We start from the raw sequence: 50,145 nt of genomic DNA, 5'->3' as shown, positions 1-50,145 counted from the left end.
AGACCTCGGAATGGCAGGAGCGACCGGCCCCCGGATGGCCTGCCGCAGAAGACCTCGGAATGGCAGGAGCGACCGGCCCCCGGATGGCCTGCCGCAGAAGACCTCGGAATGGCAGGAGCGACCGGCATGGCGCAGAAGGTCTCGGAGAAGGGGCTCAACGGCGCGGCCGCGCCGGTGGTGACTGAGCCCGGCAGAGTACGCAACGTGGTGCTGGTGGGACACTCCGGCGCGGGCAAGACCACGCTGGTGGAAGCCCTGCTGGCAGCCACCGGAACCATTTCCCGGGCCGGTTCGGTGACCGACGGCACCACGGTGTCGGACCACGATCCGGCCGCCGTGCGGCAGCAGCGCTCGGTCGCGCTGGCCTGCGCGCCACTGGTGCATCAGGACGTCAAGATCAACCTGCTCGACACCCCGGGCTACGCCGACTTCGTCGGTGAGCTGCGCGCCGGCCTGCGGGCCGCGGACGCCGCGCTCTTCGTCGTCTCGGCCGTCGACGGCGTCGACGACGCCACCGTGGCGCTCTGGGACGAGTGCGCCGCGGTGGGCCTGCCCCGGGCGGTGGCGATCACCCGGCTCGACCACCCGCGGGCCGACTACGAAGAAACCCTGGCCACCATCCAGGAGGCCTTCGGCGAGAACGTCATGCCGATCTATCAGCCCATGCTGGGCGACGACGGCCAGTCCGTGGCCGGCCTGATCGGCCTGGTCACGCTGCGGGTGCTCGACTACTCCGAGGGGTACCCGCCGCGGGTCGGCGAGGCCGAGCCCGAACACCTGAACCCGATCGCCGACGACCGGAACGCGCTCATCGAGGGGATCATCGCCGAGAGCGAGGACGAGACCCTGATGGACCGCTACCTGGGCGGCGAGCTGATCAGCACCGACACCCTGCTGCCGGACCTCGAGAAGGCGGTCGCCCGGGGCAACTTCTATCCGGTGATCCCGGTCTGCTCGGGCACCGGCGTCGGTCTCGACGCGCTGCTCGACGGCCTGGTCAGCGGCGCGCCCTCGCCGCTCGAGCACGACCTGCCGGTGGTCACCGGGGTCGACGGCTCACCGCGGCCGCCGCTGCGCTGCGACCCCGACGGGCCGCTGGTGGCCGAGGTGGTCAAGACCACGATCGACCGGCACGTGGGCCGGGTCTCGCTGGTCCGGGTGTTCAGCGGCACCCTGCGCCCGGAACAGACGCTGCACGTCTCGGGGCACGGCCTGGCCGAGCGCGGGCACCCCGACCACGACGCCGACGAGCGCGTCGCGCACGTCTACTCCCCGCTCGGCGCCCAGTTGCGCGAGGTGTCGTCATGCATCGCCGGCGACATCTGCGCGATCACCAAGTCGGGCACCGCCGAGACCGGCGACACGCTCAGCAGCAAGGACCAGCCGCTGCTGATGGAGCCGTGGTCGATGCCCGAGCCGCTGCTGCCGATCGCCGTGGTCGCCAAGACCCGCTCGGACGAGGACGCGCTGGCCAAGAACCTGGCCCGGCTCGTCGCCGGCGACCCGACCATGCGGCTCGAACGCAACGCCGACACCCACCAGCTGGTGCTGTGGACGATGGGCGAGTCGCACGCCGACGTCGTGCTCGAGCGGCTGCGCTCGGGCGGGGTCGAGCTCGACACCGAGCCGGTCAAGGTGCCGCTGCGCGAGACGTTCGGCTCGGCCGCCAAGGGCCACGGGCGGCACGTGAAGCAGTCCGGCGGCCACGGGCAGTACGCGGTCTGCGACCTCCACGTCGAGCCGCTGCCGCGCGGGTCCGGTTTCGAGTTCGTCGACAAGGTGGTCGGCGGCGCGGTGCCGCACAACTACATCCCCTCGGTCGAGAAGGGGGTGCGGGCCCAGCTCGAGCGCGGGCTGGCCACTGGATATCCGGTGGTGGACGTGCGGGTGACGCTGTTCGACGGCAAGGCGCACAGCGTCGACTCGTCGGACGCCGCGTTCCAGACAGCCGGGGCCCTGGCCCTGCGCGAGGCGGCCGCGGCCGGGCAGGTCACCCTGCTCGAGCCGATCGACGAGATCGTCGTCCGGGTGCCCGAGACGTATGTCGGGGCGGTGATGAGCGACCTCTCGGGACGCCGGGGGCGACCGCTCGGCACCGAGAACGAGGACACCGGCTCGTACAGCCTGGTGCGGGCCGAGGTGCCGGCGACCGAGCTGATCCGGTACGCCGTGGAGCTGCGCGCGCTGTCGTCCGGGGCGGGCACCTTCACCCGTACGTACGCCCGCCACGAGCCGATGCCGCCGCACCTCGCCGAGAGCGCGAAGAAGGAGTCCGCCGCACGGTGACGCGGACCCTAGGCCGGCCACGCCTTGAGCAGTAGCCGCCGGGTGTCGTCGAGCAGCTGGGGCAGCACCTTGGTGCGGCTCACCACCGACATGAAGTTCGCGTCGCCGCCCCACCGGGGCACCACGTGCTGGTGCAGGTGGGCCGCGATGCCCGCGCCGGCCACGGCGCCCTGGTTCATGCCCAGGTTGAAGCCGTGCGGGGTGCTCACCGTGCGGATCACGCGCATCGCCGTGCGGGTGAAGGCGGCCAGCTCGACGGTCTCGTCGTCGGTGAGGTCGGTGTAGTCGGCGACGTGCCGGTAGGGGCAGACCATGAGGTGCCCCGGGTTGTACGGATAGAGGTTGAGCACGGCGAACACGAGCTCACCACGGGCGACAACAAGCGTGTCGGCGGCCGGCGCCTGACAGAAGGGGCAGCCGGACGGCTTCTCGTAGCCGCCGTCGGGTCGCTCCTCGCCGGTGACGTAGCCCAACCGGTGCGGCGTCCACAGCCGCTCCAGACCGTCGGGCTCCCCGGTTTCGACGTGCTCGGCTTCGTCACTCACACGCCCGAGCTTAGAGGCTGCGCGGCCGGCGACAGCGGCTGCGCGGCCGGCGACAGCGGCTGCGCGGCGGGTGCTCCGTGCAACAGGAAGCCGCCGCCCCGGCGCTTGGCCTCGTGCATCGCGGCGCCGGCCAGGCGCAGCAGGTCGTCCGGGCTGGTCAGGCCGGCGTGCGACAGCGCCACCCCGACACTGGCCGGCGTCCGCAGCCGGCGAGCCCCCGCCGGGATCGTCTCGTCGAGCGCCTCCACGATCCGCCCGGCCACGGTGAGCGCGTCCCGAGCCGAGGTCAGATCCTCGGTGACAACCACGAACTCGTCACCGCCGAGCCGCCCGACGGTGTCCTGTTCGCGCACGCACCCGCGCAGCCGCTCGGCGACCGCCTGCAACAGCCGGTCGCCCACGTTGTGCCCGTGCAGATCGTTGACCTGCTTGAACCCGTTGAGGTCGAGCAGCAGCGTGCCGACCGGGCGGCCGGTGCGCTTCGACCGGGCCAGGGCCTCGCCGATCCGCTCGCGCAGCATCGCCCGGTTGCCGAGCCCGGTCAGCGGGTCGCGCAGGGCCCGATCGGTCAGTTCCGCGGTCAGCGCGACACCGGCCAGCGCGAGAGCCACCTGAGCGCGCAGCGCCTGCAACGACGGGAGGACCTCGGCCGGCAGCTCGCCCTCGGCGCTCACGGCGAGCACGCCCGAGAATCGGTCACCGCCGGTCAGCGGCAGCAGCGTGTACGGGCGGTCGGCCGCCGGCTCCAGGCCGGCGCACCCCAGCTCGTCCGGGTTGCGGACGACCACCACCTCACCGGCGCGCAGCCGGTCGATCAACTCCGTGGTCGCTCCGACGGCCGGCACCGTGCGCCCGCGCGGAGCGTCGGCGCGCACCCCGACGTCCGCCACTGTGCGCCCGCGCGGAGCGTCGGCGCGCACCCCGACGGCCCCGGTGAACGCGCCGTCGCCGATCTCGAGGATGGTCGCCCGCGCGCCAGGGCACTCCGCGAGCAGCGTGCCCGCGGCCCGGACAGCGAGGCGGCGCACCTCGGCCGGGTCGGTGGTGTGGATCAGGGCCGTGCCCAGCTCGCTGAGCACCTGCTCGCGGGCCGCACCGCGGCGCAGCGCACGCCGGTCCGCGTCCCGCGCGGCGCGCATGCGCAGCACCGCGAGGAGCAGCGCGAGGATGCTCACGGCCTGGACGATGTCGATCCACGTGGGCTCGGACAACGACCACGCCGCGGCGACGACGAGACCGCTGCCGGCGATGAGGTTCCGGACCCGGGACATGAAGGCCGATTCGGCTCGGCGCCGCCCCACCTGAGGAAGGTGCCGGGAGCGAACGGGATTGTTTCGCCGAGCCGCGACGACGGGTCGTTCGCCGGTCGCCGTGCCGGCGGCCGGCCAGGTGAGCAGCGTCGCCGCGGCGACGGCTATTCGCCGGTCGCGGTGGCGGCAGCCAGCCAGGTGGGCAGTGGCTCGCGCGCGGCGAGCCAGTCGGGCGGGATGCCGTCGGGACCGGTGTGGGCGGCCACGATGCCGCCGGCGATCGCGCACGTGGTGTCCACGTCGCCGCCGGCGCGCAGGCAGGCCGCGATGGCCGCCGGATAGTCGTCGAGGAACCGGTCGGCCACCCAAACGGCGAACGGCACGGTGTCGCGCGCCATCGCCCGGGCGCCGTTGCCGAGCTCGTACGCTGCCTCGAGCGGATCGCGGAACCGGCCGGCCGCCAGCAGACCGTCGCGGACGAGGCCGTCGGGCGTGTGCGCGGCCACCGCCCCCAGCAGACCCGGGCGGTGGCCGTCGAGCCGGCCCGCTGCCGCGACCGCGGCCGCCACGGCGACCGCCACTCCCCCGGCGATGCCCTCGGGGTGGGCGTGGGTGACCTCGGCCGCCCGCGCGCCCTGCGCGGCCGCGTGGGCAAGCGAGTCGGCGTGCCAGGCGCCGAGCGGGGCGGCTCGCATGGCGGCGCCGTTGCCGGCCGAGCCCTGCCCGTCGAAGGCGGCCGCCGCCGCGATCGGCCACGGCAGCCCGTTGCGGATCTCGCGCAGCATCACGACCGCGCCCGGACCGTAGCCCCGGTAGGGATCGTGGTGGCGGCCCAGCAGGTCGGCGAACGCGTCGCGGTCGAAGTCGCCCTCGGCGAGCACGGCGACCAGACAGCACGCCTGCTCGGTGTCGTCGGTCCACGGCCAGGGCGCCGCCGGTGGCTGGGCCGGGTCGACCGGGGTGACGAAATGCTGGGCGCCCAGCGCGTCACCGACGCTCAGGCCGGCCAGGCTCTCGAGCGCCAGCGCGAGGCGCGTACCGGGAAAAAGAGTGAACGACATCGGCACAACAGACGATATCTTGTCACGCTCAGTGATCGAAGGGTGTCCCTGCATCACCGGTTAGGAGCTGGTTGCCCGGGGCAGTACCTTCTTCGCATGGCCACGGTGTTGCTCGTCGAAGACGATCACGTCGTGCGCGGCGCCATGCTCCGGTCGCTCGCCGACCGGGGGCATGCCGTGCACGCCGTCGGCACGGCGCTCGACGCGCTCCGGCGGGTCGCCGCCGAGACGCCCGACCTGGTCGTGCTCGACCTCGGGCTGCCCGACCTCGACGGCTCCGACGCCCTGCGCATGCTCCGCGGCATCACCGACGTGCCGATCATCATCGCTACCGCGCGTGACGACGAGCAGACCGTCGTGCGGCTGCTCCGGGCCGGCGCCGACGACTACATGGTCAAGCCGTTCACCGGCGCCCACCTCGACGCCCGCATCGCCACCGTGCTGCGGCGCGTGGGCCGCGCCAGCCGCACCGCCCAGCCGGCCGTGCACGAGGTCGGCGAGCTGCGGGTCGACGTCGGCGAGCGCAGCGCCACCCTGGCCGAGCAGACGCTCGCGCTGACCCGCAAGGAGTTCGACCTGCTCGCGTATCTCGCCGCCCGGCCGGGCCGGGTGGTGTCGCGACGCGAGCTGTTGGAGGAGGTATGGCGACAGCCATCGGTCGGCGAGGACCAGACGATCGACGTGCACCTGTACTGGCTACGCCGGAAACTGGGCGAGTCCGCGGCGAAACCTCGCTACCTGCGCACCGTGCGGGGGGTCGGATTCCGGTTGGTGGCGCCGGACTGAGAGGCCGCCTGGCCTACATCACCGCCGCCACGACCACCGTCGCCGCCCTCGCCTTTCTCGTCCCGCTCGGCTTCGAGCTGCGCCACGACCACCGTGAGCAGGTGCTCGCGGCGGCCGAGCGGCAGAGCTCCCGGATAGTCGGGGCGCTGTCGGCCGGCGCCGGCCCCAAGGGGCTGGCTGCCGCCCTGGCCGGCGTGAGCGACCGGGTGACGGTGCACCGGCCGGGCGAGACAGCCGGCGGCCGCGCCCCCGGCGACGAGGTGCGGCACGCCGCGACCAGCGGCTCGACGGTCACCGAGAACGTCGACGGCGGGCTGGTCCGGCTCGAGCCGATCACGGTCGCCGGTCGTACGTCCGTGGTCGAGGTCTTCGTGCCCGACAGCGACCTCGACGGCGGCGAGGGCGCCTGGTGGCTGCTGCTCGGCATCGCGGCCGTGCTGGTCGCGGCGAGTGTCATCGTGGTCGACCGGCTGGCCCGCGGCGCCGTGACCTCGGCCCGCAACCTGGTGCAGGCGGCGATGGCCGTCGGCGGGGGTGACCTCGGCGTCCGCATCCAGCCCTCCGGCCCGCGCGAGCTCGCCGAGGCCGGGTACGCGTTCAACCGGATGGCCGACCGCCTGGTCACCTCGCGCACCAGCGAGCGCGAGATGGTTGCCGACCTGTCGCACCGGCTGCGGACGCCACTGACCGCGCTGCGGCTCGACGCCGAGGCCCTCGACCCCGACGACACCCAGATCATCAGCCTGAGCCCCGACGAGATCGACCGCCGCCGCGGTATCCGGCGCATCCGGCAGGCCATCGTCACGCTCGAGGGTGAGGTCAACGAGCTCATCAACACCACCCGCCAGGCCGTCGCGGCCCAGGTCGCGGCCGCGCCCGAGACCGGCGTGTGCGACGTCAGCGAGGTCGTGCGGGAGCGGATGACCTTCTGGTCGGCGCTGGCCGGCGACCAGAACCGCAACTACCGCGTGGTCGGCGCGCAGCTGCGCATCCCGGTCCCGGTGGCCCGGGCGGAACTGGCCGCCGCTCTCGACGCGATTCTGGGTAATGTGTTCCGCTACACCCCCCAGGGCACGGCGTTCGAGGTGGGCATCTCACGGCGCGACGGCTGGGTCGCTGTCCGTGTCGACGACGCCGGGCCCGGCATCCCCGATCCGGAGAAGGCAATGCAGCGTGGCCAGAGCAATCAGGGATCGACCGGCCTCGGGCTCGACATCGCCCGCCGGGCGGCCCAGTCCACCGGCGGCTCGGTCAGCCTCGACCGGGCGGCCATGGGCGGCGCCAGCGTCGTGATGCTCTTCGCCGACGCCGAGGCGACCCCGAAGCAGGCCAGCCGTTTCGGCCTCGTGGGGCGCCTGGCCCGCGAACGCGCGAGCCGCCCCGCCCGATCCGAGTGAAGCGGACCGAGTTCTTGCTTAGATCTGTATTAAAGGCGTTCCGCTCCCGCGGCCGGACTGGCAAGGTTCCCACCGATCCCATCCGGCTTCCCGGTTCCGCGCCCGCGACCCCGAACTGGCGAAGCTCCCGCGCGGTGAGAGGTGGTACCCCCATAACCACCTCCCACCGCGCCCCCGCCAGTCAAGGAGAGGTCGTGTCCACGCACCGCCGGCTGGTCCCGCGTGGCCACCGCCGGGCCGTCTCCCGGCAGCCGCACCGGCTGCTGCCGGTCGCCCTCGGCCTGGCGCTGCTGGGCGTCGGCGGGGTCGTGGGCCCGAGCGTGGTCGAGACCGTGACCGGCAACTCCGGCTCGCGCAGCCTCTCGCTCACCTCCCTGCCGGCCGACCAGCCCGCCGAGGGCCTGGTCTACGAGGGACTCAAGCCGGCCAAGGCGGGCTCGCTGTGCGCCGGCTCCTACCAGCTCGACCAGCAGACCTGCACGCACGGCCCCGACGAGGCCCCGGCCGGGCTCGAGGTGCGCCGCGACGTCACCCCGGTGACCGCGAAGGCGCCCGAGCCGAAGCAACCGGCCCGCGAGAGCGCCGCCGTCACCCCGTCCGACGCCGAGATCGCCCGCGACGAGGGCGGCAGCGCGCTCACCGCCGACGCTCCGGCCCTGGTGCCCGACGCAGCGCCCGGCGAGGCCGACTTCATCATGGGCGCGCACGACGTGGCCTGCGAGGGCGACGGGCGCAGCGGCAAGCGCGTCCAGGTGCTCTACCTGCACGAGTTCGGCACCCCGAGCCGCTACGGCGACTTCCTCGGCTCGATCCGCACCTGGTCGGTCGGCGTCGACCAGATCTTCGACGCGAGCGCGGCCGAGACCGGCGGCTCCCGCCACGTGCGCTTCGTGACCACGCCGCAGTGCCGGGTCGATGTCTCCGAGGTCGAGTTGCCGGCGGGCGGCCTGGCCTCGTTCACCCGCAACATCGACGAGCTGCGCAAGCTCGGCTACAACCGCACCGACCGCAAGTACCTGGTCTTCGCGGACGCCAAGGTCTACTGCGGGATCGCCACCTACATCGCCGACCGGCGGCCCGGGCTCGGCAACCGCAACAACGGCGGCCCCTCCTACAGCCGGGTCGACGCCGGCTGCTGGAGCTCGGCCATGGCCGCCCACGAGCTCACCTACTCGCTGGGCGCGACCCTGATCGGCTCGCCCAACTCGAGCGGCGCCGGTGGCTGCCTGGACGAGTACGACCTGCTGTGCGGGCCCGACCGCTCGGGCAAGAAGGTGCGCACCGTCTGCCCGAAGAAGAACGAGATCCGGCTCGACTGCGGCAACGACGACTACTTCAACACCAACCCGAAGCCGGGCAGCTACCTCGACGAGAACTGGAACGTCGCGCGCAGCGAGTTCCTGCTGCGCAGCGACGGCGGCGACGACATCCCGGACGCCGAGGGCGGTCCGCAGCCGACCACCGCGCCCAGTTCCGCCCCGGCCGAGCCGACCCCCAGCGTGAGCCCCGAGCCCACCCCGAGCCGCACCGAACCCGCGGTCGGCGACGTCTCGCCCTCGCCCTCGGTCACCCCCAGCGAGCCGGCGACCACCGGCGAGCCGACCGCGCCGGTCGAGACGCCCAGCGCCGAGGTGCCGGAGCTGCCGGTGGCGGCGACCACCACCACGCCCCCGACCGAGCCCGCCAACGGCGTCGCCGAACCGGTGCAGGCAGTCCTCGAGGTGCGGGACGCGACCAGCGGTTCGGTCCGGCTCACCTGGAGCGCCGCCTCGGCCCGGGCGACCTACCAGGTGTCGGTCGACGGCCAGCCGGTCGCGACGACGAAGGCCACCCGGGCCCGGCTGATCGGCCTCAAGCCCGACGCGAAATACCGGGTGACCGTCAAGTCCGGAGCCCGGTACACCGCGAAGGCCACGGCCGAGACGGCGCCCGCCGCCCGCCCCGCGCAGAACTCGTGGTTCACGCTGACCAACGCGCTCACCGGCGGCGGGGCCGACCTCTACGGCGCCCGCACGGCTCTGGGCACCCCGCTGACCCTCGGCAGCAACGACGACGACGCCCAGCAGCAGTGGAAGCTGGTGCCGGCCGGCCGGAAGACCTACACGATGGTCTCGCGGGCCACCGGCAGGTGCGTGGGCCCGCTCGGCGGCAACGCGGCCGCCGGCGTCCCGCTGGTGCAGTCCGCCTGCGACAACACGGCGGCCCGGTGGGTGCTGCAGGCTTCCGCGTACGGCTTCACCCTGCGCACCATCGAGGGCGACCTCGTGGCCGGCGTGGGCGATCAGCGTTTCGGCGCGCACCGCGTGCTGGTCCTGCAGACAGGCAACGGCCAGCGCTATCAGAGTTGGACGGCGGTACCCGACTAGGCGGGAGGTAAGGCTGTGCGCGACACCCTGGATCGGCCCCTGACCGAGCCCGAGGAGGACCCGGCCAGGTTCACCAGGCGGCGGCTCGTGCGCTGGGTCGCCGTGCTCACCATCGGCATCGTGGTGGTGCTGGCGATCTGGCAGGAGCCGCTCTACGCGCTCCGCACCGTGTAGGCGTCGATCTCGGCCAGCAGCCGGGCCTGGCCCGACGAGTCGAGGAAGCTCTGCTTCACGGCCCCGCGGGCCAGGTCGGCCACGCCCGCGTCGTCGAGGCCGAGCAGCCGCGCGGCTACGGCGTACTCCTGTTCGAGCGTCGTGCCGAACATCGGCGGGTCGTCCGAGTTGATGCTCACCGGCACGCCCGCGGCGACCAGCCGGGCCAGCGGGTGCTCGTCGAGCGACGGTACGGCCCGGGTGCGCAGGTTCGAGGTCGGGCTGATCTCGAGCGGGATCTGATGCTCGGCCAGGTACGCCGTGAGCTCCGGGTCCTGCGCGGCCGAGATGCCGTGCCCGATGCGCTCGGCGCCGAGCTCGCGGATCGCGTCCCAGACGGTCTCGGGGCCGGTGGTCTCGCCGGCGTGCGGGACGCTGTGCAACCCGGCCGCTCGGGCCTGGTCGAAGTACGGCTTGAACTGCGGCCGCGGCACGCCGACCTCGGGCCCGCCCAGCCCGAAACTGATCAGACCGTCGGGCCGCTCCTCGAGCGCGATGGCCAGCGTCTGCTCGGCGGCGGCCAGGCCGGCCTCGCCCGGGATGTCGAAGCACCAGCGCAGGTCGATGCCGAACTCGGTGGCGGCGCCGCGGCGGGCGTCCTCGATCGCCTCGCAGAACGCCTTGGCCGGGATGCCGCGCCTGACACTCGAGTACGGCGTGACGGTCAGCTCGGCGTACCGGACCTGCTGGCGCGACAGTTCGCGGGCGATCTCGAACGTCAGCACGCGCACGTCCTCGTCGTCGCGGATCAGGTCGACGACGGTCAGGTACACGTCGATGAAGTGCGCGAAGTCGCGGAACGCGAAGTAGTCGGCGAGCGCCTCGGGGTCGGCCGGCACCGGCGAGGCGCCCTCGTGCCGGGCGGCCAGCTCGGCCACGATCCGTGGCGACGCCGAGCCGACGTGGTGCACGTGCAGCTCGGCCTTGGGCAGGCCGGCGATGAACGATGTCACCGTTCGTTCCCTCCTGATGAAGCTGTCCGGGCCACCACGAAGACGCGGCGGAACGGGAATGCGACGTAGCTTCCGGTCGCCGGGTAGGCGCCGGTCAGCTCCCGCGCGAGGTCGGCGCGGAACGACTGCCAAGCATTGTCGTCCAGGGCCGCCTTGACGGGACGCAACGCCGTGCCTTCCATCCAGCGCAGCACCGGGTGCTCGTCCTGAACCGGCAGCAGGTGCAGGTAGGTGGTCTCCCACGCGTCGACCTCGGCGCCGTCGAGCAACGCCGCGTACTCGGCGGGATCACCGACCGGCGCCTCCCGCAGCACGTCGCTGACGCCGTAACGCTTCCCGACCTCCCGCAGCAGCACGTGGGAGGGCGCGCCGAAGTTGCCCGGCACCTGCATCGCGAGCCAGGCCCCGGGCGGCAGCTCGCGGGCCCAGCGGGCGAGCAGCTCACGGTGTTCGGGCACCCATTGCAGCGTGGCATTGGTGACGAGCACGTCGGTGTCGGGCCCGGGACGCCAGTCGCGAACGTCGCCGGTGCGGAACTCGGCCGGACCGCCGTGGGCCGACGCCTTGCCGATCATCTCGGGCGAGGAGTCGATGCCGGTGAGCCGAGCCCCCGGCCAGCGTTCGGCCAGGCTCAGCGTGAGCTCACCGGGCCCGCAGCCCAGATCGACGACCGCGCGCGGCTGCCTGGCGCCGACCCGGGCGACCAGGTCGAAGAACGGACGCGAGCGCTCGGCGCCGAAGCGCCGGTAGACGGCCGGATCCCACATGGTCAACCTCCCAAACCGTACGTACGTCTTGCTGCCACCGTACCGTGCGACGAGTAGGGTCACTACCCGTGGAGAAACGCACTTTCGGCAGGATGGGACGGACGGTCGGCGTGGTCGGCCTCGGCGCGTGGCAGCTCGGCGCCGACTGGGGCGACGTGAGCGAAGCCGACGCTCACCAGACCCTGCAGGCCGCGGTCGACGCCGGTGTCACGTTCATCGACACCGCCGACGTCTACGGCGACGGCCGCAGCGAACAGATCATCGGCTCCTTCATCAAGGACAAACCGCAGCTGACCGTGGCCACCAAGATGGGCCGGCGGGTGGCTCAGGAGCCCGGCAACTACACCCTCGACAACTTCCGCGCGTGGACCGACCGGTCCCGGGCCAACCTCGGCGTCGAGACGCTCGACCTGGTGCAGCTGCACTGCCCGCCGACGCCGGTGTTCTCGTCCGGCGAGGTCTACGACGCCCTCGACACGCTCGTGGCCGAGAAGCGCGTCAAGGCGTACGGCGTGAGCGTCGAGAAGGTCGACGAGGCGCTGGCCGCGATCGCCCGCCCGGGCACCGCCAGCGTCCAGATCATCCTCAACGCGTTCCGGCTCAAGCCGCTCGAGCGGGTACTGCCGGCGGCCGCCGAGGCCGGGGTGGGCATCATCGCCCGCGTGCCACTGGCCAGCGGGCTGCTGTCCGGCCGCTACGACGAGCACACCACGTTCGCCGCCGACGACCACCGCAACTACAACCGGCACGGCGAGGCGTTCGATGTCGGCGAGACGTTCTCCGGCGTCGACTTCGCGACCGGGCTCGAGGCGGTCAAGCGGCTGCGTCCGCTGGTGCCCGAGGGCTTCACCATGGCTCAGTTCGCGCTGCGCTGGGTGCTCGACCAGGCCGGCGTCACCGTGGTCATCCCCGGCGCCCGCAACCCCGGGCAGGCTCAGGGCAACGCGGCTGTGGCCGGGCTGCCGCCGCTGAGCGACGAGGTGAAGGCCGGCGTCCGCGAGGTCTACGACGAGCTGGTCCGCCCGCAGGTGCACGACAAATGGTGAATGAGCCGGCTCTCAAGAAGCTGCACGGGTGGCTCCCGATGGCACTCGGGGTGCTGGCCGTCGTCGTCGGCGCTCTGTGGACGCTGCAAGGGCTCGACATTGTCACCGACAGCCGAATGAGCGGAACTGGAATCTGGGCCGTGATCGGTCCGGTAGTGGCCATCGCCGGACTGATTTTGATCATTCTGGGGGAACGATCGCGATCGCGCGCGAAACGTGCCGAAGCCCTTGCCATCATTCACCAGTCGCCTCTCGGCGATCCCGGCAAAATGTAAGACAATTGAACAGACGCCGGCGAGCGTGACAAAGCCCCCGCATCCGGTTCGATGCGGGGGCTTTCGCGTCGTAGCCGACCTCCGCCAGGCGATCGGCAGCCGGCCCAGGACCGGCGTGGTCACTCAGAGGGGGCGAACCTGCTCCGCCTGCGGGCCCTTCTGGCCCTGGGCGATCTCGAATTCGACCCGCTGGTTCTCCTCCAGCGTGCGGTAACCGCTCGTCTGGATGGCCGAGAAGTGGACGAACACGTCAGCACCCCCGCCGTCGACGGTGATGAAGCCGAAGCCCTTGTCTGCGTTGAACCACTTCACGGTTCCTTGCGCCATGCTGAACTCTCCTTCTGAAAATGCCGACCCTTGCTACCCCTGGGCCGATGACCGTTTTCGAGCAGCGGCGCCGTGAGGCGGCCTTTCAGAGGACGTCCCATCCGCCTGGTCTCACGACCCCGGCCGGTAGGCCGGTTTCCCTTGATCGGGCGAAGCAGCGAACCACATACGCAAAAACTGGGCACACTGTACCTGAAAAACCGGTCGCAAAGCTGCCCCCGGAGCGAATCGAATAGTCGTCCGCAGATATGGAAAAGGCCCCCCACTTCGCTCTCGCGAGGTGAGGGACCAACGACTGTAAACCTAACTTCAGTTAGGCCATTGACCAGTCAGTTTCCGTACGCCAACAGCGCCACCGCGATCGACGGCCGCCTTCACGAGAGCGAAGATAGCGCCTTGCAGAGCGGCCGCCACGAGAACCTCGCCCCAGCCCCGATCCTCATCGGTTGCGTTGGGTGCGTCGTCGTCGTTGCCGGCCAGCTTCCAGACCTCCTTGAACACGAAGCCCGCGACCGTGCCGGCGCCGATGCCGAGCAGCAACCCGACCGGCTTGTAGGCCAGCTTCGAAACCTTGCCGCTCACCGGCGCCTCCCTCGAACGATCAGAATGATCCCGACCAGTGCCACCACTCCGGCCACGACCAGAGGAAGCGGAACCGAGCTGTTCCGCACCTTCTCGCGGACGTCGAACTCGTCGGCCTTGGCCACGGTCAGCTCGGCCGCACCGTGCGCCTTCTCGGACGTCCGGTCGGCGGCCTCGTGCACCTTGCCGCTGACCGCGCCCGCGGCTGCCACGGCCGCGCCGCGTACCCGCTCAGTGGCCTCGACGGCCTGGGCCTTGACCTTCTGCTTGGTCTGCTCGACCTGCTCCTTGGCTCGGGCCTTGACGTCGGCCTTGGCCGCGAGGGCCTGCACCGTCTCGCCGAGCTCGGCCCGCGTCTGCTTGATCTCGGCGCGCAGCTCGTCGATCGACGGCTTCGGCTCCGGCGAACCGTTCTTCTCGCTCATGCCCGTCCTCGTTCCACGGCCTGCTTGACCTCGTCGACGTCGGCCTTGACGCTCTGCATGGCGGCCGAGGGTTCGGGGGGCACGGCCTTCGACACCTGGTTCTTGCCGATCAGGGCGAGAACACCGGCGAGCGCGAAGAGCGCGACCGTGATGATCAGGGCGGCCAGCCAGAGCGGCAGGAACAGATCGAAGATGATGATCAGGGTGGCCACGAGGGCGCCGACGCCGTACATGGCGAGAACCCCGCCGCCACCGAACAGGCCGATGCCGATACCGGCATGCTTGCCCTTCTCGGCCAGCTCGGCCTTGGCCAGCGCGATCTCGTCGCGGACGAGACGACTGATCTGCTCGCTCGCGCGCTGCACCAACTCGGATGTGGACTGATCGGCGCCTGTGCTGGGCTGGCGGCCGTTCAGAACATCGGCCATGGAGTCCTCCTTTCCCCTGTGACGGGTTTATGCCCTGATCACCGGCGCGTCAATCCTGCTGCGGGAAACCCGCCAGAACGGATCAGCGGTTGGCCGGGACGGGCACCGTCTCCTCCGGCCCGGCGAAGTTCGCGTGGCGTTCCTCGCCGTCCTCGCCGCTGTAGAAACGGCTGTCGTCCGAGTCGCTCCGCGGCGCCGAGCGGGGCGCGGTCGCGACCGGTCGCGTGCCGCCGGCCAGATCGGCCCGGTAGCGCGGCAGAGCGTCGCGCTGGTGGGCCCAGATGAAGGTCACCAGCCGCTCGCGCACCAGGCAGCGCAGGTCCCACAGCGAGGGCGCGTCGCTCGCGCTGACCAGGGCCCGCAGCCGCACCATGCCGCCGGTCGCCTGGGTCACCTGCAACACGCAGACCCGGCCGTCCCACAGCTCGGAGCCCTCGCAGGTGGCTCGCAACTCGGCGCGCAGCGGCTCGACCTCGGTCGACCAGTCGACGTCGACCTCGGCGGTGCCCAGCACGGCCGAGGACGAGCGGGTCCAGTTCTGAAACGGCTTGGTCGTGAAGTAGGACGTCGGCAGGACCAGCCGCCGGTCGTCCCAGATCTGCACCGCGACGTAGGTGAGCGTGAGCTCCTCGATGCGGCCCCACTCCCCCTCGACGACCACCACGTCGTCGACCCGGACGGCGTCGCTGAACGCGAGTTGCAAACCGGCGAAGACGTTGCCGAGAGTGCTCTGGGCCGCCAGCGCCGCGATCACGCTGATCACGCCGGCCGAGGCCAGCACGCTCGCGCCCAGCGCCCGGACGCCGGGGAAGGTCATCAGCACGACGCCCAGGGTGAGCACGACGATCGTGGCCACGGTGAGGCGGCGGATCATCACCACCTGGGTCTTGAAGCGGCGGCGCTTGAGGTTGTCCGGCACGTCGGTGCGCCAGCGGGACAGCGCCGCGTCCTCCAGCACGAGCACGAACGCGGCCACCAGCCAGGCGAAGGCGGCTATGAAACAGATGACGAGCGCGTGCAGCACGCCCCCACGACCGGGGAACTCCCCCGCGGCGGCGCGGAGCGCCTGCTGGATCGCGAACAGCGTCATGGTCACCAGGAACGGCTTGTGCGCGGTGCGGGCCAGATCGGCCGCCAGGTCCGATTTGCGGCCGAGGCGCACCAGCACCCAATGCACGACCAGGACCAGCGCGATCGCCAGCCCCGCCGCCACCAATACGGTGAGCAGGGCCTTCACAGTGCTGGGCACGTGTCTCTCCTTCGCACGAAAATGCGGGTACCAGCGACCCAGCTTGCCCTGGTCACCGGCACCCGCAACGTTCCCGCACGAAGGTCAGAGGTTGCTCACACTTTCCGGTACTTGGCCTGTGCGATGCAGTAGACGCCGAAGGCCGCGATACCCAGGGCGATCAACCCGAGCAGCCACACGCCCCACGAGTTGCCGGCGAGCGTCTTCAGCGCCGCGTCGAGCCCACGGGCCTTCTCGGGGTCGTAGTTCACCGCGGCCATGATCACCAGGATGCCCGCGATGGCGTACGCCGTGCCCTTGGCCATGTAGCCGGCCATGCCCAGGCGGATGATCGGCTTACGGGTGCCGGGCGCCATCTCGCCGGTCTTGAGGTGCTTGGTGAACTTCTTCTTGTAGCCGTAGATGGCCATCCCGACGCCGATGCCGACCACCACGAGGCCGACCAGGCCGATCAGCCAGCGTCCGCCGGTGTTGTCCATGATGCTCGAGGTCTGGCTCTGCGACTTGTCGCCCATCGAGGCGTTGGAGCCCTGGACGACCTTGATGGCGATCCAGGCCAGGTAGAGGTAGAGGATGGCGCGCGCGCCGGAGAGGACGCGCTCGGCCATCGCGGCGCGGTCCTGCTCGCCACTCTCGCCGATGGCGGCCTCGAAGGCCTGCCAGATGGCCATCGCGATCATGCCGACCGCGATCACGACGAGAAGCGTCTTGCCGAAGCCGTTGCCGGCCAGCGACTGCAGCGCACCGGACTGGTCGCTCTCCTGCGACGAGCCCTGGAAGGCCACCTGGAAGGCGATCCAGGCGAAGAGAAGGTGGATGATGCCGTAGCCGATGAAGCCGCCCCGGGCAAGATATTCGAGCGGCTTGCTGTCGGCGGCCCGCGAGGCGGAGCCCTTGACGTTCGAGGCGGCGGATGTCATGCCGATGAAATGACCCGTCCCGGGTTTTCTCAAACCCGGGACGCGCCGGAGGGGCCTCTGTTATGCGCGCGAGACCTCCAGGCCGATCTTGTCGCTGGTCACGCTGTCCAGCGAAACCTGCAGCCCGGCGACCTCGACCGCCTGCTGGCCCTTGGTCAGGCTGATCTGCTCGCCGGCCACGTCGAGCGTCACGGTGTCGGCGTCGGCGCTGATGAACTTGGCCTCCACACCCAGGAAACTCGCGCTCGCGTTGGTTTCGCGGTCGATCGAGACAGTGCACTGGTCGAGGCCGCAGCTCACGTTGTCACTGCTGCATCCGGCGAGGAGCGCGCCGAGCAGGGTGGCCGAGCTGAGGACGACGGCTAGGCGTTGCGTGGGTTTCAACACCCTTCCAGCGTACGGGGCCCGCGCGACCCTAAGCTGAGCCGATGAGCGACGTCGATGTGCGCGACAATCCCGCCCAGCAGCGCTACGAGCTGAGGATCGGCGACGACGTGGCCGGCTTCGCCGCCTACCGGGTGCGCGACGGCGTCACGGTCGTGACCCACAGCGAGATCAACCGGCGCTTCCGTGGCCAGGGCCTGGGCAACGTGCTGGCCGAGCACACGCTCGACGCGCTGCGCGCCCAGGGCGCCCGTGTCTATCCCGCGTGCCCGTTCTTCGCCAAGTACGTCGCCGAGCACCCCGGGTACGACGACATCATCGAGGACTGACGATCATCGGGACGGGAACCGGTCGCCGGCGGCCGAGCCCCCCGCCCTGACCGCCGGCGACCGGAGTCTCATGCCGCCAGGGGCTGCGGCGCCGGCGCGGGCACCCGGGTGCCCGCGATCAGCTCGGCGGCGGCCCGCCCGCAGGCACGGGTGGCGCCGTAGGTCGCGATGTGCACCGCACCCAGCACCGTCTCGGGCACGCCCATCTCGACCACGACCGCGTCGGGCCGCCGGGCCAGCACGGCGCCGAGCACGTCGGCCAGCCAGGCGTGCCGGTGCACGTCCCGCACCACCAGCACCAGCGGGCGGCCGGCCGAGCCGTCGAGCACGGTCGCCACCGGATCGGCGCCGAGGTCGTCCTCGGTCAGCCGCACCGAGGTGGTTCCGGGCAGCAGGTCGTCGAGGGGCGCGCCCAGGCCCCACGGGGTCTCGGCGCCGATGGCGATGTTGCGCGGCGGGGCGAACTCCACGACGTGGGCCGGGCCGTCGACCGGCAGCCGGCCGGCGCCGTCGGCGGTGGCGGTGACCCGGACGGCGCGGCGGGCCGCGTCGAAGCCGACACTCGCGGTGTGGCTCAGCACGGTCACCTCGGGGGTGGAGTCGGCGACGGCCCGCGCGCCGGTGGCGGTCTGGGTGGCGGTGGTCCACTCGCCGAGGCGGCGCACCCGGGCCGCGGCCGAGCGCAGGCGCTCCTCCGGCAGCTCGCCCGACCGCACCGCGGCCACGATGGCGTCGCGCAGCAGCGCCGCGGTCTGCTCGTCGGCGTGGTCGCCGCCCACGCAGATGGCGTCCACCCCGGCCGCGAGGGCCCGGACGGTGGCGCCGGCCAGCCCGTAGCGGCGGCGCACGGCCTGCATCTCGATGCCGTCGGTGACGATCAGCCCGTCGAAGCCGAGCTCCTCGCGCAACAGTCCGGTGAGGATGGGACGGCTCAGCGTGGCCGGCAGCTCCGCGTCGTACGCGGGAACGAGCAGGTGCCCGGTCATGACGACCCGCACGCCGGCCGCGATGGCAGCCCGGAACGGCACCAGTTCGCACTCCTCGAGCTGCGCGCGGTCGCGGTCGATCAACGGGACGTCGTGGTGCGAGTCGACGCTGGTGTCGCCGTGACCGGGGAAGTGCTTGGCGCAGGCGGCGACGCCGGCCGACTGGAGGCCGCGTACGAACGCGGCGGAGTGGCGCGCCACCAGCTGGGCCTCGGCGCCGAAGGCACGGACGCCGATGACCGGGTTGGCCGCGTTGCTGTTGACGTCGGTGTCGGGCGCGTAGTCGAGCGTGATGCCGGCGTTGGCGAGGTCGCAGCCCAGGTCGTGGGCGACCTCCTCGGTCAGCCGGACGTCGTCGATCGCGCCCAGGGCGAGGTTGCCGGGCCGGGAGCTGCCGAGCCGCGACTCGAACCGGGTGACGTCGCCGGCCTCCTCGTCGATCGCCACGAGCACGTCCGGCCGCTCGGCCCGCAGCTGGGCGGTCAGCGCCGCGACCTGAGCCGGCGACTCGACGTTGCGCGCGAACAGCGCGACGCCGCCGAGACCTTCGCCGAGCCACCGCCGGACCCAGTCGGGCGCGGTGGTGCCGGCGAATCCCGGCTGAAGCACCCTCGCGGCGAGTTCCGGCAATTCGCCATGGTTCGGCATGGGCCCCCGTACCTCCGGTGACGTTTCAGCGCGCTGCTGGAGAGCGCGTCCCCCGTTGTGCGGATCCCATGGTCACACCCCCGGCCTGTTTCAGTCAACAAACCTTTCTATTAGCTCTGGGTTAAGCCTGCTCGATAGCATGCGGGGGTGACCCCCACCGTGCTCGCTGCCGCCGAGGTCGACTGGTCCGAGGTGCACGCCGTCCGCCTGCTCGGCGTCGCCCTGGCGTTTCTGCTGCTCATCTGGGCCATCCGCCGCATGTTCGGGGGTAAGAAATAGGGGTAATTCCCGGCGCATGCATATCGGATACTTCCTGTCCTGCGAGGAATACACCCCGGCCGAGCTGCTCGAGCAGGCCCGCGGAGCCGAGCGCGCCGGCTTCACCGGTCTGTGGATCTCGGACCACTACCACCCGTGGGTCGACGCCCAGGGCCAGAGCGCGTTCGTCTGGTCGATGATCGGCGCGCTCAGCGAGGCGACCAGCCTGCCGATCACCACCGCGGTCACCTGCCCCACCGTCCGCATCCACCCGGCGGTCATCGCGCAGGCCGCGGCCACCAGCGCGGTGCTCACCCAGGGCCGGTTCCGGCTCGGGATCGGCACCGGTGAGGCCCTCAACGAGCACATCTTCGGCGACGCCTGGCCCGAGGCCGACGTACGGCTGGAGATGCTCGAGGAGGCCGTCGAGATCATGCGTGGCCTGTGGCGGGGCGACAACTACTCGTACCGCGGAAAGCACTACACGGTCGAGAACGCGCGCATCTACACGCTGCCGGACACGCCGCCCGACATCTACATCTCCGGCTTCGGGCCCAAGGCGGTGGAGGTCGCGGCCCGCATCGGCGACGGCTACGTGAGCACGATGCCCGACGGCGAACTGGTGTCGAAGTTCCGCGCGGGCGGGGGCGGGTCGAAGATCGCGCAGGCCGGCTTCAAGGCCGCGTTCGCGTCCACCGAGGACGAAGGGGCCCGGATCGCGTACGAGAAGTGGCCCAACGCCGGTGTGCCGGGCGAACTCTCGCAGGTGCTGCCCACGCCGAAGCACTTCGAGCAGGCGTCCCAGCTCGTCACCCAGGACATGGTCAAGGAGTCCTTCGTGTGCGGCAACGACCCGCAGAAGCACGTCGAGATGCTCGACAAGTACCGCCAGGCCGGCTTCGACGAGGTCTACGTGGCCAACACCGGGCCGAACTACCAGGGCCTTTTCGACCTGTACCAGAACGAGATCCTGCCGAAGCAGTCGTGAGCGTTTGCCCACAGCGGCGGCCGGGCACCTTGGCCGCTCGATGAAGATTCCCGTGTACGGACCACGCCTGCGCAAGGTCGCCCGGCGCCACTTCGGGTGGCCTTCGCTGCGGCCGGGCCAGTTCAAGCCGATGCGCGCCGTGCTGCGGCGCCGCGACGCCCTCGTCGTGCTGCCCACCGGCGCCGGCAAGTCGGCGATTTATCAGATCCCGGCCGTCCTGCTGCCCGGCCCGACCGTGGTGATCTCACCGCTGCTGGCTCTGCAGCAGGACCAGATCGCCGCCCTCAACGAGCGCGACGACCCGAAGATCCGCGCGGTGCGGGTCAGTTCGGCCGAGACGCCGGCGCAGCAGCGCGAGGCGATCGCGGAGATCCGCGCCGGTCGCGCCGAGTTCCTGTTCATCACGCCCGAACAGCTCAGCGACCCCGAGCGGATGGCCGAGGTCAAGTCGCTGCGCCCCGGCCTGGTCGCCGTGGACGAGGCGCACTGCATCTCGGCCTGGGGCCACGACTTCCGCCCCGAGTTCCTGGCCCTGGGCGACCTCATCAAGGGCATCGGCCGGCCGCCGGTGCTCGCGCTGACCGCGACCGCCTCGCCACCGGTCCGCGACGACATCATCGAGCGCCTGCACCTGGACAACCCCGAGATCCACGTCTCCGGACTCGACCGCAGGAACCTCTTCCTCGAGGTGGCGTACTGCCCGGACGAGAACTACCGCTGGCGCAAGCTGACGGCCCTGCTCGACTCGGCGCCGCGCCCTGGCATCATCTACGTCGCCACCCGGCGGGCGGCCGAGGAACTGGCCGAGCGCCTGACCGACGCCGGCTACCCGGCCGACTTCTACCACGGCGGCATGGCCGCGGGCGCCCGCGAACAGAAGCACGAGACCTTCACCGCCGACAAGGTCGACATCATGGTGGCGACGTCGGCGTTCGGCATGGGCATCGACAAGGCGAACATCCGCTGGGTCGCCCACATGGCCCTGCCCGACTCCCCCGACAGCTACTTCCAGGAGATCGGCCGTTCCGGCCGCGACGACGACCCCGCGCAGGCGCTGCTGCTGTGGCGTTCCGAGGACGAGGCGATCCAGCGCTTCTTCACCGGCGGCTCCCCCGACGAGGTCGAGCTGCGCGAGCTGGCGGCGGCGGTGCGCTCGGGCCCGAAGACCAAGACCGAGTTGAAGGAGGCCACCGGGCTGGGCCCGCGCAAACTCGGCTCGTACCTCAACCTGCTCGAACAGGTCGGCGCGGTGACCACCGGCCGTGGCAGCAAACTCACGGTGCCGGTCTTCGCTCCCCTGCCCGCCGCCGCAGCCACCGCCGCGGTCAAGGAACACGAGCGTCAACAGGTCGTTTCCCGGTCCCGCACCGACATGATGCGAGGCTTCGCCGAGACCCGGGCCTGCCGTACGCAGACCCTGCTGGCCTACTTCGGCGAAGACCTGGCCCAGCCGTGCGGCCACTGCGACAACTGCGCCGAGGGCACCGCCGCCGAGACGGTCGAGGCCACCACCGACGAGCCGTTCCCCGTACACGCCAAGGTCCGCCACGGCGAGTGGGGCCCGGGCACGGTGATGGGCTATGAGGAGGAACGGATGACCGTCCTGTTCGACGAGGTCGGCTACAAGACCCTGTCGGTCCCGGTCGTCATCGAGAACGAGCTGCTCACCGCCCAGTGACCACCGACGGGGTGCTCACGCGCCCGGCAGACCGGCCAGACCGGCGATCAGGCCGAGCAGGGCACTGACGCCGAGCACACGGAGCACCGGCCACTTCCACCGGAAGACGAGCGCGGCGGCGATGACGGCGATGACCACGGGAACCAGCCGTACCGACGTGAGGTCGGGCAGCTGCAGGTGCAGCGGCCCGCCGGTGATCAGGTGGGTGCGCTCGAAGAGCGTGTGCACGGCGAAGTAGAGGCCGAGCTGCGCGATGACGCCCACGACGGCGGCGGTGATGCCGGTCAGCGCGGCCGACAGGCTCTCATTGCCGCGCAGGCGTTCGACGTACGGGGCGCCGAGCAGGATGAACAGGAAGCACGGCACGAAGGTGACCCACGTCGTCAGCAGCGAGGCGACCACCCCGGCGACCCAGGGGTCGAGCGGCCCTGGATGGTGATAGGCGCCGAGGAACGCCACGAACTGGACGACCATGATGAGCGGGCCGGGAGTCGACTCGGCGAGAGCCAGGCCGCGGACCATGTCTCCGGCGGAGAGCCAGGCGTAGTGCTCGACGGCGCGCTGGGCGACGTACGCGAGGACGGCGTACGCGCCGCCGAAGGTGATCACCGCGGTGCCGGAGAAGAACAGCCCCTGCTGGGTGTAGATGCTGTGCACGCCGGTGAGCGAAGCGACGGCGGCGACCGGCAGGAACCAGACGACCAGCCCCACGACCAGGATCTTCAGCGCGCGGCGGGTCGATGGCTGGTCGTGGTGCAGCGCATCGTCAGCGATCAGAGGCGGCGGTCCGTCCTGTGCGGCGGCGTGCCCGCCGGACTTCCCGGCCGGTTGTGGGCGCCAGCGGTGCAGGGCCCAGCCGATCGCTCCGGAGACTCCGATGACGACCGGGAAGGGCACCGCGAAGGCGGCCAGCGCGATGAAGGCGGCGACGGCCAGGCCGAGCAGGACGCGGCTGGTCAACGCGCGGTTGCCGACCCGCCAGACGGCCTGGGCGACGACCGCGACGACGGCCGGGGCGAGACCGGCGAAGATCCCCGCGACCACGGTGGTGTCGCCGAACGCGACGTAGACGGCCGAGAGCGCGAGCAGGGCCACGGCGCCCGGCAGGACGAACAGGGTGCCGGCGACCAGCCCGCCCCGCAGGCCGTTGAGCAGCCAGCCGACGTAGATGGCCAGTTGCTGGGCCTCGGGGCCGGGCAGCAGCATGCAGGTAGTTCAGCGCGTGCAGGAAGCGTTTCTGCCCGATCCAGCGCCGGTCGTCCACCAGGTGACGCTGCATGACGGCGATCTGCCCGGCGGGCCCGCCGAAGGTCTGCAACGAGATCAGGAACCACATCCTGACCGCCTGCCGGAACGGCACGACGTCGGATCGCAGGGTGTCGGTCATGCGGCTCCCCCGAGAAGACGCGCGCTGCGACTCAGCGCTCGATCATTCTCATCTGTTCCTCGGTGTGGTGGCCACCCTCGGCCACGGGCAGCGCGGTGAGGGTCGCGATCTGGTCGGGCGTCAGCGTGACGGCGTCGGCGGCGGCGTTCTCCTCGACCCGGCTGACCCGCTTGGTGCCGGGGATGGGCACGATGTCGTCACCCTGGGCGAGCAGCCAGGCCAGCGCCACCTGGGCCGAGGTGGCGCCCACCTGGTCGGCCACCGCCCGCACCTGGTCGGCGAGGCGCACGTTGCGCTGGAAGTTCTCGCCGGTGAAGCGCGGGTGGTTCTTGCGGAAGTCGTTGTCGTCCAGCTTCTCGACGTCGGCCGGGGTGCGCAGGGCGCCGGTGAGGAAGCCCCGGCTCAGCGGCGAGTAGGCGACCAGGCCGATGCCGAGCTCCCGCAGCAGCGGCAGGATCTCCTCCTGGTCGCGGGTCCACAGCGAGTACTCCGACTGCAGCGCCGTGACCGGGTGCACGGCGTGCGCCCGGCGGATGGTGCCGGCCCAGGCCTCGGACAGGCCCACGTATCGGATCTTGCCGTCGGTCACGAGCTGGGCGAGGGCGCCCATGGTGTCCTCGATCGGCGTGTCCGGGTCGACGCGGTGCTGGTAGTACAGGTCGATGTGGTCGGTGCCCAGCCGCTTCAGCGAGCCCTCCACCGCCGTACGGATGCTGTCCGGGCTGCTGTCCGCCTTGCCGGCGCCTCGTCCGGTGTGCGAGATCAGGCCGAACTTGGTCGCCAGCACCACCCGGTCGCGGCGGCCCCGCAGCGCCCTGCCGACCAGCTCCTCGTTGACGTACGGGCCGTAGACCTCGGCCGTGTCGATCAGGGTGACGCCGAGGTCGATCGCCCGGTGAACGGTCCGGATGGATTCGGCGTCGTCGCTCCCGGCGCCGCTGTAGCCGTGCGACATCCCCATCGCGCCCAGGCCGATCCGGCCGACCTCGAGTGCGCCGAGCTTCGCGGTACGCATGATGTCTCCTCCGTGTAGTCGTGTGTCAGGATCCGCTGCTCCCGCCGCGCCCTTCCCCCAGGCGGTACCCGGCCTGACCTCAGCAAACACCGCCGGGTCGCCGGGCTGCGCCGCGGTGAGGTCGCTGCCCTCGCCGGCGTCAGCGTCGAGTACTACACGCGGCTGGAGCGCGGCAATCTGGCCGGCGCCTCCGACAGCGTCCTGAACGCTGTGGCCCGCGCGCTCCGGCTCGACGAGACCGAGACCGAGCACCTGTACCACCTGGCCCGCGCAGCCGGTCCCGCGCCGGCCCGCGCCCGGGTACGCCGCGACAGCGCCCCGGCGATCCGGCCGTCCGTCCGCCGCATGCTCGATTCCATGACGGGGGCGCCCGCGTTCCTGCGTAACCACCGCTTCGACATCATCGCCGTGAACCCGCTCGGGGCGGCTCTGTACGCGCCGATGTTCGCCGCGAACCCGGCGCTGCCGGTCAACTCGATGCGGTTCACCTTTCTGAACCCGCATGCCCCGGCGTTCTACCCGGGCTGGGCGCAGATCGCCCGCTCCGCCGTCGCCGCGCTGCGCATGACCGCCGCCCAGCACCCGGACGACCAGCACCTGATGAGCCTGATCGGTGAGTTGTCCATGCGCAGCGAGCCGTTCCGCGGCTGGTGGGCGGCTCAGGACGTCTACGTGCACCGGCACGGCAGCAAACGGTTCCGGCACTCGGCCATCGGTGACCTGGACCTGGACTTCGAGGCGCTCACCCTGGCCGGCGACCGGGCGCTGACGGTGGTGACCTACTCCGCCGAGCCGGGAACGCCGTCCGGCGACGGCTTGGAACTGCTGGCCACGTGGGCTGCGACGCAACAGAGCACCGCGGCTGTTCAGCGGCGGGGCTCACCCCGGTAGGTCCCGAACGACCACAGGTTGCCCTCCGGGTCGCGGGCCCGGAAGTCGCGGGAGCCGTAGTCGGTGTCGTACGGGGCCTGGAGGATCTCGGCGCCGGCCTTGGCTGCCCGGTCGTGCAGGGCGTCGATGTCGTCGGCCACCACGTAGCAGCCGAACGTGCCCGGCTTGAGCGGCCACGCGTCGTCCGGCCCGCCGCGGTCGGAACCGAGCATGATGCCGCCGCCGAGCGGCCAGGCCAGCTCGGCGTGCTCGACGCGGTCGCCACTGCCGTGCACGGCCACCTCCTCGAAGCCGAACGCGTCGACGAGGAAACGGATCAGGGCGCGGGCGTCGGTGGCCCGCAGGGTCGGCCACACCTGCGGTGGCGGTGTCTTCGCATCAGTCATGTGCCCCATCGTGCGCGGGCTCGAGCCGTACGGCTTGGATGAAATCGAACTGGTCGGCGATCCACTCGGACGGGGTGCAGCCGGCCAGCGCGCGGAACTCGCGTACCAGGTGGGACTGGTCGGCGTAGCCGTGCGCGGCCGCGACCTCGGCGATGAGCGCCCCGGGGTGCAGGGCACGACGGGCACGGTCGAAGCGGGCCACGCGGGCCGTCTCCTTGGGGCGCAGCCCGACCTCGGCCCGGAAGCGGTTGGTCAGGTGCCGGTCGCTCCAGCCGACCTCGGCGGCCACGTTCCGCACCGGTGTGCCCCGGACGATGCGCTGGTAGGCGTACGTGATCTCGGGCCGGACCGGGTTGTGCGCCAGCCTGACCCGGAGGGCGTCGTCGAGCAGCGCGAACCGGCTCGGCCAGTCCGGCGCGGAGCAGAGTCGTTCGCGGATCCCGGCCACAGCGGCCTCGCCCAGCACCGCCGCCGCGTCCACGTCCGAGCCGGCCAGTTCGGCGGCCGGAACACCCAGCAGCGCCCGGCAGCCCAGCGGCCGTAACGCCACCTGTACCCCGGACTGCCGCCCGTCGTGCACGATCACCGCGGGCGTCAGGTGCAGCCCGCCGACCAGCGCGTCGTAACTTCCCGGCCGCTGCCCCGGGTCGGGATGAGCGGCCATGACCAGCGGCTCGTCCAGGGTCAGGATCATCGTCAGGTACGGCGAGGGCAGCCCGAGGTGACGCATCGGCGCGACGCCGCGCTGGCGATATCCCGAGTACGACTCGACGTAGGCCCCGAGCGCAGCGGCCGGCCGGGCCCGCACGTACTCGTCGACGACCATCATCCGACCCTACGTCCGGGCGGCCCGGTGCGGCGCACCCGGCGTGCCGTGGTGCGGCACGACGGGCACGCCACCGGATCAGTCGGAGAAGATCTTGGCGAGATCGTCCCGGAAGGCGCGTTCGCTGTCGGTGACGGTCTCGCCGCCGAGGCCGAGGACACCGCCGGTCGAGGCGGCGCCGACGACACTCTCGGCGATCTCGACGAGCCAGTGCTTGTAGGTCTCGGCATCGGCCTGCTCGGCCTTGGCGACCAGCAGAGCGTTGGCCTCGGCGGCCCGGCCGAGCACGTCCTCGGCGTACGCGATGGGGTCGCTGGGCTCGATGACCGGAGGCTCCTCACCCAGCTCGGGGTCGCCCGACCGGGACACGATGGCCCCGGCCACGGCCGCGACCAGCGGGCTGGCCGACGCCCGGGCGTCCGAGATCACGTCGATCCCGGCCGCCGTCTCGGCCCGGGTCTTGCGGGTGCTGTCGGGGGTGGCGGCACTGGCCGCGGTGAGCACCGACTGCGGCAGGCCGACGAGCAGCCCCCATTCCGAGTCGTTGAAACCCAGCATCGAGTACAGCGGTTCGTCGCTCACGGTGAATCCTTCGGTTGGCAGTCTTTGCTGGCTGTCTTATACCCCACCGGCCGTCAGCTCGATCACTCGCCGAAGATCTGACCGGTACGGGTCGAGGCGAGGCTCGGGCGTGCCGGTCCACGGCCCGTCCAGATCGGGCCGCTTCCGGGCCACATGCAAGGCGTACGCGGCGTGTTGATCCCGGGCGTTCTCGCCCTCGGTGACCTGTTCGCCGACGGCCTGCCGGGCCGCCCAGCACAGCTCGATCCGCTCCCGCAGCCACAGCGGCGCGACCTCGGCCCGCCTGGTCGCCGTCGGCACGTCGGCCCCGGCCAGCACGGCGATCCGATCGGCCAGCCCGCGCTGACCGTGCCGGTCGGCCAGCCGCTCGAACCGGGTCCACTCGCGCCCCATCGACCCCAGGCGCTCACCCCAGCCCTCCAGCACGAGCATGCGCACCGCGCGCGCCGACTCCCGGAGATTGTTCGTCGCGGTCGCCTCGTCCGGGTCGGCCGTGAGCTCGGCCGCCGCCAGCGCCTGTTGCCGCCACTGCGCGAGGCGCGCGGCCACCACGGCCGGGTGAAACCGCAGCTCGGTCAGCCACGCCACGAACCCGCCGGTCAACTCGTCGTCCGGATCGCCGGCCCGCCCGCCGTACGCCTTGTCGATCCCGTGAAACCACCGGCGGTCCGCCGCGACCCGCTCGGCCAGCGCCTCGGCCCCCGCCGCCATCACCGCGCGGACCTCGCCGACGGTGAAGGCGATCCACGCGAGGTCGAGCGTCTGCGCCCGCCCCGACCCGGCCCACCAGTCCACCATCGCGGCCTGCCCGGCCGCCGTCCCGGCTGCCGCCTCCGGATCGTCGTAGACCGGCAGCAGATCGATGTCCGACATCGGCCACGGCTCCCCGCGCCCGACGCTGCCGCCCACCACGAACCCGTGCACCCCGGGAATCCGCCCGAGCACAGCCACCGCTTCCCGGGTCCGCTCGTCGATCAACTGCCGCCACCGCGGGCTGGGAAACATCGCTCGACCCTATCCCTGCTCACCTCCGCCAGAGCCCTTCTCACCTCCGCCAGAGCCCGGCCGAGCCCTTCGCAGCACGGCTGGGGCCCGCCCGAATCCTTCTCAGCTCGGCTGGAGCCCGGCCGACAGAGAGGCATGACAGCGACTTCCCGGAACGACGATGAGCTGCTCCGGTTTGCCGACCGCGCGCGGGATGCGGGCGATCTGGCCGGAGCCGCCGGGCTCTATCAGCGGGCCGCCCTGCGCGGTTCGGCCGAGGCGTACGCGGAACTCGGCTTCATCCTGCGCGGCATGGGCGACAGCGCGTACGCGGAGACCGCCTTCCAGCGTGCCGCCGAGGGTGGCCACGGTCTCGGCTGGTACGGGCTCGGTCTGCTGCGCACCGAGGCCGGCGACGCCGAGCAGGCGGACGTCCTGTATCGGCGGGCAGCCGAGGCCGGTCACGCCGGGCGGCTCGCGGACGTATGACCCAAGGCGCGCGGACGTGCGACTCCGCGGGCCGGCCGCGACCGCCTCCTCCGAAACGGGTGAGGCGGTCGCGGCCGCGGGCGGGGATGCTCGGCCCATGGACGATCTGCCGGGCATGGTCAACTCGCTGACCGAGACGGAGCTCATGCTTTTCCGCGAGGCCGAGCCGGGAAATCTGGCCGGGCTCGACGAGGACGGCCTGCTCGAAGTGCACAATCGCATTCGGCGGGCCCGCAACAAGCATCAGAAGGTGTACCGCCGCCAGGCCGCCGCCCGGGTGGGCGAGATCGGCGCGCGGGGCCGGGCGTACCCGAAGAACACACGCAGCCGGGCCAAGGCCGAGGTCTTCGAGGACGCGCTGGCCCGGGTCAGCGAGGCGGTCGCGGCGGCCGCCCGGACCAGCGTCGAGGCGCTCCGGGCGGAGCGGCTGGCCGAGGCCCGGCAGCCCGGCAACGTCGACCCACCGGGCCCCCCGCGTCCGCGCAACGAGACCCGCGCCGCCCAGCGCACCGACCGGCAGCCCGACCACCCGGGCCTGCCCAAGCAGCGCGCCTCGACCCGGGCCACCGGCGCCCGCCGCCAGGCCCGCCGCGACAGTCGTTAGCGCCTCAACGCGTCGCTCGCTCCCACCCGCCCGAACCGGGCGCCGGCTTCGCAGCGCGAGACGTTTCTGCCGGCGGCCAGCACGCCCGCCGCGGCCAGGCCGGAGCCCGAGGGCCGGGCGGTTCCGGCGCAGCTGCCGGCCGACGTCACCGGCTTCACCGGGCGGGCGCGGCTCGACGGGGTGCTGACGGGTGGCAGGATCACGGCGATCATCTGCGCGGTGGCGGGCACGGCCGGGGTGGGCAAGACCGCTCTGGCCGTCCGATGGGGACACCGGGCCGGGGAACGCTTTCCCGACGGTCAGCTCTATGCCGACCTCCGGGGTACGACCCGGGGCGGCCGGTCGAGCCGGGCGACGCCCTGGCCCGCATGCTGGCCGGGCTCGGTGTGCCGCCGGCCGAGCTGGTCGCCGAGCTGGCCGACCAGCAGGAGGCACTTGCCGTCCACGGCCATGCGAGGGCCGACGCCTACGCGGCCGGCGATCGGCAGGCGAGGCCGTGGCCCTGCTCGGCACCGTGCACAGCCGGGCGGGCGACCGGCTGGGCGAGGCGCGGGCGGTGAACAATCTGGGTGAGATCGAGTCGCGGCTCGGCCCGCTATCCGGCCGGTGCGCGGTGGCACGGGGAGGCGCTCGCACTGCACGAGCGCACCGCGACCGGAGCGGCGTGGCCGGCGCGCTGACCAATTTTGGCGAGATCGAAGGGCACCTTCGCCGCGGCCGCCGAGCACCAGCTGAGGGCGCTCGATCTGTTCCGCAGCCTCGGCCACCGCCCGGGGAGGACTGGACGATGGACGGCATCGGGGTCGCGTACACCGGGCTGGGACGCTGCGCGGCGCCGTCACCCACCACCAGTCCGCATTGGACCTGCGCTGACCCCGCCCTGATCAGGTCCAGGCGCTGCCGGTGCCGACCGCTGATGTAGGCGGGCGACCGATAGCGCGCGGTGTCCCAGCGGAAGAAGTACTTGTCGTAGCCGTCCGGGCGCGCGGTCTGGGCCGCACCGGGCGACGGGACCGCCGCCTTCGATCGAATGTTCATGTCACTCTCCCCCGTGTGCCCGCGTCACCGCCGGCAGGACACCGGCGGCGATCGGATGCACTCATCCTCAGGCCGGCAGTTGACCGGCAACCTCGGCGCGCTCCTGCCCCTCGGTGCGGAGCCGAGGGGCAGGGAATCCGCCTGCGTCAGCGGGCCGGGGTGGCGTATCCGGAGATGTCGCTCGTGCCTCGGGTGAACGGATGGGTCTTGACGGCGTTGCCGTAATTGCCGTCGATGGTGGTGATGGAGTTGCCGTTGACGGTGACGACCACACCGACGTGGTCGTCGCTGGTGCTGCCGCCGAACTTCCAGCCGACGAGGTCGCCGGGCTGGACTCCGTTGAGGTCCTTGCCGGATCGCCAGGTGCCGGTGTTCTGGATCGAGTTGGCCAGCGAGTTCAACCCGTTGGTGCGGGCGCCGGACTGGCTCCAGATCCAGCGGGCGAAGTCGGCGCACCACGCTTGTGCGCGCCAGCCGTTGCTGCAAGCGGTTCCTCGGTCGGCCGGTGTGTAGTAGTTGCAGTTGGGCCCGCCGATCTCCCGGTTGCGGGCCGGGTTACCGGCCTCGGCGCGGGCTTTGGCGACGATGGTCGCGCGCAGGTCCGAGCCTCCGGAGGGACTGCCGGGGTCGGCGTTGCCGCGGTAGGCGACGGTGCCGTACGCGTAGATCTGCCCGGTGCCGGAGACGGCCGCGTAGCCGGAGCCGTTGCCAGTCACGGAAATGCCGGCGATGCCGCCGGTGAACCCGGCAGGGTTGCCGCGGTGGACGACGGTGCCGTACGCATACACCTGGCCGATGCTGGAGACGGCCGCGTAGCCCGACCCGTCGGCGGTGGCGGAGACGCCGACGATCTGACCGGTGAAGCCGGTGGGGTTGCCGCGATATCTGACGGTGCCGTATGCGTACACCTGACCGGTGCTGGAGATGGCTGCGTAGCCCGATCCGTCGGCCGTGGCGGAGATGCCGGCGATCCGTCCGGAGTAGCCGACCGGGTTGCCGCGGTACTGCACCGAACCGTAGGCGTAGACCTGACCGGTGCTGGAGATCGCCGCGTAACCGGAGCCGTTCGCGGTGACCGAGATGCCGACGATGTCACCGGCGAATCCGGCCGGGTTGCCGCGGTAGGCGACTGAGCCGTAGGCGTAGACCTGTCCCTTGCTGGAGATCGCCGCGTACCCGCTCCCGTCCGCGGTAGTCGAGACGCCGACGATGTCGCCGGAGAACCCGACGGGATTCCCGCGATACCGGACGGCGCCGAACGCGTACGTGCCGCCGCGTGTGTTGGTCAGCACGTAGCCCGAGCCGTCGGCGGTCACCGACACCGTCCGGTAGTCGTTGGTGGCGGCCGATGCGGTGCTCGCGCCGACGGTGACCGGGACAGCCGTCGCGACTGCGCAGCAGACCGCCCCGGCGATGAAGCGTCGCCGCAGGGCTGACGTACGGGGGTGTCTCATTGGGGTCCTTCTCCTCGCTGAGCCGAACCGCGATCGTCCATCGCGGTGTGCAAAGCATCAGATCAGTTCCGACCGCAGCCAACCGGGTCAAAGGCCCACGAAGTTGTCACAACGGCTCAAGACTGCCTGGCCGATCATCCATCCCACGGTCTTCCACCAGGTCGGACTCGTCCGGCTTCGGGCGAACGTCGGTCGCTCGACCGGATTAGCCTCGCCGGGCAAAACCTTCGAGCGTCCGTTCGGCCGGACTCGCGAAAGCCTGGCGCCGGTTACAGCAGGCCGCGTTCGAAGGCGACCGCCACGGCGGCGGCCCGGTCGCGGACGCCGAGTTTCGCGTACGCGTGCAGCAGGTGGGTCTTCACGGTGGCCTCGCTGATGAACAGGCGCGATGCGGCCTCCTTGTTGGAGTTGCCCCGCGCGATCAGGCTCAGCACCTCGAGCTCGCGCTGGCTCAGCGGCTCCTGGGCCGGGGAACGCAGGCTGCCCATCAACCGCCCGGCGACCGCCGGCGAGAGCACCGACTCGCCCCGGTGGGCTGCCTCGACGGCCCGGAAGAGTTCGTCGCGGGACGCGTCCTTGAGCAGGTAGCCGGTGGCGCCCGCCTTGATCGCCGGCAGCACGTCGGCGTCGGTGTCGTACGTGGTCAGCACGAGGACGCGCGCCCGGGATCCGCGCGAGACCAGCGCCTTGATGGCCGTCACGCCGTCCATGCCGGGCATGCGCAGGTCCATCAGCACGACGTCGGGGTCGACGGAGCCGGTCACCGCCAGCGCCTCGCGCCCGTCGCCGGCCTCGCCCAGCACCTCGAAGCGGCTGTCGCCGGTGAACATGCCGCGCAACCCGTCCCGGACCACGGGATGGTCGTCGACGATGACCAGGCCGATCATGCGGCGGCGCCGATCGCGATGGCCGGCACGCAGGCCGAGAGGGCGGTGCCGCTGCCGGGCTCGGACTCGACCTCCAGGCTGCCGGCGATGCGGGCCAGCCGCTCACGCATCGCGGCCAGGCCGTACCCGCCCTGCGCGTTCAGCACCGGCGGCAGGGCGGGGTCGAAGCCGTCGCCGTCGTCGCGCACGTCCAGGGTGACCACGTCTTCCATGTAGGACAGCGTCAGGCCGACCCGGCCCGCCGCTGCGTGCCGGGCCACGTTGGCCAGGGCTTCCTGCGCCGTACGGAGCAGCGCCGCCTCGATCTCGGGCAGCAGCGCCCGGCGGGTGCCGGTGGTGATCAGCTCGGCGTTCACCTCGTGGACCCGGGTCCATTCCCGTACGACCTCGTCGATCGCCTCGGGCAGGCCGGAACCCTCCAGGTTCTGCGGTCGCAGCGCCTGCACCGACCGCCGCGCCTCGGTGAGGCTGTCACGGGCGAGCCGCTTGGCGTTGTCGAGGTGCCGTCCCTGGTCATCGGGCCGGGCCGTCGCCGCCTCGGCCGCCTCGAGCTGGGTGACGATGCCGGTGAGGCCCTGGGCGAGCACGTCGTGGATCTCGCCGGCCATCCGCTGCCGCTCGTCGAGCACGCCGGCCTCGCGGGCCTGGGCCAGCAGCTGGGCGTGCAGGCCGGCGTTCTCCTTGAGCGCCGACGCGAGTTTGGCGTTCGCCACGCCCAGCTCGTCGATCATGCGGGCTCGTTTCTCGGTCTGTTCCAGGGTCCACATGGTCACCCAGATCATGACGTTGGCGACGCCGATGTTGATCGCCAGCACGACGAGGAAGACGGGCAGGATGCCCGGCTCGCCGAGGCTGGGGAAGCCGCCGATCTGCGAGACGGCGCCGGCCCCGGCGACCAGCGTGCCGGCCGCCAGCCGCCGCCAGCTCTTCAACCCGTACGTGGTGAGGATGTAACCGCTCCAGGCGAAGAAGCCGAACAGCGGACTGGTCCAGACGAGCAGATAGATCAGGGCGGCCAGACCGAGGAAGAAGACGATCATCTTGCGTTCGTCCTGCTCCCACGCGGGGTGCAGGGCGACCCACCAGACCAGCCAGCCGACGGTCGCGAGGACGGAGAGGCCGACGAACAGCCAGGACTTGTGCGGAACGCCGACCGAGGAGCCGGCCACCACCAGCACGATCGAGGCCGCCAGCGCGACGTACGGGAGCCGGCCCATGATCCGTTCCACCCGGGCTGAGGTCGACCCTTCCGTCACTTCACCGCACCTCCGTCACGACCCGGACCGCTCACGACCAGCGGAACGTACGGACCGCGAGGAACCCGAACACGGCCACGTACCCCACCAGAACCGTAGCCGAGAGCAGGTTGGGCCAGCTGCCCGTCATCGCGTCGCCGAGCGCCCGCTGGCCCGCGCCGAGCGGGGTGAAGTCGGCGATCCGCTGCAGCACGCCGGGCATGACCTCGCGCGGTGTCCACAGCCCGGCGAAGAACATCAGCGGGAAGAACAGGATCGTGCCGACCGAGCTGCCCGCCTTGCCGGTGGGCACCACCGCCGCCACGAACAGGCCGATGGCGAGAATGCCGGCCGTGGTGAGCAGGAACGCCAGCACGAAGCCGCCGAACTGCGAGGCCAGCGCCACGTCGAAGGCGAGGCGCCCGACGGCCAGCACCAGCGCGGTCGAGGCGATCGCGGTGATCCCGAACATCGCCAGCTGCGCGCCCAGCAGCTTCAGCGGCGACACCGGGGTGGTCGCCAGCCGGCGCAGCACCCCCCGTTCCCGATAGGTGGCGAGCACGGCCGGGGCGACCTGGATGGCGACCATGGCCAGGGTGAGCACCACGGCGATGCTGACGTAGAGGTCGATGACCCGGCGCCCGCCGATGTCGGCGCTCGGCTCGCGGAAGGACGGGATGCTGCCCAGGATCACCACCAGCACCGTCGGGAAGAGCAGGACGAAGAAGGCGGAGATCGGCTCGCGCAGGAACAGCTTGAGTTCGGTCAGGGTCAGCTTGGCGAAGACGCGCATCGGGACTACTCCTTCACGGACCGGCCGGTCAGCTGGACGAACGCGTCGTCCAGGCTGGCCTGCTCGATCCGCAGGTCGGCGGCGATGATCTCGTTGACGGCGAGCACGGAGGTGACGGCGTGCAGCAGGTTGCCGGTGCCGACGACCTCGATCTGGCTGCCGTGCCGGCGCACCGTGCGCACCTCGGGCCGGGCCAGCAGCAGCGCGTCGTCGACGGGGGCGGACGGGCGGAAGCGGATCCGCTGCTCGGTGTCCATCCCGGCGATCAGCCCGGCCGGGGTGTCCAGGGCGACGACCTCGCCGCGGTCGATCACGGCGAGCCGGTCGCAGAGGCGCTCGGCCTCCTCCATGAAGTGGGTGACCAGCACGATCGTGACGCCGGCGGCCCGTACGCCCTCGATCAGATCCCACGTGTCGCGGCGGGCCTGCGGGTCGAGCCCGGTCGTCAGCTCGTCGAGGATCGCGATCTTCGGGTTCCCGATCAGCGCCAGCGCGATCGAGAGGCGCTGCTTCTGACCCCCCGAGAGCTTCGCGTACGAGGTTCCGAGCTTCTCGCCGAGGCCGAGCTCCCGGGTCAGCGCCCGCCAGTCGCCCGGCTCCGGATAGAAGGAGGCGTACAGCTCGAGCGCCTCGCGGACGGTGAGCTTGTCCGGCAGGGCGCTCTCCTGGAGCTGGACGCCGACATCGTCGCGCAGCGACCGGTCACCCGGGTCACGGCCGAGCACCCGGATCGAGCCCCCGTCGGGCTCGCGCAGGCCGGCGATGCTCTCGACGGTGGTGGTCTTGCCGGCGCCGTTGGGACCGAGAATGCCGAAGATCTCGCCGGCTTCCACCGTGAGCGAGACGTCCCGCACCGCAACCGTGTCCCCGTACGTCTTGCGCAGGTTACGGACCTCGATGACTGTCATGCATCGAGCGTCCCAAGAGGACCGGGGTCCCGAATCGACCAGCTCGCTCCACCGCTCATCCACCAGTTGGTGGATGACGGCCTACGCCATGGCTTCCTCAGCGCTGCTCGGGTTGCTGGTCTTGCGCAGGCCGGTGACCGCCGAGTAGACGGAGCCGACCTGGGCCGCCACGCGCTTCCACGAGTACGCCTGCCGGGCCCGGTCGAGCGCGGCCGTGGCGTACGCGAATCGCCGCACCTTGTCGTTGACCAGCCGGCGCAGCGCGCCGCCGAGCGCCCGCGGGTCGCGCGCCGGCACCAGGTCGCCGGTCAGGCCGTCGACCACCGTCTCGGTGAGCCCGCCCACCGCCGTCCCGATCACCGGCACGCCGCAGGCCATCGCCTCGAGCGCGGACGCCTCGAACTGCTCTTCCCAGGGGGCCGCCACGAGCACGTCGGCCGAGCGGTACCAGCTCGGCATGTCGCCCGCGGGCACCCCGCCGACCAGCCGGAAACGGTCGGACACCTGGAGCTTCTCGGCCAGCGCGCGCAGCTTGCGGGCGCCCGGGTCGGCGGTCAGCTGGTCGGCCGGCGGGCCGCCGACGACCACCACCTCGGCGTTGGGCACGTAGCGCATCGCCTGGAGCACGTCGCCGAAGCCCTTGCGCTCGACGAGCCGGCCCACCGACAGGATGCGGGGGCGCTCGGGGTCGCGGTCGGCGGCCGGGCCGTCGGGGGTGAACCGGGCGCTGTCGACGCCGGCCGGCACGACGGTCAGCCGGGCGCGGGGCACGCCGATGCGGACCAGGCCCTGCACCTCGTCCTGGCTCTGGGCGACCACGCGGTCGACCGCCCGGCCCAGGGCGCGCTCGTAGCCCGTACGCGTGGGTTGCCCGTTGCCGGCCTGGATCTGGCCGAGCTCGTGGAACGACTGCACGACGGGGATGCCGAACTGGCGGGCCGCGGTGACGGCGGCGAGACCGCTGGTCCAGAAGTGGGCGTGGACGACCTCGGGCAGCCACTCGCCGGTGCGCCAGCTCTGCTCGAGCGACCGCGCGAACTCGCCCATGTGCGGCAGCAGCAGGTCGGGCGGCAGGAAGTGGGGCGGGCCGGCGGTCACGTGGACGACGCGCAGGCCGGCCGGGGTGATGACCACCTCGGCCGTGGCCGGGTCGTCGCGCCGGGTGTAGACGCACACCTCATGACCGAGCTCAGCCAGGGCCGCGGACAGGCCGGCGACATGAGTGTGCTGGCCGCCGTCACCCAGGGGGCTGGCGTGCTCGGAAATCATGGCGATGCGCACGAGGTCCCCTCCGTAGTGCAGTGGTTGCGGGAGGCTGATGCCCGGCTGCCGGATCCGTAAACCTGGGCCCCTCTGTTACGGCGCCCTCCGGCAGGGTATGTCCACCCCGTGGCCATCGTTCAGCGTACTGTTCAAGCTCCGCCGGACCGGGTGTTCGCCGTCCTCGCCGACGGCTGGACCTACAGCGACTGGGTCGTCGGCACCGTGCACATCCGCGACGTCGACCCGAACTGGCCCGAGGTGGGTTCGCGGTTGCACCACAAGGCCGGCCCGTGGCCGCTCTCGCTGCACGACAAGTCCGAGGTGCTGGCGATGGAGCCGGGCCGCCGGCTGCGCCTCAACGCCGGGCTGTGGCCGCTGGGTGCGGCCGTGGTCGACATCCACCTGGAGCCCGCCGGCGACGGCGCGACCAAAGTGATCATGCACGAGGACTTCGAGCAGGGCCCCCTGCTGGCGGTGCGGAACAAGCTCAACGACCTCGTCCTGCACCGCCGCAACATCGAGTCGCTGCGCCGCCTGGCCGACATCGCCGAGCGCAGCCGCTCGGACCACTTCGATCACCCGTAGATCAGCCGGTTCCCGGTGTTGATCGCCGCGCGGTAGGCGCCGCCCAGCAGGGCCCGGTCGCGGGCCAGGGCGGCACGTGCCGCGTTGCTGCCGGGAGCGCCGTGCACTCCACCGCCCGGATGAGCCGACGAGCTGGCCATGAAGAGGCGGTCGGCCGGGGTGTCGGCGCGGCCCAGGCCCGGGATGGGGCGCAGGAACAGCTGCTGGAACGCGGCCGCCGTGCCGCCGCCGAGCGCGCCGCCGACCAGCGACGGGTTCTCGTTCTGCATGTCGGCCGGCGAGAAGACGTTGCGGCCCACCACCTCGGCCCGGAAGCCGGGAGCGTGCTCCTCGACCACCGCTTCCATGCGCTCGACGTGCGCGGCGATCTCGTCCGGATCCCAGCGCGCGCGGTGCGGCAGGTGCGTGTACGACCAGAGCGACTCGGTGCCCTCGGGCGAGTGCTCGGGATCGGCCGTGGTCATCTGGCCCAGCAGCAGGAACGGGCGCTTCGGCACCTCGTCGGTGGCCAGCTCGGCGGCGTACCGGGTCAGGCCGTTGAGGTCGGCGCCCAGGTGCACGGTTCCGGCGCCGGCGGCGGCCGGGCTCTTCCAGGGCATCTTCCGGCGTACGGCCCAGTCGACCTTGACCGTCGCGCCGTCCCACCGGAAGTGGGCGAGGTCCTCGACCAGCCGCGGCGGCAGCCAGCGCTCCCCCACCAGGTCGAGGTAGAGGGCGGGCGCGGGCACGTCGGCGATCACCGCCCGGTAGGCGCGGTAGGGCTCGCCGGCCGACAGCACGCCCATCGCCTTGCCGCGGGCGATCAGCACCCGCTCGACCGGCGCGTCGTAGACGATCCGGCCGCCGCGCTGCTCGAGCCGGGCGACCAGGGCGTCGGTGATCCGCTGAGCGCCGCCGACGGGCACCGGCCAGCCGTACTGTTGCCCCAGCATCGCGAGCAGCCAGCCGTAGACGCCACCGCCGGCCTCCTCGGGCGACAGGTCGGTGTGCAGCGCGCACCCGGCCATCAGCAGCGTGCCGCCGTCACCGGCGAACATCTCGGAGCCCATTTCCCGTACGGAGAGAAGCAGACGCCGGGCCAGCCGGAGTGAACCCCCCACCCGGAGCCGCCGCACGATGTCGACGCCGTGCCGCACCGGCGGGAACGGGGTGAGAATCGTCTTGAGCATCGCGTCGGAGACCGACAGCCATTCGTCGTACGCGTTCTTCCACTTCTGGCCGTCGCCGGGGGCGAAGGTCTCGAGCGACTCCATCGTGCGGGTCAGGTCGCGGTTGATCGTGGCTGCCCGGCCGTCCGGGAAGAGGTGGGTCAGCACGTCCGGGGAGTGCGTCCAGCGCAGACCGTGGTCGCCCAGATCGAGACCGTTCAGCACCGGCGAGGCGAACCCGAGCGGATAGAACGAGCTGAAAAGATCACTGAGGTAGCCCGGTGCGGTCACGTAGCCCGACCGCACCGCGCCGCCCGGATGCGGCGTCGCCTCCAGCACCAGCACCGACCACCCGGCGTCGGCCAGCAGGTTGGCGGCGACCAACCCGTTGTGCCCCGCCCCGACCACGATCGCATCCGCGCTCTGCATGTCCACTCCCTGCGTTTGCCGCCCTCCGTGCCCGGGTAGCTGCCGTCAAAACCTGTCAGGAGCCGGCATGGACACCGAGCCCACCGTCGACACCCAGCCCACCGTCGACCGGGAGTCCGAGGCGGACGCCGACGACGTTACGCCGCGTCCCCTGCCCCGCAAGCTCCGCCAACTACGCTGGCGCGGCTGGCGCTCGGTGATGTGGCGAAGCGTGGTCGGCTACATCGAGGACGACTGCTCCGACTACGCCGCGGCCATGACCTATCAGACCGTCACCGCCCTGATCCCGTCGCTGGTCGTCATCGTCGCCCTGATCAATCTGGTCACCGACGGGACCGCGGCGCTCGACGCCACCGTCGGCATCCTGCGCGACATCGGCATCGGCTCGGTGGTCGACAACGACGGCCTGCTCCCGGTCGTGCAGGCGCTGCTGGTGCAGCAGAGCTCGGCCCGGGTGCTGTTCGGCTTCGGTCTGCTGCTCGCGCTGTGGTCGGCCTCCGGCTACGTCTCCACGTTCTCGCGGGCGTCCAACCGCATCTACGGCGTCCGCGAGGGCCGCTCCTGGTGGAAGCTGCAACTGCTGGAGATCCTGCTGGCCGCCGTGGCGCTGGTGCTGCTGGCCTCGATCGGCGCCGGACTGATCATCAGCGGTCCGCTGGTGGACGCGGTGGGCGACGCGCTCGGCGCGGGCTCGACGGCCCGGCAGTTCTGGTCGGTCGGGCGCTGGCCGGTGCTGGTCGCCATCGCCACGATCGTGCTGTCGCTGCTGTTCTGGATCGCCCCGAACGTGCGGCAGCCGCGGTTCCGCTGGCTCACCGTGGGCGGGGCGGTCTCACTGCTCGTGTGGAGCGTCGCGTCGTTCGCCTTCGGCCTCTACGTGGCGAACTTCGGCTCGTACAACCGCACCTACGGCAGTCTCGGCGCGATCATGGCCTTCCTCGTCTGGATCTATCTGTCGAACATCGCGGTGCTCCTCGGCGTGCAGGTCAACGCGGAGGTGCAGCGGGCCCGGCTGCGCCAGGCGGGCGACGACGATCCGAAAACCCCGCTCGCCCCTCGTTTAGCCCCGGCCGACCCGGGCACCAGTTAGTGCGTAAGGCGGGGTAACACAACCAGGAGGAGTTCACACCGTGAGCACCGTGACCGAATCCGTAGACGTCGATGTCCCGATCCGCGCTGCGTACAACCAGTGGACGCAGTTCGAGGAGTTCCCCCGGTTCATGGAGGGCGTGCAGGAGATCCGTCAGCTCGACGCGACCAACACGCACTGGAAGACCGAGATCGCCGGGGTCAAGCGCGAGTTCGACGCCGAGATCACCGAGCAGCTCCCCGACGAGCGGGTGGCCTGGAAGTCGACCGAGGGCGAGAAGCAGGCCGGCGTGGTCACCTTCCACCGCCTCGACGACACCAAGACCCGCGTGACCGTGCAGATGGACTTCGAGCCGCAGGGCGTGGTCGAGAACGTCGGTGACAAGCTGGGCGTCGTCGACCGCCGCGTGAAGGGCGACCTCAAGCGGTTCAAGGAATACATCGAGAGCCGTGGCGGCGTCGAGACCGGCGCCTGGCGCGGCGAGGTAGATCGCCCCGGCCTGTAGAGCAGGGGTTCCTCCCAAGGGAAAAACGGCCGCCCGGTCACCGGGCGGCCGTTTCCGTGCGCGGTCAGCCGGTACCCGAGGTGCGACGCAGCGACAACAGGCCGACCGGCGATCGGGCCCGCAGCCAGTAGCGGTCGCGGGCGGTGGGCCAGATCGCCGGGGTCAGGGTCGTCGCCGGGGGCAGCCCCTCGTCGGCGGTCCAGGGCGTCAGCGCCGAGGCCGCGCCGCCGGCCAGGTACAGGCGCAGAGGCGTGGCCGGCGGTGTCGAGACGGTCAGTGTGCCTACGCCGCCGGTGAGGGTGAGCGGCACGGTCCCCCAGGGCGCGGGCAGGCGCAGCTCGATCAGGCCGGTGGCGCCGGCGACGAGCCGGGTGATGCGGCCCCGGCTCAGATCCAGCCGTTGCTCGCCCGCCCCGGCCGGGAGGCGCAGATCCCACCGTACGGCCCGGTTGAGCACGATCCGGACCTCGTCCCGCCCGTCCTCACCGGTCGGCAGCAGGGCAACTCGCACCAGCCCGCCGCGGCGCGTCACCCTCGGCCGCAGACCGGACCCGGCGGGCGTGGTGACGCGGTACAGCAACCCCGGAATGTTCGCGAGCATCACCTGAACGCGAGACGCCGCGTCGGGCACCACCAGCCGAGCGGCGATCGTACGGCTCTGCAGTGGCCCCGTCACCGTGTGCTCCCGAGCCTCAGGCGCCGCTACCGTCGCAGCCTTCTCACAACCGGTAATCGCCAGCGCCGCGACCAGCAGCAATGCGATTATTGAGCGGTGGCGACGCAAGCCTGAGGGCACTATCGGACAACGGAGAATCGGCCGAACGGGTGACGGCGATCCGCCCGATGCGAGCCAGACTGTCCGAATGCGTTCTGCCGGTTTCCTCACCGATCGTCAGCGTCGCCTCGCCTGGATGGGCTTTCTGCTCGCCGCTTTCCAGGCCCCGCTGGCCGCGAATCTGATCGACGACGCCTCCTGGCTCTTCGCCGTCGTGGTGGCCATGGTCGTCGCCACCGTCATCCTGGCCGACGACGCCCAGCGCCGTCGGCCGACCGCGCAGGCCGAGGCGGAATAGGCCGCCTCAGCGCGCCTCGTGCCCCGGCTTGCCGTGGGTGCGCCGCCGCTCCTTGAGCGCATTCTCGTACAGGTGCCGCCGCCCGTCGGCCAGCTCGTCGCGGGCGGCGCTCTCGACCGTACGGAAGAAGCTCCAGTACGTGTCGTCGTACTCCTCGAGGATCTGGAACGTCCAGTGCCCCGGGATCACGTTGCGGCCGATCAGATCCTGCTGGATCCGGTCGGCGATCGCGTCGTGGCCGGCCTTGCGGAACAGCGCCACCGCCTCGTCCAGCTCGAAGTCGGCCTTGCCGGTGAGCTGATGGAACGAGTGCAGGTGGCCCCGGGCCCGGTCGGTCGTCTCCAGGGCCGAGCTGAGTTTGCCCAACGCCTCCACGGTCGTGTCGTCCATGCCGCTCTCCTTTCCCCGCCGGCAAAGCTTCAACCGAGCTGCACCTGTGCGAAGAACCGTTGGCTACCCGTGGCTCCCTAACGTTCTTCTCATGAATGGCCTGTTCAGCGGCGCTGCCGCCCGTGCTGCCCACCGTTCCGCCCACGCCAGCCTGACCGAGCTGCACGACACCGTCGGCGCCGGCCTTGTCCAGGCTGACGCCAACCCCGGCCTGATGGCCCTCGTCGACCAGCACGCCGCGGGCATCCGCGACAGCCTGTCGTCGGATGTCCGCCCGCTCACCGCGGTGCTGCTCGCCGCATACGCGGAGGGTGTGCGCGACGCCGCCTTCACCCACGGCTGGCGCCCGCCGGCCGGCGAGATCGACTGGACCGCCAACGACTGGGTGCTGCGCCGCCTGCTGGCCGTGTGCGCCCTCGCCCGCACCCTGCCCCAGCCCGCCTGACCCGGACTCCCACCCGCTGATCGACCCTTCATTGAGGGCCGGTGCCATCCGGCACCGGCCTTCCTCATTTCCCTTCCCCGCCGCTTTCGCCGAAATTCTCTTCCCCGCCGCTTTCGCCGAACCATCGGCCGAGCTGCTCCGCCAGCGCGCCGGGGTCGTCGCCGGTCCAGGCGACGTGGCCGTCGGGGCGAAGCAGGACGTTGCTCGCCCCGGCCACCCGGTCCACGCGATCGCCCCACCCCGGTGCGTCCACCCGGCCGACGAGGAGGCCGCGCCCGCTGCGCATGTGCTCATAGAGGCGGCCCCGCGTCACGGGCACGTCCCGCTGCCGCCGCCCGATCCGGTCGTCCGCCGAACCGAAGTCGTACCGGACGCCGAGCCCGGTGATCTTCTCGACCAGGTGACGGTTCACGTCCTCGAAGTCCATCAGCTCCGACAGCAACCGCCGCACGGCCTGCGGACCGGGTGCGGTGTTCATCAGCTCCATCTGCGCCCGCGTGTTCGTGAGGACGTCGTCGGCCACCGGCCGGCGTTCGGCCTCGTACGTGTCGAGCAGCCCGAGCGGCGCCCAGCCCCTGATCTCGGCGGCGAGCTTCCACCCGAGGTTGAAGGCGTCCTGCAGACCGAGGTTGAGCCCCTGACCGCCGGTCGGCGGATGCACGTGGGCGGCGTCCCCGGCCAGGAACACACGGCCGGCGCGGTAACGGTCGGCCAACCGGCTCGCGTCTGAGAACCGGGACAGCCACCGCGGCGAATGCACCCCGAAATCGGTGCCGGCCACGGCCCGCAACTGCTCCCGGAAGTCGTCGATGGTCGGCGGCACGGCCCTGTCCGCGGCCACTCCGGCGGCCGGGACCACCACACGATGCACGCCGTCACCCATCGGCCCGACACCGAACCGCTTCTCGGTCAGCCGGACCCGCGCCGTGGTGGCAGCCACCTCCTCGGCCGAAGCGGTCACCTCCATCTCGCCGAGCAGGGTCTCGACCCGGGCCGGCTCGCCAGGAAAGCCGACACCAGCCAGCCTGCGAACCGTGCTGCGGCCACCGTCGCAGCCGACCAGGAAGTGGGCGCGCTCCTCGCCGCCACTCGTCCCGACGGTCACGCCGTAGTCGTCCTGCGTGAGAGCCAGCACTTCACACCCGCGCCGGATCTCGGCCCCGGCCTCGGCAGCGTGCTCGGCCAGCAGCCGGTCGGTGACTGTCTGCGGGATGCCCAGGACGTAAGCGTGCGCGGAGTCGAGCGCCGGGGCAGGCTTCTCGATGCCGGCGAAGAAGCCGCCCACCGGATGCTGTCGCCCGTGCGCGAGGAACCGCTCGAGCAACCCTCGCTGGTCCATGATCTCGATGCTGCGAGCGTGGAGCCCCAGAGACCGCACGAACGGCGGCGGCGCCGCGTCCTTCTCCACCACCAGTACGCGTACGTCGTGCAGCCGCAACTCGGCCGCCAGCATCATCCCCGTGGGCCCACCGCCGGCAATGATCACGTCGAACATGAGTCCCCCGATCCCCTTCGCTTCGCCGCCGCTCCGCGCCCCGTCTCGGACTCCCTGACGAACGCCTCGAAGTGCCGGGCCGTCAGCAGCAGGCGGCCCACGGCGCGCCTGTCCTGATCTTCGGATGGCAGGGTTTTCGCAGATCGCGGCGTTGACCGAGCCATCCTGCGCCCCGGCCCCGGTCTTGCCGCAAGCCCTGTGTCGCGCTATATGTTGGAGTAGGCAGGGAGCGACTTCGGGTCCCTGCCTTTTCTGTGCCCACCCGGCGACACCGCCGCCCCGGCGATCGACCACCTCGTCGTCAGCAGCCGGTCCGCGAAGTCTTCAGCGGTCCGGGGGCGGGCTGTCGGCACCGGCTCCAGCTTCGCGGTGACCAGCCCGGACAGCACCTCCCGCGTGATGGCACCCGGCCTGACAGGGCCCCAAAGCCACCACCGATGGACAGGTCAGTCCGATGTGGGGTCCGTTCTGCGCGAGGGGGCAGCGGATGGAATCACCTGGGTGCTCTCGGTGTCGTCGACGCCACTGTCGTCCTCGGTTCCGCTGCCGATGAGGATGGTGTCGTTCGGGCCCGGGTTGACGATCGTGGTTCCACCGGCTGTCGTGGTGATGACGGCGACCGTGTCGTCGGCGCTGGGCTCATGGCGCGGCGGCGGAATCACCTGGGTCTCATCGGCGTGGACGCCGGCGGATGCGGTGTGCTGGTTCCCGAGAACCGTGTGGCCGGACCCGGAGGCGGCGTGGATATCGAGCCGGGTCGCATCGGTCCCGGTTCGGGGGCGGGCGGCCAGGTGGTCGCGCAGCTGGGCGGACTCGGTCGCGGCCGAGGTCAGCCAGGACTCCCAGCGGGACTGCATCGGACGGACCAGGCCGCCGCCCACGCCGACGATCAGCACGCCGGCCACCGTGGCCAGGACGGCGATCAGCACCGGCCGGGTGATCGCGGTGGCGACGCGCACCTGGTCGAGGGCGGCGATCACGCCCAGCGCGACGATGACGAGCGAGGTCGCACGGGCCACGAACCGGCCGTACGGCAGCACGCCCAGCGCACCCACGACGAGATCCTCGGCGGTGCGGGCAATCGCGGCCGCCACGACCACCAGCACGATCGCCACCAGCAGCCGCGGCAGCCAGCCGATCAGGTCGGTGAGCAGCGAGCTGACCGGGTTGGGCCCCCACACCCCGAAGGCCAGCTGTGCCGCGAACAGCAGCGTGGCAGCGAAGGCCAACTTGCCGCACAGCTCGCTCGGCGTGGCGCCGCTGGGGGCGAAGAGACGCCCGGCCGCTCCCCGGGCCACGGCGCGGTCCAGGCCGGCCCGGTGCAGGCCGCGGGAAACGGCCACCCGCAGCAGGCGGGCCACCAGCCATCCGATCAGCAGGATGGCTGCGAAGGCCAGCGCGGCCGGCACGATCAGCACCACCGACCGCCACATGTCGCTGAGGCCGCGGCCCAGCCCGTCCCCGGTCATCGTGCGCTCCCTGCCTCGGATTCGGGCCGGCCAGCTGCCGGCCCGAGTGAGGGAACGACCGGAACCACCTGATTGTCACGATGCCGAGGTCCGCGACCGGAGAACGCGCGCCCGGAGAAGGCACAAAAGACGCCGTCCGAGATCCGCCGCCGCGACCCGGCCTTCGGCCTTTCCGCCACCTGACTCCTGCGGACAGCACCGGAAGCGGGACTACCGGTCGCCGCGATGGCGGATCGGGTCGGCGGCGGCGGTGGGCACGTCCGGGCGTACGAAAGCCGGCTCAGTTGCCGACGGCGGGGCGGGCGTGGCAGGGCCGGAGGATGGCGCGAAAGACGGCAGAACGGGACGCAACGCGGTGTAGCCGGCCGCACCGGCGAGGAAGACGGCTGCGGCGACGATCGCGAGGCGACCGCGAGTCACCGGCGGCCGGGCGGCCGGCCGAGGCGTCACCGACAGATCGATCAATGGGCCACGTTGTGCCGGGATGTGCGGGCGGCGTGCGGGCAACAGCAGGCGATCCTCGGACACGAACAACACCCTAAGTGACGGCAATGCCCTGACGCCAGGGCAAGTCGGGTCACAAACGCTACTGACAGTCATTTCCCACGGAGTATCCGCGAGTGGGATCAGGGGGTCGTACCGTCAAGAATCGGACGGTTGGCCGGTGCGGCATCGTCCGAACGGCCGAGTCGGGCTACTCTTTGGTCATGGCCGGGACGGGTGGGGTGAGCCCCTCAGTGATACCCGCTCTGCCTGCCCAGGCAGCGGCGGGCTCGGCCGGCCGCCCGAACTGTGCCGAGCTGGTGCACGGCCGCGACTGGAGCGACACCGAGCTCGGCCCGCGCGACCACTGGGACCCGGCCGTATCGGCGACCGTCGAGCTGGTGCTCTCGTCGCCGATGCCGATGGCCTACACCCATGGTGACGGCTTCCTGATGATCTACAACGACGCGTACGCGGACCTGATCGGCACCCTGCACCCGGCCGCGCTGGGCCGGCCCGCGGCCGAGGTCTTCGGCGACCTGTGGGACTCGCGCGGCTTCGGCGGCGCGGTCGACGAGGTCTACCGCAGCGGCCGGTCCCGGCTCGAGCCCGAGACCCAGCTGACCGTCGTCCGGAACTCGAACGGCCGGCCGGAACAGGCCTTCTTCACGCGCGCCCACTCGGTGGTGCACGACCGGCGCGACCGCGTGGCCGGGGTGCTGACCGTCGCCGCCGAGACCACCCAGGTGACTCGCCGCCTGCAGAACCTGGGCGACCTCACCTCGCGGCTGGCCGGCGCGCTCACCGTCGACGACGTGGCCCGGGTCGTGCTGGGCTACGCGATGAGCTCGTTCGACGTCGACCACTGCGCCTTCGCCGTCGACGACGGCGGCGCCTACCGCTACGTGCGGCGCATCCGCGGCGAGATGCTCGACGAGGCCGACGAGCGCCTGCCCCCGGTGTGGAAGCGGCTGCCCAACGACCCCCGCGCCCCGATCGTGGCCGCCGCCCAGACCGGGCAGGCCTCGTTCGAGGCCGACGGCGAGCCGCTGCGGGCGGTGGCCGCCGACCGGCACGAACGGCGCATCCGGGCCCTGGCCACGATGCCGCTGCGCACGCCGCTGCTGAGCGGCGCGCTGACGATCGGCTACCGCGAGCCGCACCGCTGGCTGCCGGCCGAGCGGGCGCTGCTCGACGCGGCCGCCCTGCTGGTCGCCCAGGCGGCCGAGCGGGCCCGCCGGTTCGAGGCCCAGCACGGCACGGCCCAGTTGCTTCAGCGCAGCATGCTGCCCGAACACCTGCCCGAGCTGGAAACGTTCCGTATCGCCGCCCGCTACGACGTGGGGGTCGACGGCAACGCGGCCGGCGGCGACTTCTACGACGCGTTCCGGCTGGTCGACGGCCGGCTGGCGATGGTGCTGGGCGACGTGGCCGGGCACGACGTGCGGGCGGCGGCCGTCATGGGCCAGGTGCGGGCCGCGCTGCGGGCGATGGCGCTGACCGATCCGGCGCCGCCGAGCGTGCTGGCCGGCCTCGACCGGCTGGTCGGTTCGCTGGGCGCCGAGTCGCGTAACGAAGAGATCTTCGTGACGGTCGTCTACGGGGTGCTCGACCCGTCGGACGGCACGATCACCATGGCCAGCGCGGGCCACCCGCCGCCGGTGCTGCGCCGGGCCGGGCAGGGCGGCGGGCCGCCGACGGCCGAGCTGGTGAAGGTGCCGCCGGGGGCCCCGCTGGGGCTGGGCGGGCGCTGGCAGACCGGTCAGGTGCGGCTCGAGCCGGGCGACACGATCCTGATGTTCAGCGACGGCGTGGTCGAACGCCGGGGCCACGCGCTCACCGAGGGGCTGGACGCCCTGGTGACGGCGGCCGCAGGGGCGGTCAGCGGCGACCCGCGCAACCTGTGCTCGCTGGCCACGTCGGCTGTGGCGGGTTCGACCGACGACGACGTGGCGGTGCTCGCGGTCGAGCACGCGGTGGCGATGAGCCGGTCCGGCACCATGCTGGTGCCGGCCGAGCCGACGGGCCCGAGCCGCGTACGCCAATGGATGACCACGCGCCTGCGCGAGTGGTCGGTGCCCGAGCCGGTGATCGGCGCGGCCATCCTGTGCACGAGCGAGCTCACGACGAACGCGCTGCTGCACGCGGGCACCCCGGCCCGGGTCCACATCGACCTGAACGCCGAGCGGCTGCTGGTCTCGGTGGCCGACGAGGGCACCCGGGGCACCGTGATCCGGGCGCACGCCGACACGATGAGCAGCCGCGGCCGCGGGCTGGGTCTGATCGAGGAACTGAGCGACTCGTGGGGCACCGATCCGACCGTGCGCGGCACCACGGTGTGGTTCGAAATGCTCATCCCGCACACCATCACCGATTGACCACCGTGATTGGTCGCGCTCCCACCACCGGCAAATGGTTGAACCGTTAACTCTGGCGTGACACCTGACCTACAGGCAGTCACTTTAGGTAGCGGAAAGCCTCTCCAAAGCGGACATTGAACCCCCAGGTAGTGACGGCGCGTATAGATTGCCGTAGAGTCATCGCCATTCGGGGACGTCCACGTTGGAGTGGTATATGCGGATCAGGGGCTTTGCGCCGTCGACTCCCTGCTGGGTGGAGCTGACGACTTCGGACCGGGACGACACAGCGGGTTTCTACGCCGGGCTCTTCGGCTGGCAGGTCGAGGGTGATCGATTCCTGCTCGACGGACAGGCCGTGGCCGGCATCAGCCGCACGCGACCGGAGACGCCGCCGGGCTGGCTGACCTACCTGGCCGCCCCGGACCTGGCGCGCACCGCCGAGCGGGTCACTCAGGCCGGTGGCCGGCAGCTGACCTGGCCCGAGGAGCGGCACGGCGCCTGCACCGCCATCGTGTCCGACCCGACCGGCGCGGTCTTCGGCCTCTGGCAGGCGGCCGGGTTCTCCGGCGCCCAGGTGCGGGGCGAGCCGGGCACGATGGAGTGGTCGGACCTGCTGACCGACGACATCGCGGCCGCCACCGGCTTCTACGGCTCGGTCTTCGGCTGGACGCTGACCGACGAGTTCGGCAGCCGCGAGTGGCTGAGCGAGGCGCACGACTCGGTGGCCGGCCTGATCACCGGCCGCTACGACGTCCGCTGGCAGCCGTCGTTCCAGGTGGCCGACACGACCGAGACGATCGACCGCTGCGCCGGGCTGGGCGGCCGGGTCGTCACCGGGCCGGTCGAGATGGGCCTGGGCAGCTACGTCGAGATGCTCGACCCGCAGGGCGCGCCGTTCGCCGTGACGGCGCCGGTGCATCGCCCGGTCGAGTTGAGTGTCGCTTACAACGACATCATCGGCATGGAGTTGACGTACGGCGGGTAAGGGAACAGGCGTTCGAACGAGAGGATGCCGTGATGACTGACCTGTCGAACGCCGAGAAGGACCCGTCGGACTGGACCACCGGTGACGAGCCGGCGACCGGCGCCCAGGAGAGCTACCTGCACACCCTGGCCGGCGAGGCGCACGAGGACGTGCCGGACGGCCTGACCAAGGCCGAGGCGTCGCAGAAGATCGACGAGTTGCAGGAAAAGACCGGCCGCGGCCGGTAGAGAGGGGCCGACCTTCGGGTCGGCCTTCTTTATGCCCTTCGTGTCAACCGGGGTTGACGCAGCGGACAGCGTCAACGTAAGTTGACACCATGACCGAAGCAACCGATCTCGCCGCGGCGGCCGGCAGCGCCGACCCGCGGGTCGGCCTGCGTGCGGTGGTGGCGCTGCGCCGCCTGCTGGAGGGTCTCGAGCACCTCCAGGTGGCCAACGCCCGCCGCCGGGGCTGGTCCTGGCAAGAGATCGCCGACGCGCTCGAGGTGACCCGCCAGGGCGTCCACAAGAAGCACGCACGCATGATGCCGGCGCCGGACCCACGGGAGGACTGAAGGATGTTCGAGCGATTCACCACCGACGCGCGCACCGTCGTGACCACGGCTCAGCAGGAGGCCCGCCGCCTGCACCACGATCACATCGGCACCGAGCACGTGCTGCTCGCCCTGCTGGCCGACCCCGCCGGTCCGGTGGCCCGGTCGACCGGTCTCGAGGCCGAGGCCGTACGGGCCGACGTCCTTCAGCGCATCGGCGGCCACAACCAGGACGGCCCGGTGCTCAGCGACGCCGACGCCGAGGAC

The 50,145-nt window shown here is 71.8% G+C and carries 57 protein-coding genes and 1 pseudogene (1 of these 58 running past the window's edge); 24 read left to right on the top strand and 34 right to left on the bottom strand.

The features are described from left to right. Positions 1 to 126: 126 nt before the first annotated feature. Positions 127 to 2,286 carry an elongation factor G-like protein EF-G2 gene (locus KXC43_RS21805; protein WP_221377960.1) on the top strand — a complete coding sequence of 720 codons (2,160 nt, stop codon included), beginning with the start codon at positions 127 to 129 and terminating at the stop codon, positions 2,284 to 2,286. An 8-nt stretch (positions 2,287 to 2,294) separates the two neighbouring features. Here KXC43_RS21805 and KXC43_RS21800 read toward each other — a convergent pair whose 3' ends face one another. The 3 genes from KXC43_RS21800 to KXC43_RS21790 all read right to left on the bottom strand — a co-directional run bounded on the left by KXC43_RS21800 (position 2,295) and on the right by KXC43_RS21790 (position 5,142). Beyond that, complete coding sequence (locus KXC43_RS21800) at positions 2,295 to 2,831, bottom strand: HIT family protein (RefSeq protein ID WP_221377959.1); 537 nt, start codon at positions 2,829 to 2,831, stop codon at positions 2,295 to 2,297. Continuing rightward, positions 2,828 to 4,132 (bottom strand): GGDEF domain-containing protein, encoded by a 1,305-nt coding sequence (locus tag KXC43_RS21795; protein WP_221377958.1) that lies wholly within the window; start codon positions 4,130 to 4,132, stop codon positions 2,828 to 2,830. Before KXC43_RS21795 ends, KXC43_RS21800 begins: the two co-directional genes overlap by 4 nt. A gap of 113 nt (positions 4,133 to 4,245) precedes the next feature. Further along, on the bottom strand, positions 4,246 to 5,142 hold the full coding sequence (locus tag KXC43_RS21790; RefSeq protein ID WP_221377957.1) for an ADP-ribosylglycohydrolase family protein: 897 nt from the start codon (positions 5,140 to 5,142) through the stop codon (positions 4,246 to 4,248). Between the two features lie 96 nt (positions 5,143 to 5,238). On the opposite strand from KXC43_RS21790, the gene KXC43_RS21785 reads away from it, so the two are divergent. From KXC43_RS21785 to KXC43_RS21770, 4 genes are all read left to right on the top strand, one after another. Continuing rightward, positions 5,239 to 5,928 carry a response regulator transcription factor gene (locus tag KXC43_RS21785; RefSeq protein WP_221377956.1) on the top strand — a complete coding sequence of 230 codons (690 nt, stop codon included), beginning with the start codon at positions 5,239 to 5,241 and terminating at the stop codon, positions 5,926 to 5,928. A gap of 17 nt (positions 5,929 to 5,945) precedes the next feature. Next, positions 5,946 to 7,325, top strand: a complete 1,380-nt coding sequence (locus KXC43_RS21780) for a HAMP domain-containing sensor histidine kinase (RefSeq protein WP_221377969.1) — start codon at positions 5,946 to 5,948, stop codon at positions 7,323 to 7,325. A gap of 194 nt (positions 7,326 to 7,519) precedes the next feature. Further along, positions 7,520 to 9,691, top strand: a complete 2,172-nt coding sequence (locus KXC43_RS21775) for an RICIN domain-containing protein (RefSeq protein WP_221377955.1) — start codon at positions 7,520 to 7,522, stop codon at positions 9,689 to 9,691. 15 nt (positions 9,692 to 9,706) lie between these two features. Next, a complete protein-coding gene (locus tag KXC43_RS21770; RefSeq protein ID WP_221377970.1) occupies positions 9,707 to 9,865 on the top strand; it encodes a hypothetical protein in 159 nt (52 codons plus the stop codon). On the opposite strand, the gene KXC43_RS21765 is transcribed toward KXC43_RS21770, so the two are convergent. Beyond that, complete coding sequence (locus KXC43_RS21765; RefSeq protein ID WP_221377954.1) at positions 9,844 to 10,857, bottom strand: adenosine deaminase; 1,014 nt, start codon at positions 10,855 to 10,857, stop codon at positions 9,844 to 9,846. The genes KXC43_RS21770 and KXC43_RS21765 overlap by 22 nt on opposite strands. Continuing rightward, positions 10,854 to 11,624 (bottom strand): trans-aconitate 2-methyltransferase, encoded by a 771-nt coding sequence (locus KXC43_RS21760; RefSeq protein ID WP_221377968.1) that lies wholly within the window; start codon positions 11,622 to 11,624, stop codon positions 10,854 to 10,856. The genes KXC43_RS21765 and KXC43_RS21760 overlap by 4 nt, the downstream gene beginning before the upstream one ends. Positions 11,625 to 11,692: 68 nt before the next feature. Between KXC43_RS21760 and KXC43_RS21755 the strand changes: the two genes are divergently transcribed. Both KXC43_RS21755 and KXC43_RS21750 read left to right on the top strand, forming a co-directional pair. Beyond that, positions 11,693 to 12,670, top strand: a complete 978-nt coding sequence (locus KXC43_RS21755; protein WP_221377953.1) for an aldo/keto reductase — start codon at positions 11,693 to 11,695, stop codon at positions 12,668 to 12,670. Next, on the top strand, positions 12,664 to 12,945 hold the full coding sequence (locus KXC43_RS21750) for a hypothetical protein (protein WP_255644523.1): 282 nt from the start codon (positions 12,664 to 12,666) through the stop codon (positions 12,943 to 12,945). The genes KXC43_RS21755 and KXC43_RS21750 overlap by 7 nt, the downstream gene beginning before the upstream one ends. A 123-nt stretch (positions 12,946 to 13,068) precedes the next feature. Here the strand turns inward: KXC43_RS21750 and KXC43_RS21745 are convergent, their stop codons facing one another. The 7 genes from KXC43_RS21745 to KXC43_RS21715 all read right to left on the bottom strand — a co-directional run bounded on the left by KXC43_RS21745 (position 13,069) and on the right by KXC43_RS21715 (position 17,263). Next, the gene (locus tag KXC43_RS21745; RefSeq protein WP_011905669.1) at positions 13,069 to 13,272 is read right to left on the bottom strand and encodes a cold-shock protein; all 204 of its coding nucleotides are present in this window, start codon (positions 13,270 to 13,272) and stop codon (positions 13,069 to 13,071) included. A gap of 309 nt (positions 13,273 to 13,581) precedes the next feature. Then, positions 13,582 to 13,854, bottom strand: coding sequence for a DUF4235 domain-containing protein (locus tag KXC43_RS21740; protein WP_221377952.1), 273 nt, complete (start codon positions 13,852 to 13,854; stop codon positions 13,582 to 13,584). Further along, a complete protein-coding gene (locus KXC43_RS21735) occupies positions 13,851 to 14,279 on the bottom strand; it encodes a DUF3618 domain-containing protein (RefSeq protein ID WP_221377951.1) in 429 nt (142 codons plus the stop codon). The genes KXC43_RS21740 and KXC43_RS21735 overlap by 4 nt, the downstream gene beginning before the upstream one ends. Next, positions 14,276 to 14,707 (bottom strand): phage holin family protein, encoded by a 432-nt coding sequence (locus KXC43_RS21730; RefSeq protein WP_221377950.1) that lies wholly within the window; start codon positions 14,705 to 14,707, stop codon positions 14,276 to 14,278. The genes KXC43_RS21735 and KXC43_RS21730 overlap by 4 nt, the downstream gene beginning before the upstream one ends. 82 nt (positions 14,708 to 14,789) lie before the next feature. Beyond that, a complete protein-coding gene (locus tag KXC43_RS21725) occupies positions 14,790 to 15,956 on the bottom strand; it encodes a mechanosensitive ion channel family protein (protein WP_221377949.1) in 1,167 nt (388 codons plus the stop codon). A 95-nt stretch (positions 15,957 to 16,051) separates the two neighbouring features. After that, a complete protein-coding gene (locus KXC43_RS21720) occupies positions 16,052 to 16,876 on the bottom strand; it encodes a DUF1206 domain-containing protein (protein ID WP_221377948.1) in 825 nt (274 codons plus the stop codon). 60 nt (positions 16,877 to 16,936) lie between these two features. Continuing rightward, complete coding sequence (locus tag KXC43_RS21715; protein ID WP_221377947.1) at positions 16,937 to 17,263, bottom strand: hypothetical protein; 327 nt, start codon at positions 17,261 to 17,263, stop codon at positions 16,937 to 16,939. A 41-nt stretch (positions 17,264 to 17,304) separates the two neighbouring features. On the opposite strand from KXC43_RS21715, the gene KXC43_RS21710 reads away from it, so the two are divergent. After that, positions 17,305 to 17,589, top strand: a complete 285-nt coding sequence (locus tag KXC43_RS21710) for a GNAT family N-acetyltransferase (protein WP_221377946.1) — start codon at positions 17,305 to 17,307, stop codon at positions 17,587 to 17,589. Between the two features lie 68 nt (positions 17,590 to 17,657). Here KXC43_RS21710 and KXC43_RS21705 read toward each other — a convergent pair whose 3' ends face one another. Then, positions 17,658 to 19,223, bottom strand: coding sequence for a glycoside hydrolase family 3 protein (locus tag KXC43_RS21705; RefSeq protein WP_221377945.1), 1,566 nt, complete (start codon positions 19,221 to 19,223; stop codon positions 17,658 to 17,660). A gap of 147 nt (positions 19,224 to 19,370) precedes the next feature. On the opposite strand from KXC43_RS21705, the gene KXC43_RS51105 reads away from it, so the two are divergent. From KXC43_RS51105 to KXC43_RS21695, 3 genes are read left to right on the top strand one after another with little or no spacing between them, the layout of a single operon-like run. Continuing rightward, positions 19,371 to 19,502 (top strand): hypothetical protein, encoded by a 132-nt coding sequence (locus KXC43_RS51105; protein WP_255644522.1) that lies wholly within the window; start codon positions 19,371 to 19,373, stop codon positions 19,500 to 19,502. A gap of 16 nt (positions 19,503 to 19,518) precedes the next feature. Continuing rightward, positions 19,519 to 20,469, top strand: coding sequence for a TIGR03557 family F420-dependent LLM class oxidoreductase (locus KXC43_RS21700; RefSeq protein WP_221377944.1), 951 nt, complete (start codon positions 19,519 to 19,521; stop codon positions 20,467 to 20,469). A 40-nt stretch (positions 20,470 to 20,509) separates the two neighbouring features. Further along, positions 20,510 to 22,147: a RecQ family ATP-dependent DNA helicase gene (locus KXC43_RS21695; RefSeq protein ID WP_221377943.1), complete on the top strand. Its 1,638-nt coding sequence runs from the start codon at positions 20,510 to 20,512 to the stop codon at positions 22,145 to 22,147. A gap of 15 nt (positions 22,148 to 22,162) precedes the next feature. Here the strand turns inward: KXC43_RS21695 and KXC43_RS21690 are convergent, their stop codons facing one another. The 3 genes and pseudogenes from KXC43_RS21690 to KXC43_RS21685 all read right to left on the bottom strand — a co-directional run bounded on the left by KXC43_RS21690 (position 22,163) and on the right by KXC43_RS21685 (position 24,549). After that, positions 22,163 to 23,353, bottom strand: coding sequence for a chromate transporter (locus KXC43_RS21690; RefSeq protein WP_255644521.1), 1,191 nt, complete (start codon positions 23,351 to 23,353; stop codon positions 22,163 to 22,165). A gap of 67 nt (positions 23,354 to 23,420) precedes the next feature. Then, positions 23,421 to 23,483, bottom strand: a pseudogene (locus KXC43_RS52790) (hypothetical protein); the annotation flags it as partial. An 82-nt stretch (positions 23,484 to 23,565) separates the two neighbouring features. Next, positions 23,566 to 24,549: an aldo/keto reductase gene (locus tag KXC43_RS21685; protein ID WP_221377942.1), complete on the bottom strand. Its 984-nt coding sequence runs from the start codon at positions 24,547 to 24,549 to the stop codon at positions 23,566 to 23,568. 30 nt (positions 24,550 to 24,579) lie between these two features. Here KXC43_RS21685 and KXC43_RS52785 point away from each other — a divergent pair, with 30 nt between their 5' ends. Beyond that, entirely contained in the window at positions 24,580 to 25,440 is an 861-nt protein-coding gene (locus KXC43_RS52785) for a helix-turn-helix transcriptional regulator (RefSeq protein ID WP_221377967.1), read from the top strand. On the opposite strand, the gene KXC43_RS21675 is transcribed toward KXC43_RS52785, so the two are convergent. From KXC43_RS21675 to KXC43_RS21660, 4 genes are all read right to left on the bottom strand, one after another. Further along, positions 25,416 to 25,826, bottom strand: a complete 411-nt coding sequence (locus KXC43_RS21675) for a VOC family protein (RefSeq protein ID WP_221377941.1) — start codon at positions 25,824 to 25,826, stop codon at positions 25,416 to 25,418. The two genes, KXC43_RS52785 and KXC43_RS21675, sit on opposite strands and share 25 nt — an antisense overlap. Continuing rightward, positions 25,819 to 26,655: a helix-turn-helix transcriptional regulator gene (locus KXC43_RS21670; RefSeq protein WP_255644520.1), complete on the bottom strand. Its 837-nt coding sequence runs from the start codon at positions 26,653 to 26,655 to the stop codon at positions 25,819 to 25,821. Before KXC43_RS21670 ends, KXC43_RS21675 begins: the two co-directional genes overlap by 8 nt. Before the next feature lie 75 nt (positions 26,656 to 26,730). After that, the gene (locus KXC43_RS21665) at positions 26,731 to 27,234 is read right to left on the bottom strand and encodes a hypothetical protein (RefSeq protein WP_221377940.1); all 504 of its coding nucleotides are present in this window, start codon (positions 27,232 to 27,234) and stop codon (positions 26,731 to 26,733) included. Positions 27,235 to 27,270: 36 nt separating this feature from the next. After that, positions 27,271 to 28,239 carry a nucleotidyltransferase domain-containing protein gene (locus KXC43_RS21660; RefSeq protein ID WP_221377939.1) on the bottom strand — a complete coding sequence of 323 codons (969 nt, stop codon included), beginning with the start codon at positions 28,237 to 28,239 and terminating at the stop codon, positions 27,271 to 27,273. Positions 28,240 to 28,374: 135 nt separating this feature from the next. Here KXC43_RS21660 and KXC43_RS21655 point away from each other — a divergent pair, with 135 nt between their 5' ends. Both KXC43_RS21655 and KXC43_RS21650 read left to right on the top strand, forming a co-directional pair. Next, positions 28,375 to 28,707, top strand: a complete 333-nt coding sequence (locus tag KXC43_RS21655) for a hypothetical protein (RefSeq protein ID WP_221377938.1) — start codon at positions 28,375 to 28,377, stop codon at positions 28,705 to 28,707. A gap of 97 nt (positions 28,708 to 28,804) precedes the next feature. Then, a complete protein-coding gene (locus KXC43_RS21650; protein ID WP_255644519.1) occupies positions 28,805 to 29,311 on the top strand; it encodes a hypothetical protein in 507 nt (168 codons plus the stop codon). Here the strand turns inward: KXC43_RS21650 and KXC43_RS52380 are convergent. The 8 genes from KXC43_RS52380 to KXC43_RS21610 form a co-directional block, all read right to left on the bottom strand. Continuing rightward, on the bottom strand, positions 29,308 to 29,556 hold the full coding sequence (locus tag KXC43_RS52380) for a hypothetical protein (protein ID WP_221377937.1): 249 nt from the start codon (positions 29,554 to 29,556) through the stop codon (positions 29,308 to 29,310). The genes KXC43_RS21650 and KXC43_RS52380 overlap by 4 nt on opposite strands. Positions 29,557 to 29,616: 60 nt before the next feature. Next, a complete protein-coding gene (locus tag KXC43_RS21640) occupies positions 29,617 to 29,763 on the bottom strand; it encodes a hypothetical protein (protein ID WP_221377936.1) in 147 nt (48 codons plus the stop codon). Positions 29,764 to 30,495: 732 nt separating this feature from the next. Continuing rightward, positions 30,496 to 31,803 carry a CHAP domain-containing protein gene (locus KXC43_RS21635; protein ID WP_221377935.1) on the bottom strand — a complete coding sequence of 436 codons (1,308 nt, stop codon included), beginning with the start codon at positions 31,801 to 31,803 and terminating at the stop codon, positions 30,496 to 30,498. Between the two features lie 269 nt (positions 31,804 to 32,072). Then, positions 32,073 to 32,690, bottom strand: coding sequence for a response regulator (locus KXC43_RS21630; RefSeq protein WP_221377934.1), 618 nt, complete (start codon positions 32,688 to 32,690; stop codon positions 32,073 to 32,075). After that, the gene (locus KXC43_RS21625) at positions 32,687 to 33,946 is read right to left on the bottom strand and encodes a sensor histidine kinase (RefSeq protein WP_308129186.1); all 1,260 of its coding nucleotides are present in this window, start codon (positions 33,944 to 33,946) and stop codon (positions 32,687 to 32,689) included. Before KXC43_RS21625 ends, KXC43_RS21630 begins: the two co-directional genes overlap by 4 nt. 31 nt (positions 33,947 to 33,977) lie before the next feature. After that, complete coding sequence (locus tag KXC43_RS21620; protein WP_221377933.1) at positions 33,978 to 34,718, bottom strand: ABC transporter permease; 741 nt, start codon at positions 34,716 to 34,718, stop codon at positions 33,978 to 33,980. A 5-nt stretch (positions 34,719 to 34,723) separates the two neighbouring features. Beyond that, positions 34,724 to 35,626 carry an ABC transporter ATP-binding protein gene (locus KXC43_RS21615; RefSeq protein ID WP_221377932.1) on the bottom strand — a complete coding sequence of 301 codons (903 nt, stop codon included), beginning with the start codon at positions 35,624 to 35,626 and terminating at the stop codon, positions 34,724 to 34,726. 81 nt (positions 35,627 to 35,707) lie between these two features. Further along, positions 35,708 to 36,907, bottom strand: coding sequence for a glycosyltransferase (locus tag KXC43_RS21610; RefSeq protein WP_221377931.1), 1,200 nt, complete (start codon positions 36,905 to 36,907; stop codon positions 35,708 to 35,710). A gap of 108 nt (positions 36,908 to 37,015) precedes the next feature. Here KXC43_RS21610 and KXC43_RS21605 point away from each other — a divergent pair, with 108 nt between their 5' ends. After that, positions 37,016 to 37,474, top strand: a complete 459-nt coding sequence (locus KXC43_RS21605; protein WP_221377930.1) for an SRPBCC family protein — start codon at positions 37,016 to 37,018, stop codon at positions 37,472 to 37,474. Here KXC43_RS21605 and KXC43_RS21600 read toward each other — a convergent pair. After that, entirely contained in the window at positions 37,465 to 39,051 is a 1,587-nt protein-coding gene (locus KXC43_RS21600) for a phytoene desaturase family protein (RefSeq protein ID WP_221377929.1), read from the bottom strand. The two genes, KXC43_RS21605 and KXC43_RS21600, sit on opposite strands and share 10 nt — an antisense overlap. A 67-nt stretch (positions 39,052 to 39,118) precedes the next feature. On the opposite strand from KXC43_RS21600, the gene KXC43_RS21595 reads away from it, so the two are divergent. Then, on the top strand, positions 39,119 to 40,141 hold the full coding sequence (locus KXC43_RS21595; protein WP_221377928.1) for a YihY/virulence factor BrkB family protein: 1,023 nt from the start codon (positions 39,119 to 39,121) through the stop codon (positions 40,139 to 40,141). A 40-nt stretch (positions 40,142 to 40,181) separates the two neighbouring features. Then, positions 40,182 to 40,646, top strand: a complete 465-nt coding sequence (locus KXC43_RS21590) for an SRPBCC family protein (RefSeq protein WP_221377927.1) — start codon at positions 40,182 to 40,184, stop codon at positions 40,644 to 40,646. 64 nt (positions 40,647 to 40,710) lie between these two features. Here the strand turns inward: KXC43_RS21590 and KXC43_RS21585 are convergent, their stop codons facing one another. Further along, positions 40,711 to 41,322 carry a toast rack family protein gene (locus KXC43_RS21585; protein ID WP_221377926.1) on the bottom strand — a complete coding sequence of 204 codons (612 nt, stop codon included), beginning with the start codon at positions 41,320 to 41,322 and terminating at the stop codon, positions 40,711 to 40,713. Positions 41,323 to 41,509: 187 nt separating this feature from the next. Here KXC43_RS21585 and KXC43_RS21580 point away from each other — a divergent pair, with 187 nt between their 5' ends. Beyond that, positions 41,510 to 41,719: a hypothetical protein gene (locus KXC43_RS21580; RefSeq protein ID WP_221377925.1), complete on the top strand. Its 210-nt coding sequence runs from the start codon at positions 41,510 to 41,512 to the stop codon at positions 41,717 to 41,719. Positions 41,720 to 41,725: 6 nt separating this feature from the next. Here KXC43_RS21580 and KXC43_RS21575 read toward each other — a convergent pair whose 3' ends face one another. Further along, complete coding sequence (locus tag KXC43_RS21575; RefSeq protein ID WP_255644517.1) at positions 41,726 to 42,109, bottom strand: hypothetical protein; 384 nt, start codon at positions 42,107 to 42,109, stop codon at positions 41,726 to 41,728. Positions 42,110 to 42,200: 91 nt separating this feature from the next. Here KXC43_RS21575 and KXC43_RS21570 point away from each other — a divergent pair, with 91 nt between their 5' ends. Continuing rightward, positions 42,201 to 42,554, top strand: a complete 354-nt coding sequence (locus KXC43_RS21570) for a DUF6401 family natural product biosynthesis protein (protein WP_221377923.1) — start codon at positions 42,201 to 42,203, stop codon at positions 42,552 to 42,554. A 64-nt stretch (positions 42,555 to 42,618) separates the two neighbouring features. Here KXC43_RS21570 and KXC43_RS21565 read toward each other — a convergent pair whose 3' ends face one another. From KXC43_RS21565 to KXC43_RS21555, 3 genes are all read right to left on the bottom strand, one after another. Further along, the gene (locus KXC43_RS21565) at positions 42,619 to 44,049 is read right to left on the bottom strand and encodes an FAD-dependent monooxygenase (protein ID WP_221377922.1); all 1,431 of its coding nucleotides are present in this window, start codon (positions 44,047 to 44,049) and stop codon (positions 42,619 to 42,621) included. A gap of 446 nt (positions 44,050 to 44,495) precedes the next feature. Next, positions 44,496 to 45,518 carry a mechanosensitive ion channel family protein gene (locus KXC43_RS21560; RefSeq protein ID WP_221377921.1) on the bottom strand — a complete coding sequence of 341 codons (1,023 nt, stop codon included), beginning with the start codon at positions 45,516 to 45,518 and terminating at the stop codon, positions 44,496 to 44,498. A 210-nt stretch (positions 45,519 to 45,728) separates the two neighbouring features. Beyond that, positions 45,729 to 46,046 carry a hypothetical protein gene (locus tag KXC43_RS21555; RefSeq protein ID WP_221377920.1) on the bottom strand — a complete coding sequence of 106 codons (318 nt, stop codon included), beginning with the start codon at positions 46,044 to 46,046 and terminating at the stop codon, positions 45,729 to 45,731. Positions 46,047 to 46,225: 179 nt separating this feature from the next. On the opposite strand from KXC43_RS21555, the gene KXC43_RS21550 reads away from it, so the two are divergent. The 5 genes from KXC43_RS21550 to KXC43_RS53570 form a co-directional block, all read left to right on the top strand. Then, positions 46,226 to 48,379 (top strand): SpoIIE family protein phosphatase, encoded by a 2,154-nt coding sequence (locus KXC43_RS21550; RefSeq protein WP_221377919.1) that lies wholly within the window; start codon positions 46,226 to 46,228, stop codon positions 48,377 to 48,379. Positions 48,380 to 48,614: 235 nt separating this feature from the next. Continuing rightward, positions 48,615 to 49,346: a VOC family protein gene (locus KXC43_RS21545; protein WP_308129185.1), complete on the top strand. Its 732-nt coding sequence runs from the start codon at positions 48,615 to 48,617 to the stop codon at positions 49,344 to 49,346. Positions 49,347 to 49,378: 32 nt separating this feature from the next. Then, positions 49,379 to 49,573: a DUF3072 domain-containing protein gene (locus KXC43_RS21540; protein ID WP_221377917.1), complete on the top strand. Its 195-nt coding sequence runs from the start codon at positions 49,379 to 49,381 to the stop codon at positions 49,571 to 49,573. An 89-nt stretch (positions 49,574 to 49,662) separates the two neighbouring features. Beyond that, positions 49,663 to 49,899 carry a helix-turn-helix domain-containing protein gene (locus tag KXC43_RS21535; RefSeq protein ID WP_221377916.1) on the top strand — a complete coding sequence of 79 codons (237 nt, stop codon included), beginning with the start codon at positions 49,663 to 49,665 and terminating at the stop codon, positions 49,897 to 49,899. 3 nt (positions 49,900 to 49,902) lie between these two features. Further along, positions 49,903 to 50,145 carry the 5' portion of a Clp protease N-terminal domain-containing protein gene (locus KXC43_RS53570; protein ID WP_221377915.1) on the top strand. Its footprint extends 360 nt past the window's final position, so 243 of the gene's 603 nt are visible here — the first part of the coding sequence; its start codon is at positions 49,903 to 49,905; the stop codon falls past the right edge of the window.

Origin of the sequence: Paractinoplanes polyasparticus (genome assembly GCF_019710575.1) — a bacterium.
GTDB lineage: Bacteria > Actinomycetota > Actinomycetes > Mycobacteriales > Micromonosporaceae > Actinoplanes > Actinoplanes polyasparticus.
The sequence above is the reverse complement of the archived record's forward strand: the minus strand, read 5'-3'. Positions and strand labels throughout refer to the sequence as shown.

Excerpts from the sequence above, each read along its gene's own strand:
- KXC43_RS21735 (WP_221377951.1), bottom strand. The coding sequence starts at position 14,279 with ATGAGCGAGAAGAACGGTTCGCCGGAGCCGAAGCCGTCGATCGACGAG.
- KXC43_RS21805 (WP_221377960.1), top strand. The coding sequence starts at position 127 with ATGGCGCAGAAGGTCTCGGAGAAGGGGCTCAACGGCGCGGCCGCGCCG.
- KXC43_RS21565 (WP_221377922.1), bottom strand. The coding sequence starts at position 44,049 with ATGTTCGACGTGATCATTGCCGGCGGTGGGCCCACGGGGATGATGCTG.
- KXC43_RS21535 (WP_221377916.1), top strand. The coding sequence starts at position 49,663 with ATGACCGAAGCAACCGATCTCGCCGCGGCGGCCGGCAGCGCCGACCCG.
- KXC43_RS21710 (WP_221377946.1), top strand. The coding sequence starts at position 17,305 with ATGAGCGACGTCGATGTGCGCGACAATCCCGCCCAGCAGCGCTACGAG.
- KXC43_RS21745 (WP_011905669.1), bottom strand. The coding sequence starts at position 13,272 with ATGGCGCAAGGAACCGTGAAGTGGTTCAACGCAGACAAGGGCTTCGGC.
- KXC43_RS21540 (WP_221377917.1), top strand. The coding sequence starts at position 49,379 with ATGACTGACCTGTCGAACGCCGAGAAGGACCCGTCGGACTGGACCACC.
- KXC43_RS21720 (WP_221377948.1), bottom strand. The coding sequence starts at position 16,876 with ATGACATCCGCCGCCTCGAACGTCAAGGGCTCCGCCTCGCGGGCCGCC.
- KXC43_RS21550 (WP_221377919.1), top strand. The coding sequence starts at position 46,226 with ATGGCCGGGACGGGTGGGGTGAGCCCCTCAGTGATACCCGCTCTGCCT.
- KXC43_RS21685 (WP_221377942.1), bottom strand. The coding sequence starts at position 24,549 with ATGCGTACCGCGAAGCTCGGCGCACTCGAGGTCGGCCGGATCGGCCTG.
- KXC43_RS21630 (WP_221377934.1), bottom strand. The coding sequence starts at position 32,690 with ATGATCGGCCTGGTCATCGTCGACGACCATCCCGTGGTCCGGGACGGG.
- KXC43_RS21760 (WP_221377968.1), bottom strand. The coding sequence starts at position 11,624 with ATGTGGGATCCGGCCGTCTACCGGCGCTTCGGCGCCGAGCGCTCGCGT.
- KXC43_RS21615 (WP_221377932.1), bottom strand. The coding sequence starts at position 35,626 with ATGACAGTCATCGAGGTCCGTAACCTGCGCAAGACGTACGGGGACACG.
- KXC43_RS21560 (WP_221377921.1), bottom strand. The coding sequence starts at position 45,518 with ATGACCGGGGACGGGCTGGGCCGCGGCCTCAGCGACATGTGGCGGTCG.
- KXC43_RS21575 (WP_255644517.1), bottom strand. The coding sequence starts at position 42,109 with ATGGACGACACGACCGTGGAGGCGTTGGGCAAACTCAGCTCGGCCCTG.
- KXC43_RS21695 (WP_221377943.1), top strand. The coding sequence starts at position 20,510 with ATGAAGATTCCCGTGTACGGACCACGCCTGCGCAAGGTCGCCCGGCGC.
- KXC43_RS21650 (WP_255644519.1), top strand. The coding sequence starts at position 28,805 with ATGGACGATCTGCCGGGCATGGTCAACTCGCTGACCGAGACGGAGCTC.
- KXC43_RS21580 (WP_221377925.1), top strand. The coding sequence starts at position 41,510 with ATGCGTTCTGCCGGTTTCCTCACCGATCGTCAGCGTCGCCTCGCCTGG.
- KXC43_RS21595 (WP_221377928.1), top strand. The coding sequence starts at position 39,119 with ATGGACACCGAGCCCACCGTCGACACCCAGCCCACCGTCGACCGGGAG.
- KXC43_RS21700 (WP_221377944.1), top strand. The coding sequence starts at position 19,519 with ATGCATATCGGATACTTCCTGTCCTGCGAGGAATACACCCCGGCCGAG.
- KXC43_RS21635 (WP_221377935.1), bottom strand. The coding sequence starts at position 31,803 with ATGAGACACCCCCGTACGTCAGCCCTGCGGCGACGCTTCATCGCCGGG.
- KXC43_RS21690 (WP_255644521.1), bottom strand. The coding sequence starts at position 23,353 with ATGCTGCTGCCCGGCCCCGAGGCCCAGCAACTGGCCATCTACGTCGGC.
- KXC43_RS21785 (WP_221377956.1), top strand. The coding sequence starts at position 5,239 with ATGGCCACGGTGTTGCTCGTCGAAGACGATCACGTCGTGCGCGGCGCC.
- KXC43_RS21655 (WP_221377938.1), top strand. The coding sequence starts at position 28,375 with ATGACAGCGACTTCCCGGAACGACGATGAGCTGCTCCGGTTTGCCGAC.
- KXC43_RS21790 (WP_221377957.1), bottom strand. The coding sequence starts at position 5,142 with ATGTCGTTCACTCTTTTTCCCGGTACGCGCCTCGCGCTGGCGCTCGAG.
- KXC43_RS21570 (WP_221377923.1), top strand. The coding sequence starts at position 42,201 with ATGAATGGCCTGTTCAGCGGCGCTGCCGCCCGTGCTGCCCACCGTTCC.
- KXC43_RS21620 (WP_221377933.1), bottom strand. The coding sequence starts at position 34,718 with ATGCGCGTCTTCGCCAAGCTGACCCTGACCGAACTCAAGCTGTTCCTG.
- KXC43_RS21640 (WP_221377936.1), bottom strand. The coding sequence starts at position 29,763 with ATGGCCGTGGACGGCAAGTGCCTCCTGCTGGTCGGCCAGCTCGGCGAC.
- KXC43_RS21675 (WP_221377941.1), bottom strand. The coding sequence starts at position 25,826 with ATGACTGATGCGAAGACACCGCCACCGCAGGTGTGGCCGACCCTGCGG.
- KXC43_RS21660 (WP_221377939.1), bottom strand. The coding sequence starts at position 28,239 with ATGTTTCCCAGCCCGCGGTGGCGGCAGTTGATCGACGAGCGGACCCGG.
- KXC43_RS21750 (WP_255644523.1), top strand. The coding sequence starts at position 12,664 with ATGGTGAATGAGCCGGCTCTCAAGAAGCTGCACGGGTGGCTCCCGATG.
- KXC43_RS21730 (WP_221377950.1), bottom strand. The coding sequence starts at position 14,707 with ATGGCCGATGTTCTGAACGGCCGCCAGCCCAGCACAGGCGCCGATCAG.
- KXC43_RS21670 (WP_255644520.1), bottom strand. The coding sequence starts at position 26,655 with ATGATGGTCGTCGACGAGTACGTGCGGGCCCGGCCGGCCGCTGCGCTC.
- KXC43_RS21600 (WP_221377929.1), bottom strand. The coding sequence starts at position 39,051 with ATGCAGAGCGCGGATGCGATCGTGGTCGGGGCGGGGCACAACGGGTTG.
- KXC43_RS21705 (WP_221377945.1), bottom strand. The coding sequence starts at position 19,223 with ATGCCGAACCATGGCGAATTGCCGGAACTCGCCGCGAGGGTGCTTCAG.